The 57,671-nt window shown below is 73.0% G+C and carries 46 protein-coding genes, 1 tRNA gene and 1 pseudogene (2 of these 48 running past the window's edge); 35 read left to right on the top strand and 13 right to left on the bottom strand.

All coding sequences use genetic code 11. The features are described 5' to 3' along the window. A protein-coding gene (locus LC193_RS13450) for a DEAD/DEAH box helicase (protein WP_226074321.1) crosses the window boundary here: on the bottom strand, positions 1-2,289 show its 5' portion. 102 nt of this gene lie to the left of the window's left edge; the window shows 2,289 of its 2,391 coding nt (coding positions 1-2,289); it begins with the start codon at positions 2,287-2,289; its stop codon lies off the left edge, out of view. Positions 2,290-2,425: 136 nt separating this feature from the next. Here LC193_RS13450 and LC193_RS13445 point away from each other — a divergent pair, with 136 nt between their 5' ends. The 11 genes from LC193_RS13445 (at position 2,426) to LC193_RS13395 (ending at position 16,288) form a co-directional block, all read left to right on the top strand. Next, entirely contained in the window at positions 2,426-2,767 is a 342-nt protein-coding gene (locus LC193_RS13445) for an STAS domain-containing protein (RefSeq protein ID WP_052847650.1), read from the top strand. A 131-nt stretch (positions 2,768-2,898) separates the two neighbouring features. Beyond that, positions 2,899-3,318, top strand: coding sequence for an ATP-binding protein (locus LC193_RS13440; protein ID WP_226078580.1), 420 nt, complete (start codon positions 2,899-2,901; stop codon positions 3,316-3,318). A 68-nt stretch (positions 3,319-3,386) separates the two neighbouring features. Then, a complete protein-coding gene (locus LC193_RS13435) occupies positions 3,387-4,313 on the top strand; it encodes a phosphorothioated DNA-binding restriction endonuclease (protein ID WP_226074319.1) in 927 nt (308 codons plus the stop codon). Between the two features lie 283 nt (positions 4,314-4,596). Further along, complete coding sequence (locus LC193_RS13430; protein WP_318842153.1) at positions 4,597-5,271, top strand: small secreted protein; 675 nt, start codon at positions 4,597-4,599, stop codon at positions 5,269-5,271. 13 nt (positions 5,272-5,284) lie between these two features. Further along, positions 5,285-6,901 (top strand): DUF7059 domain-containing protein, encoded by a 1,617-nt coding sequence (locus LC193_RS13425; protein WP_226074318.1) that lies wholly within the window; start codon positions 5,285-5,287, stop codon positions 6,899-6,901. A gap of 206 nt (positions 6,902-7,107) precedes the next feature. Continuing rightward, positions 7,108-10,002 carry a type I DNA topoisomerase gene (gene topA, locus LC193_RS13420; protein ID WP_226074317.1) on the top strand — a complete coding sequence of 965 codons (2,895 nt, stop codon included), beginning with the start codon at positions 7,108-7,110 and terminating at the stop codon, positions 10,000-10,002. Between the two features lie 85 nt (positions 10,003-10,087). Beyond that, positions 10,088-12,991: a dTMP kinase gene (gene tmk / locus LC193_RS13415; protein ID WP_226074316.1), complete on the top strand. Its 2,904-nt coding sequence runs from the start codon at positions 10,088-10,090 to the stop codon at positions 12,989-12,991. A 118-nt stretch (positions 12,992-13,109) separates the two neighbouring features. Continuing rightward, on the top strand, positions 13,110-14,312 hold the full coding sequence (locus LC193_RS13410; RefSeq protein WP_226074315.1) for a DNA polymerase III subunit delta': 1,203 nt from the start codon (positions 13,110-13,112) through the stop codon (positions 14,310-14,312). Between the two features lie 49 nt (positions 14,313-14,361). Beyond that, a complete protein-coding gene (locus LC193_RS13405) occupies positions 14,362-15,948 on the top strand; it encodes an alpha/beta hydrolase (RefSeq protein WP_226074314.1) in 1,587 nt (528 codons plus the stop codon). A 20-nt stretch (positions 15,949-15,968) separates the two neighbouring features. Next, positions 15,969-16,175 (top strand): zf-HC2 domain-containing protein, encoded by a 207-nt coding sequence (locus LC193_RS13400; RefSeq protein ID WP_226074313.1) that lies wholly within the window; start codon positions 15,969-15,971, stop codon positions 16,173-16,175. 39 nt (positions 16,176-16,214) lie between these two features. Further along, positions 16,215-16,288: transfer RNA gene (locus tag LC193_RS13395), tRNA-Thr, on the top strand. A gap of 408 nt (positions 16,289-16,696) precedes the next feature. Here LC193_RS13395 and LC193_RS13390 read toward each other — a convergent pair. Further along, positions 16,697-16,849 carry a hypothetical protein gene (locus LC193_RS13390; RefSeq protein ID WP_226074311.1) on the bottom strand — a complete coding sequence of 51 codons (153 nt, stop codon included), beginning with the start codon at positions 16,847-16,849 and terminating at the stop codon, positions 16,697-16,699. Here LC193_RS13390 and LC193_RS13385 point away from each other — a divergent pair. Beyond that, positions 16,808-17,620: an IS3 family transposase gene (locus LC193_RS13385; protein ID WP_318842203.1), complete on the top strand. Its 813-nt coding sequence runs from the start codon at positions 16,808-16,810 to the stop codon at positions 17,618-17,620. The two genes, LC193_RS13390 and LC193_RS13385, sit on opposite strands and share 42 nt — an antisense overlap. 204 nt (positions 17,621-17,824) lie before the next feature. Here the strand turns inward: LC193_RS13385 and LC193_RS13380 are convergent, their stop codons facing one another. The 5 genes from LC193_RS13380 to LC193_RS13360 form a co-directional block, all read right to left on the bottom strand. After that, positions 17,825-19,030: a DNA adenine methylase gene (locus LC193_RS13380; protein ID WP_226074307.1), complete on the bottom strand. Its 1,206-nt coding sequence runs from the start codon at positions 19,028-19,030 to the stop codon at positions 17,825-17,827. Then, positions 19,027-20,427, bottom strand: coding sequence for a hypothetical protein (locus tag LC193_RS13375; RefSeq protein ID WP_226074305.1), 1,401 nt, complete (start codon positions 20,425-20,427; stop codon positions 19,027-19,029). Before LC193_RS13375 ends, LC193_RS13380 begins: the two co-directional genes overlap by 4 nt. Then, the gene (locus tag LC193_RS13370; RefSeq protein WP_226074303.1) at positions 20,427-22,493 is read right to left on the bottom strand and encodes a helicase HerA domain-containing protein; all 2,067 of its coding nucleotides are present in this window, start codon (positions 22,491-22,493) and stop codon (positions 20,427-20,429) included. Before LC193_RS13370 ends, LC193_RS13375 begins: the two co-directional genes overlap by 1 nt. Positions 22,494-22,854: 361 nt before the next feature. Further along, positions 22,855-23,031 carry a hypothetical protein gene (locus LC193_RS13365; RefSeq protein WP_226074300.1) on the bottom strand — a complete coding sequence of 59 codons (177 nt, stop codon included), beginning with the start codon at positions 23,029-23,031 and terminating at the stop codon, positions 22,855-22,857. Positions 23,032-23,140: 109 nt separating this feature from the next. Then, positions 23,141-23,623 carry a hypothetical protein gene (locus LC193_RS13360; protein ID WP_226074299.1) on the bottom strand — a complete coding sequence of 161 codons (483 nt, stop codon included), beginning with the start codon at positions 23,621-23,623 and terminating at the stop codon, positions 23,141-23,143. 348 nt (positions 23,624-23,971) lie between these two features. On the opposite strand from LC193_RS13360, the gene LC193_RS13355 reads away from it, so the two are divergent. Continuing rightward, positions 23,972-24,208 (top strand): hypothetical protein, encoded by a 237-nt coding sequence (locus tag LC193_RS13355; protein ID WP_226074297.1) that lies wholly within the window; start codon positions 23,972-23,974, stop codon positions 24,206-24,208. 453 nt (positions 24,209-24,661) lie between these two features. Here LC193_RS13355 and LC193_RS13350 read toward each other — a convergent pair whose 3' ends face one another. Next, the gene (locus LC193_RS13350) at positions 24,662-26,194 is read right to left on the bottom strand and encodes an AAA family ATPase (RefSeq protein WP_226074295.1); all 1,533 of its coding nucleotides are present in this window, start codon (positions 26,192-26,194) and stop codon (positions 24,662-24,664) included. A 59-nt stretch (positions 26,195-26,253) separates the two neighbouring features. Beyond that, on the bottom strand, positions 26,254-26,460 hold the full coding sequence (locus LC193_RS13345) for a hypothetical protein (protein WP_226074293.1): 207 nt from the start codon (positions 26,458-26,460) through the stop codon (positions 26,254-26,256). An 857-nt stretch (positions 26,461-27,317) separates the two neighbouring features. Here LC193_RS13345 and LC193_RS13340 point away from each other — a divergent pair. Further along, a pseudogene (locus LC193_RS13340) lies at positions 27,318-27,629 on the top strand (hypothetical protein); the annotation flags it as partial. 182 nt (positions 27,630-27,811) lie between these two features. Here the strand turns inward: LC193_RS13340 and LC193_RS13335 are convergent. Then, positions 27,812-28,738 carry an NAD(P)-dependent oxidoreductase gene (locus tag LC193_RS13335; RefSeq protein WP_226074291.1) on the bottom strand — a complete coding sequence of 309 codons (927 nt, stop codon included), beginning with the start codon at positions 28,736-28,738 and terminating at the stop codon, positions 27,812-27,814. Between the two features lie 87 nt (positions 28,739-28,825). On the opposite strand from LC193_RS13335, the gene LC193_RS13330 reads away from it, so the two are divergent. Further along, entirely contained in the window at positions 28,826-29,194 is a 369-nt protein-coding gene (locus LC193_RS13330) for a winged helix-turn-helix transcriptional regulator (RefSeq protein ID WP_226074290.1), read from the top strand. Positions 29,195-29,246: 52 nt separating this feature from the next. Next, on the top strand, positions 29,247-29,384 hold the full coding sequence (locus tag LC193_RS13325; RefSeq protein ID WP_226074289.1) for a hypothetical protein: 138 nt from the start codon (positions 29,247-29,249) through the stop codon (positions 29,382-29,384). 169 nt (positions 29,385-29,553) lie between these two features. On the opposite strand, the gene LC193_RS29185 is transcribed toward LC193_RS13325, so the two are convergent. Next, a complete protein-coding gene (locus LC193_RS29185) occupies positions 29,554-29,703 on the bottom strand; it encodes a hypothetical protein (RefSeq protein WP_226078579.1) in 150 nt (49 codons plus the stop codon). Positions 29,704-29,723: 20 nt separating this feature from the next. Next, complete coding sequence (locus LC193_RS13315; RefSeq protein ID WP_226074288.1) at positions 29,724-30,164, bottom strand: Crp/Fnr family transcriptional regulator; 441 nt, start codon at positions 30,162-30,164, stop codon at positions 29,724-29,726. 234 nt (positions 30,165-30,398) lie between these two features. Between LC193_RS13315 and LC193_RS13310 the strand changes: the two genes are divergently transcribed. From LC193_RS13310 to LC193_RS13240, 15 genes are all read left to right on the top strand, one after another. After that, on the top strand, positions 30,399-31,385 hold the full coding sequence (locus tag LC193_RS13310; protein ID WP_226074287.1) for an NADPH:quinone reductase: 987 nt from the start codon (positions 30,399-30,401) through the stop codon (positions 31,383-31,385). Between the two features lie 163 nt (positions 31,386-31,548). Next, positions 31,549-32,091, top strand: coding sequence for an SRPBCC family protein (locus tag LC193_RS13305; protein ID WP_226074286.1), 543 nt, complete (start codon positions 31,549-31,551; stop codon positions 32,089-32,091). Between the two features lie 63 nt (positions 32,092-32,154). Next, positions 32,155-33,717: a class I adenylate-forming enzyme family protein gene (locus LC193_RS13300; RefSeq protein WP_226074285.1), complete on the top strand. Its 1,563-nt coding sequence runs from the start codon at positions 32,155-32,157 to the stop codon at positions 33,715-33,717. An 80-nt stretch (positions 33,718-33,797) separates the two neighbouring features. Next, positions 33,798-35,180: a nitrate/nitrite transporter gene (locus LC193_RS13295; protein ID WP_226074282.1), complete on the top strand. Its 1,383-nt coding sequence runs from the start codon at positions 33,798-33,800 to the stop codon at positions 35,178-35,180. After that, on the top strand, positions 35,170-37,314 hold the full coding sequence (locus LC193_RS13290; RefSeq protein WP_226074280.1) for a molybdopterin oxidoreductase family protein: 2,145 nt from the start codon (positions 35,170-35,172) through the stop codon (positions 37,312-37,314). The genes LC193_RS13295 and LC193_RS13290 overlap by 11 nt, the downstream gene beginning before the upstream one ends. Further along, positions 37,311-38,720, top strand: coding sequence for an FAD-dependent oxidoreductase (locus LC193_RS13285; RefSeq protein ID WP_226074278.1), 1,410 nt, complete (start codon positions 37,311-37,313; stop codon positions 38,718-38,720). Before LC193_RS13290 ends, LC193_RS13285 begins: the two co-directional genes overlap by 4 nt. 190 nt (positions 38,721-38,910) lie before the next feature. Next, entirely contained in the window at positions 38,911-40,122 is a 1,212-nt protein-coding gene (locus LC193_RS13280; protein ID WP_226074276.1) for an NAD(P)/FAD-dependent oxidoreductase, read from the top strand. A 382-nt stretch (positions 40,123-40,504) separates the two neighbouring features. After that, complete coding sequence (locus LC193_RS13275; RefSeq protein ID WP_226074274.1) at positions 40,505-41,716, top strand: IS701 family transposase; 1,212 nt, start codon at positions 40,505-40,507, stop codon at positions 41,714-41,716. A 196-nt stretch (positions 41,717-41,912) separates the two neighbouring features. Beyond that, positions 41,913-42,542, top strand: a complete 630-nt coding sequence (locus LC193_RS13270; protein ID WP_226074271.1) for an NAD(P)H-dependent oxidoreductase — start codon at positions 41,913-41,915, stop codon at positions 42,540-42,542. A gap of 145 nt (positions 42,543-42,687) precedes the next feature. Continuing rightward, the gene (locus LC193_RS13265; RefSeq protein ID WP_226074269.1) at positions 42,688-43,863 is read left to right on the top strand and encodes a 3-deoxy-7-phosphoheptulonate synthase; all 1,176 of its coding nucleotides are present in this window, start codon (positions 42,688-42,690) and stop codon (positions 43,861-43,863) included. A gap of 103 nt (positions 43,864-43,966) precedes the next feature. Then, a complete protein-coding gene (locus tag LC193_RS13260) occupies positions 43,967-44,737 on the top strand; it encodes a 2,3-dihydro-2,3-dihydroxybenzoate dehydrogenase (RefSeq protein WP_226074268.1) in 771 nt (256 codons plus the stop codon). 72 nt (positions 44,738-44,809) lie between these two features. Then, on the top strand, positions 44,810-45,433 hold the full coding sequence (locus tag LC193_RS13255; protein WP_226074267.1) for an isochorismatase family protein: 624 nt from the start codon (positions 44,810-44,812) through the stop codon (positions 45,431-45,433). Further along, positions 45,430-47,391 carry an anthranilate synthase family protein gene (locus LC193_RS13250; protein WP_318842152.1) on the top strand — a complete coding sequence of 654 codons (1,962 nt, stop codon included), beginning with the start codon at positions 45,430-45,432 and terminating at the stop codon, positions 47,389-47,391. Before LC193_RS13255 ends, LC193_RS13250 begins: the two co-directional genes overlap by 4 nt. A gap of 61 nt (positions 47,392-47,452) precedes the next feature. Further along, the gene (locus LC193_RS13245) at positions 47,453-49,030 is read left to right on the top strand and encodes a class I adenylate-forming enzyme family protein (RefSeq protein ID WP_226074266.1); all 1,578 of its coding nucleotides are present in this window, start codon (positions 47,453-47,455) and stop codon (positions 49,028-49,030) included. Positions 49,031-49,058: 28 nt separating this feature from the next. Further along, on the top strand, positions 49,059-50,624 hold the full coding sequence (locus tag LC193_RS13240) for an FAD-dependent monooxygenase (RefSeq protein WP_226074265.1): 1,566 nt from the start codon (positions 49,059-49,061) through the stop codon (positions 50,622-50,624). A 191-nt stretch (positions 50,625-50,815) separates the two neighbouring features. On the opposite strand, the gene pdxR is transcribed toward LC193_RS13240, so the two are convergent. Continuing rightward, positions 50,816-52,189, bottom strand: coding sequence for a MocR-like pyridoxine biosynthesis transcription factor PdxR (gene pdxR, locus LC193_RS13235; RefSeq protein WP_404819536.1), 1,374 nt, complete (start codon positions 52,187-52,189; stop codon positions 50,816-50,818). Between the two features lie 283 nt (positions 52,190-52,472). Here pdxR and LC193_RS13230 point away from each other — a divergent pair, with 283 nt between their 5' ends. The 4 genes from LC193_RS13230 to LC193_RS13215 form a co-directional block, all read left to right on the top strand. Further along, a complete protein-coding gene (locus tag LC193_RS13230) occupies positions 52,473-52,925 on the top strand; it encodes a carboxymuconolactone decarboxylase family protein (protein WP_226074262.1) in 453 nt (150 codons plus the stop codon). 238 nt (positions 52,926-53,163) lie between these two features. Further along, entirely contained in the window at positions 53,164-54,372 is a 1,209-nt protein-coding gene (locus LC193_RS13225) for an MFS transporter (protein WP_226074261.1), read from the top strand. Positions 54,373-54,522: 150 nt separating this feature from the next. Further along, on the top strand, positions 54,523-56,064 hold the full coding sequence (locus tag LC193_RS13220; RefSeq protein ID WP_226074260.1) for an FAD-dependent oxidoreductase: 1,542 nt from the start codon (positions 54,523-54,525) through the stop codon (positions 56,062-56,064). 244 nt (positions 56,065-56,308) lie between these two features. Next, positions 56,309-57,671, top strand: partial view of an AfsR/SARP family transcriptional regulator gene (locus LC193_RS13215; RefSeq protein WP_226074257.1) — the 5' portion only. Its footprint extends 554 nt past the window's final position; only the first 1,363 of its 1,917 coding nucleotides appear in the window; the start codon lies at positions 56,309-56,311; its stop codon lies off the right edge, out of view.

The following is a 57,671-nucleotide window of genomic DNA, read 5'->3' as shown; positions in this document are numbered from 1 at the left end:
CACGCAGGACGGGCAGCCGGCGGCGCACTCGCAGGCCGCGATCGCGTCCCTCGTGGCGGCCAGCCAGCGGGCCGCCGTGTGGAAGGCGCGCTCGGCGAACCCGGCGCCGCCCGGGTGGCCGTCGTGGACGAACACCGTGGGCAGCCCCGTGTCGTGGTGCAGCGCCGTGGAGACGCCGCCGATGTCCCAGCGGTCGCACGTGGCGAACAGCGGCAGCATCCCGATCGCCGCGTGTTCGGCCGCGTGCAGCGCGCCCGGCAGCGTCTCGGGGTCGATCCGGGCGGCGGCCACCTGCTCCTCGGTCACCGTCCACCACACCGCGCGCGTCCGCAGCGTGCGGGCGGGGAGGTCCAGCCGGGTCTCGCCGAGCACCTCGCCGGTCAGCAGCCGGCGCCGCAGATAGGAGACCACTTGGTGGGTGACTTCGACGGAGCCGAAGCACAGCCTGGCGTCGCCCCACGCGACCTCGACATCGGTGTCGAGCACCGACAGCTCGGTGACCTCGCGGGCGGACGTGGACCACGGCGGTGCCGCCTCCTCGACCAGGGCCACGGACTCCTTCAGGTCCAGCTCCCTGACGACGTAGCTGCGGCCGTGGTGCAGGTGGACCGCACCCGCGTGCACCGTGCCGTGGGACGCGGCGGCGTCCACCGTGCCGAGCAGCCGCCCGGTGCCCTCCTCCACGACGCGGACCGGCTCGCCGCCCTGCCCGCGGATGTCGACCGTGTCGGCGGGGCGTTCCCTGCGGGTCCAGTACCAGGAGTCGCCGCGCCGCCGCAGGAGCGCCCGGTCCGCCAGCTTGGGCAGCAGCTCGGCCGCCGTCCGGCCGAACAGCCCGGACCCCTCCGCGAACTCGGCCGCCCGCAGCGGCAGCTCGGCCGCCGCCGCGCACAGGTGGGGCGCCAGCACGTACGGGTTCCCCGGGTCGAGGACGGTGCTCTCCACCGGCCGCCGGAACAGCGCGTCCGGGTGGTGGACGAGATAGGTGTCCAACGGATCGTCCCGGGCCACGAGCACGGCCAGCGCCCCCTGCCGCTGCCGGCCCGCACGGCCCGCCTGCTGCCACAGCGACGCCCTCGTGCCCGGATAGCCGGCCATCAGCACGGCGTCGAGCCCGGCGACGTCCACGCCGAGTTCCAGGGCGGTGGTCGCGGCGAGCGCGAGGAGTTCGCCGGTGTGCAGGTCGCGTTCCAGGGCCCTGCGCTCCTCGGGCAGGTAGCCGCCGCGGTAGGCGGCGACACGCCCGGCGAGGGCGCGGTCGGTCGCGGCGAGCCGTTCCCGGGCGATGAGGGCGATCAGCTCCGCGCCGCGCCGGGAGCGGACGAACGCCAGCGTCCGCACGCCCTGGGCCGTGAGATCGGTGAGCAGCTCGGCCGTCTCCGCGGTCGCGGTGCGGCGGACGGGGGCACCGCGTTCGCCCGCGGCCTCCGTGAGCGGCGGCTCCCAGAGGGCGAAGACGAGTTCGCCGCGCGGCGAGCCGTCCTCGGCCACCTCCGCGACCGGCAGGCCGGTGAGCCGTGAGCCGAAGGTGCCGGGCTCCGCCGTGGTCGCCGAGGCCAGGAGGAACACCGGCTCGCCGCCGTAGTGCGCGCAGACCCGCCTGAGCCTGCGCAGCACCTGGGCCACATGCGAGCCGAAGACGCCGCGGTAGACGTGGCACTCGTCGACGATCACGTAGCGCAGGGAACGGAGGAACGAGGACCAGCGCCGGTGGGCCGGCAGCAGTCCGCGGTGGAGCATGTCGGGGTTGGTGAGCAGCAGGTTGGCGTGCTCCCTGGCCCACGCGCGGGCCTCGGGCGGGGTGTCGCCGTCGTAGGCGGCCGGGCGGACGGCCGTGCCGAGCGGCGCCGCCAGGCCGCGCACGGCCCGCAGCTGGTCGGCGGCCAGCGCCTTCGTCGGGGCGAGGTACAGGGCGGTGGCGCCGCGGCGGTTCGGCGCGGCGGCGCCGTCGAGCAGGGCGCTGAGCACCGGTACCTGGTAGGCGAGCGACTTGCCGGAGGCGGTGCCGGTGGAGACGACCACGGACTCGCCGCGCAGCGCGTGCTCCGCGACACGCGCCTGGTGGGTCCACGGCCGCTCGATCCCCGCCGCGCGGACGGACGACACCACCTCGGGCCGTATGCCTTCGGGCCAGGAGGCATGACGGCCGGGGCGCGCGGGCACGCACTCCATGTGGGTGAGGCGTGGGGCCCGCTCGCCATGCCCGCGCAGACGTTCGAGCACCGCCCGTGGGGACGGGCGGCGTATGCCGGTCTCGGCCGCTTCCGGCGGCGCGCAGTCATGGGACATCGGTACCGAGTCTGTCACTGGTCCGACGGACAATGGCTGTAAGACGTCGTCCTGGGCAGGCGACAAGTGGTTGAATGCCCTGGCGGCTGCCGATCCATGGGGGGCGACCGCTCGTTAGCAAGGTGCTGGAGGATCCGTGGACCTGTCCCTGTCGACCCGGACCGTTGGCGACCGTACGGTCGTTGAGGTAGGCGGCGAGATTGACGTATACACCGCGCCCAAGCTGCGCGAACAGCTGGTCGAGCTGGTCAACGACGGCAACCACCACCTCGTGGTGGACATGGAGCGCGTCGACTTCCTCGACTCGACCGGGCTTGGTGTGCTGGTCGGCGGCCTGAAGAGGGTGCGTGCCCAGGAGGGTTCGCTGCGCCTGGTGTGCAACCAGGAGCGCATCCTCAAGATTTTCCGGATCACCGGCCTGACCAAGGTGTTCCCGATCCACGAATCGGTGGACGAGGCCATCGCGGCCACCGACTGAGAAGCCCGCGCCGCTCGGCGGCTCGGGAAAAAGAGATTCACACCACACCGCGGCCGTCCCGTGCGCCGTCGGTTCCGTCGGTATCGGTGCCGCGGCCGGGGCGGTAAGCCGCACGATCGAGGGGGATGGCAATGGCCACCGTCGAACTGCGCTTCAGCGCCTCGCCCGAGCACGTGCGCACGGCCCGGCTGGTGGCCGCCGCGGTCGCGCGCCGGGCGGGAGTCGACGAGTCGGTGCTCGACGAGCTCAGGCTCGCGGTCGGTGAGGCGTGCAGCCGCGCGGTGGGCCTGCACGCGATCCACGGACTGACGACCCCGGTCCGTGTGGCGTTGACGGAGGGCGAGAAGACGTTCTCCATCGAGGTCGGCGACGACGCGCCGAGCGCGGTGCCCGCTCCTCGTGACCGTACGGCGGGCGAGGCGGCCGAGGAGACCGACGAGCTGGGACTCGCCGTCATCAGCGGTCTCGTCGACGACGTCGAGGTCATGTCGGACGCCGCGGGCGGCAAGATCCGCATGAGCTGGCCCACGGCCGGTGCCCCCCTGTCCTGAACCACCCCGCGCCGGCCCGGCGTCGCGGGCATCGCGCGCTGTCAGTGGCGTCTGACAGTCTGGGCGGCGTGACGCGGGAGGAGTTGCTGAGCGCACTGGCCGGCCTGCGGCGTGCCCAGGTGCGCGGTCGCCGGGCGCCGCACAAGCCGTTGCTCGTGCTGTGGCTGCTGGGAAGGTTCGCCGCTCACGGCACCTCCGCCATCGGCTATGCCGAGGCGGAGGAGCCGGTGAGCCGCATGATCAACGATTTCGGACCACAGGTCCGCGGTGCCGCGGCGGCCAGGCAGCGGGCGGCGATGCCGTTCGTGCACCTGGAGCGCTCCCTGTGGGACGTGCGGGACGCCGCGGGCGAGCCGATAGGCACCGAAGCGGCCGAGAGCGGTCCGAAGCTGCGGGAGCGCGGCGCGCACGGCCGGCTCCGCCCGGAGGTGGAACGCCTCCTCGCCGATCCCGGCACGCTGGCCGCGGCGGCTCGCGTACTGCTCGACGAGCACTTCACCCCGACACTCGAAGCGCCGATCTGCGAGGCGGCCGGGCTGGACCTGACGGCCGTGGAGGCGTCCGCGTTCCTGCTGATCGAGGACCGGCGCGTGGCGAGGCGCAGGAGCGCCGCGTTCGCCGAGGCCGTGCTCATCGCCTACGCGTACGCATGTGCGATGTGCGGGTTCGACGGACGGCTCGGCCGCACCCCGGTGGGGATCGAGGCGGCACACATCCGGTGGCACAGCCAGGACGGCCCCGACGAGGTGCGCAACGGGCTCGCGTTGTGTGCGTTGCACCACAGGCTGTTCGACCTCGGCGTCCTCGGCCTGACCGGTGACGGAGCCATCAGGGTGTCCGGTCTGTACGTGGCGGGCGGGCCGGCGGCCCGGCAGGTCGCGGACCTGGAGGGGCGGGAGCTGGCCGCGCCGGGGCGGGGCAGGCCGCGACCGGCCGGCGAGTTCGTCGCCTGGCACGGTGCGCAGGTGTTCAAGGAGGGTTCGGTCGCCGCCTGAGGGACGTGTTCCGCACCGGCCCAACCGCCTGACGGCGTGTCGGTTTGTCGATGAAACGGTGGTCGGGGGCGTGGTGATGTCCGTTGACGCCCGCGGGACTTCGACACCGGCGCGCCACGCCCGACGGAATCCGCGCGCCGCTGGTGCGAATGGCTGCAATGGCGGACAAGATGCCTGGGCTTCACTCGGAAGAGGGATGGGTGGCGTGTAAGTTCGCGCCCTGGGGCCCGGAGCACAGGCTCTGAGGGCGCAGGACCGAGAACGGACAACGGGACGAGGAACGGTGAACAAGAAGCTCGCGGTGACACTGTCGGGTGGTGCGGCGCTCCTCCTCACGCTGACGGCGTGCGGTGGCGGGGACAGCACCGAGGAGGCCGACCGCTGGGCCGCCTCCGTGTGCGACGGCCTTCAGCCGCAGGTGGAACGCATCCAGTCCGCGTACTCCGCCATCGCCGAGGTCAGCGAGGGCAACCGGGCACCCGAGGAGGTCCAGGAGGCCGACTCGCAGGCGTACGGCGAGATCTCCGCCGCCTACTCCGAGATCGCCGGCGTGGTCGAGGAGGCGGGCGAGCCGCCGGTCGACGACGGGGAACGCGTGCGCGACGACGCGGTCGCCGCGCTCAACGACCTCTCCTCGTCGTTCGGCGAGCTGAAGGAGCAGGTCGACGCGCTGGACACGTCCGACCAGTCGGCGTTCGCCGAGGGCCTCGGGGAGATCGTCCCGCGCCTTGAGGAGCTCGGGCAGAGCGGCAACGACGCGCTGAATGAGCTGGAGGCCGGTGAACTGGGCGAGGCACTCGGCCGCCAGGAGGGCTGCCGGGCCGCCTCCCCCGCGCCGGACGGCGACGGTGCCGGGGGCGACGCGGAGGGCGAGTCCGGCGAGGCGCCGGAAGACGAGCAGGGCGAGCAGGGCGAGGAGCAGGACGAGGCCGGCGGCGCCGGCGACGAGGGGCAGTGACGACAATGGGGACGTGAGCATTCCCCGTCTCCCCGAGCCAGGCCCCGGCACCACCCGGCTGCGCCAGGCCCTGCTGGCCGCCTCGTTCACGCCCGAGGGACTGCGCGACCGCCTCGGCGGGCCCGCCGAGGCCGCGCTCGCCCGCGGCGAACGCGTGCCCGCGCGGCGCGCCCTCCGCGGCGCCGACGACGCGCCGGCCGTGCTGACGCGCCTGTTCCTGCTGCGCGAGCCGGTCGTGACCCGCGCGGCCGAGGGCGCACTGCCGCTCGACGCGGCGGTCGAGGACGGCTGGCTCGAACGGGACGGCGACGAGGTGCGCGCGACCGTGGACGTGCGCCCCTACGCGGCGGACCCCGGCCGCGACTGGTGGATCGTCTCGGACGCCCGCCCCGGCCCCGGCGCGCCGGGTTCGCCCGGCCGGGACGTCGTGCTGGGAGCCGGCGGCGCCTCCGCGACGCTGGCCGGGCTGACCGCGCGGCGGCCGGTCGACCGCGCCCTCGACCTCGGGTCCGGTTGCGGCGTCCAGACGCTGCACGCCACCACGCACGCGCGGTCCGTGACCGCCACCGACGTGAACCCGCGCGCCCTACGCATGACGGCGCTCACCCTGGCGCTGTCCGGTGCCCCGGCCGCCGAACTGCGCGAGGGCTCGCTGTACGAGCCGCTGGAACGCGGCCGGTCCGCGCCGGCCCGCCCAGGGCCGAGTCCCGGCCCAAGGCCCGGCCCCGGCCCGGTCTTCAGCGAAGCCGACCGCGCCGGTGGGCTCCGGGACGAGGCCGAGAGCGCCGGCTTCGGGCTCATCGTCTCCAACCCGCCGTTCGTCATCTCGCCGGCCGCGCCGGGCGCCGGCCTGACCTACCGCGACGGCGGGCTGGCGGGTGACGAGCTGTGCCGGCGCCTCGTGGCGGGTTCCGCCGCGCACCTCGCCGACGGCGGTCTGTGCCAGGTGCTGGCGAACTGGGAGCACGTCTCCGGCGAGGACTGGCGCGAACGCGTCGCCGCCTGGGTGCCGCCGGACTGCGACGCGTGGATCGTTCAGCGCGAGGTGCAGGATGTCGCCGAGTACGCCGAGCTGTGGCTGCGCGACGCCGGCGCGCACCGGGGCGACCCGGCCGCGTACGAGGCGGCGTACGACGCGTGGCTGGCGGAGTTCGCGGCGCGCGGCACCGAGGCGGTCGGCTTCGGGTGGATCGCGGTGCGGCGGCGTTCCGGGGCCGGGCACGGGGACCACCGCGTCGAGGACTGGCCGCACGCCGTCGCCCAGCCGCTCGGCGACAGCGTGTGGGCGCACTTCGAGCAGCGGGACTTCCTGCGGGAGCACGATGACGCCGCGTTGCTGCGCGCCCGGTACGTGCTGGCCGACGATGTCGTCCAGGAGCAGATCGGCACGCCGGGCGATGAGGACCCCGAGCACGTCGTCCTGCGCCGGCGGCAGGGCATGATGGCCGCCCGTGCCATGGATACGGTGGGCGCGGGTTTCGCAGGCAGCTGTGACGGAACACTCCCCGCCGGAACGATCCTCGACGCGATCGCGCAACTCATCGGAGAGGACGCCGTCGCGTTGCGTGACAGGTCGGGGGAGTGGCTGCGGCCACTCGTTGAGCAGGGATTTCTGCGTCCCGCGCGGTGAGTGACGACCCGCGGCGCGCCGCCCGGCGGCACGGACGGTGACTGAGCACGGACAACATGTCGGAGTCGCCGGGCGGCGGGAACGGCGGATCTCGGGTTACCGTTCGAGATGCGTTGCGGGGTTTTCCCATTTGACACGCAGCAGGGATGTACCGTCACACTCCGCACCGTCAGTACTTTCCCCGCGGCTGGAGAGAAGAGCAGAAGTTGTCCCCGACCAGCGAGACCGCGAACGGCGGACGCCGACTAGTCATCGTCGAGTCGCCCGCCAAGGCGAAGACGATCAAGGGCTACCTCGGCCCCGGCTATGTGGTCGAGGCCAGCGTCGGGCACATCCGCGACCTGCCCAGCGGCGCGGCCGAGGTGCCCGCCGAGTACAAGGGGCAGCCCTGGGCGCGCCTCGGCGTCAATGTCGAGGCGGATTTCGAACCGCTGTATGTCGTCAACAGTGACAAAAAAGATCAGGTCCGGAAGCTGAAAGCGCTGCTCGCGGATTCCGACGAGCTGTACCTCGCAACGGACGAGGACCGTGAGGGCGAGGCCATCGCCTGGCACCTCAAGGAGGTGCTCAAGCCCAAGGTTCCCGTGCGCCGCATGGTCTTCCACGAGATCACCCGGGACGCCATCAGGGCCGCGGTCGACAACCCGCGCGAGCTGAACCAGCTCCTCGTCGACGCCCAGGAGACCCGCCGCATCCTCGACCGGCTCTACGGCTACGAGGTCTCGCCGGTCCTGTGGAAGAAGGTCATGCCGCGGCTGTCCGCCGGCCGCGTGCAGTCCGTCGCCACGCGCCTGGTCGTCGAGCGCGAACGGGAGCGCATCGCGTTCCGCTCGGCCGAGTACTGGGACCTGGTCGGCACGTTCGCGACGGTCCCGGCCGACGGCACGTTCGACGCCCGCCTGACCAGCGTCGACGGCCGCCGTGTCGCCCAGGGCCGCGATTTCGGCCCCGACGGGCTGCTGAAGAACCCCGAGCAGGTCCAGCAGCTCAGCGAGGAGAACGCCCGCGCGCTCGCCGCGGCGCTCGCGGCGACGGCGTTCAGCGTCCGCTCGGTCGAGTCCCGGCCCTACCGCCGTTCGCCCTACGCGCCCTTCCGCACCACCACGCTCCAGCAGGAGGCGTCGCGCAAGCTCGGCATGGGCGCGAAGGCCGCGATGCAGGTCGCCCAGCGCCTGTACGAGAACGGCTTCATCACCTACATGCGGACCGACTCCACGACCCTGTCGGACACCGCGGTCGCCGCCGCGCGTTCGCAGGTGGCGCAGCTGTACGGCGCCGACTACCTGCCGGAACGGCCCCGCGTGTACGCGAGCAAGGTCAAGAACGCCCAGGAGGCGCACGAGGCGATCCGCCCCTCGGGCGACCGCTTCCGCACGCCCGCCGAGACGGGCCTGACGGGCGATCAGTACCGGCTCTACGAGCTGATCTGGAAGCGCACCGTGGCCTCGCAGATGAAGGACGCCGTCGGCCAGTCGGTCGCCGTTCGCGTCGGCGGCACCAGCGCGGACGGGCGGGACTGCGAGTTCAGCGCCACCGGCAAGATCATCACTTTCCACGGCTTCCTCAAGGCCTACGTCGAGGGCGCGGACGACCCGGGCGCGGACCTCGACGACCGCGAACGGCGGCTGCCGCAGGTCGCCGAGGGCGACCCGCTCACCGCGCGCGAGGTCACCGCGGACGGCCACGCGACCAAGCCTCCGGCCCGCTACACCGAGGCGTCGCTGGTGAAGGAGCTTGAGGAACGCGAGATCGGCCGGCCGTCGACCTACGCGGCGATCATCGGAACGATCCTCGATCGCCGGTACGTGTTCAAAAAGGGCACCGCGCTGGTCCCGTCCTTCCTCTCCTTCGCCGTTGTGAACCTGCTCGAACAGCACTTCGGGCGGCTCGTCGACTACGACTTCACCGCCCGGATGGAGGACGACCTCGACCGCATCGCGACCGGCGACGCCGAGGCGGTGCCGTGGCTGCGGCGCTTCTACTTCGGCGAGAACGGCGGAGCCGCGGCCGGAGCGGGCGCCGCCGACGCGGGCAACGGCGACGGGGACCACCTCGGCGGCCTGAAGGAACTGGTCACCGACCTCGGCGCGATCGACGCGCGCGAGATCTCCTCCTTCCCCGTCGGCGACGACATCGTGCTGCGCGTCGGCCGCTACGGGCCCTACGTCGAGGCCCCGCCGGACCCGGACGCCGGCCCCGACGCGCCGGCCAGGCGCGCGGACGTCCCCGACGACCTGCCGCCCGACGAGCTGACCACGGAACTGGCGAAGGAGCTGCTCGCCAAGCCGAGCGGTGACTTCGAACTCGGCACCGACCCGGAGTCCGGCCGCCAGATCATCGCCAGGGACGGCCGTTACGGCCCCTACGTCACCGAGGTGCTCCCCGAGGGCACGCCGACCACGGGGAAGAACGCGGTCAAACCGCGCACCGCGTCGTTGCTCAAGTCGATGTCGCTCGACAGCGTCACCCTCCAGGACGCGCTGCGGCTGCTGTCGCTGCCGCGCGTGGTCGGGGTCGACCCCGCGTCGGAGCAGGAGATCACGGCGCAGAACGGGCGTTACGGCCCCTATCTCAAGAAGGGCACCGACTCGCGCTCGCTGACCAGCGAGGAGCAGATCTTCACGATCACGCTCGACGAGGCGCTGGCCATCTACGCCCAGCCCAAGCAGCGCGGCCGGGCCGCCGCCAAGCCGCCCCTGAAGGAACTGGGCGAGGACCCGGTGACCGGGCGGCCCGTGGTGGTCAAGGACGGCAGGTTCGGTCCCTACGTCACCGACGGCGAGACGAACGCGACGCTGCGCCGGGACGACGACCCCCAGACCATCACGGCGGAACGCGGGTACGAACTCCTCGCGGAAAAGCGCGCGAAGGGGCCGGCCAAGAAGAGCGCCGCGAAGAAGACGGCGGCGAAGAAGTCCACCGCGAAGAAGTCCACCGCCAAGAAGACGGCGGCGAAGAAGACCACGGCGAAGAAAGCCACGGCCAAGAAGGCCGCGACCAAGACGACGGCGGCGAAGAAGACAGCCGCCAAGAAGACGACAGCGAAGACGGCGACCGCGAAGGCGGCGGCGGCCCAGAAGGGCGCGGACGGCGGCGAGTAGGGCGCGCGCCGGCGCACCGCCCGTTCCCCGTGCGAATGTTCGGGCGGGTGGCGCCGCCGTCGGTGGCGGCGGCTACGCTGGCCGAATGACGCGAGCGCAGCAACCAGAGGTTGTCGACCAAGCCCGCGGCGCCACCGACGAGGCGCTCGCCGCGGACTCCCGCGAGCGTGCCAGGCGGGCACTGTTGCAGGTTCCGCCACTGCGGCGGTTGTGGGAGGCGCAGTTCGCCGGCGGCATCGGCGACGCGCTCGCGCTGCTCGTGCTCGTCCTGCTCGCCGTCCAGGCCGCCGTGTACGTGCCCGTCGGCGGTGAGCCGGTTTTCGGCGGCGAGTACCGCGGCGTCGCCCTGGCGGTCACGGTCGCCCTCGCCGTACGTCTGTTCGCCACTCTGCTCGGCGGAGTGCTCCTGCTCGGTCCCGTCGCCGGCCTGCTGGCGCCGTCGGGACCGCTCGACCGCCGCTGGACCATGATCGGCGTCGACGGCCTCCGGGCCGCGCTCCTCATCGTCGCCCCCCTGTGGATCGACTGGCTGCCGGACAGCGCGTACCTCTACGTTCTGCTCACCGTGTTCGTCACCGGCCTGGCGGAACAGGTGTGGACCGTCGCGCGTGACGGCGTCGCCCCCGCGCTGCTGCCCGCCCCGCCGCCCGAGGGAGCCGCGGTCCGCCCGCTGCCCGACCACCACGACGCGCTGCGCAGGCTGTGGCTGCGCAGCGGGTACGTCGCGATCCCCCTGGCCGCCGCCGCGCTGGTCGCCGCCACCCTCCTGAGCAACGCGCTCGCGACGCGGCTCGACTGGTTCTCCGACCACCAGGCGGCCCTGGCCTCCTACGTGGCGGCCGGCTTCTTCGCCGCGGCGATCTCCGTTCTCTACTTCCTGCGCCTGCCGGCCGGTGACGCCCGGCGCCCGGTGTCGCCGCTCGAAGGGCTGCGCCGCCCGGCCGCCGGCACCGCGCCCGACAAGGGGCGCACCGGCGCCATCCCGGTGCTCGTCCTCGGCTGCGCCGCCGCCGCGGCGGCCGTCGCCGCCGCCGTCGCGCTCGGTGTGCTGCACGTGGCCGACCTCGGCGGCGGGCCGGTCGCCTACGGGCTGCTCGTGCTCGTGCTCACCGGCGGTGTCGCGGCCGGCGTCCGGCTCGCCCCCTCGATGCTGCCCGCGCTGTCCCGGCGCCGGCTGTTCGCGCTCGCGCTCGCCCTGACAGGACTCGGCCTCTTCGGCGCCGGCCTCATCTCCGATCCGGCGACGGTGCTGTTCACCGCGGCGGCCACGGGCGTCGCGGCCGGTGTGGCCGCGCACACCGGGCACGTCCTCCTCGACCAGGAGGCCGAGGAGTTCCGCAGGCCGCGGCTGACCCGCCACCTGCACGCCGTCGCCCGGGTCGCCGTCGCGCTCGCGGCCCTGGCCGCGCCGCTCGCCGCGGCCCTCATCGGGCCGCACCGGGTGGAGCGCGGCGACTTCGTCATCGACCACGGCGGCGCGGCGTTCACGCTCATGATCGTGGGCGTCCTGCTGCTGCCGGTCGCCGCCGTGGTCCTCGGCCGCACCGACGACCGGCGCGGCGTTCCGCTGCGGCGCGACCTCACCGAGGCGGTGCGCGGCGGTGCCGCGGAGCCCGGCCCCGCGACGGCGGCCACCGGGTTCTTCATCGCCGTCGAGGGCGGTGACGGCGCGGGCAAGTCCACGCAGGTGGAGGCACTCGCCGACTGGATCCGCGGCAAGGGGCACGAGGTCGTCGTCACGCGGGAGCCGGGGGCGACCCCCGTGGGCCAGCGGCTGCGGAGCATCCTCCTCGACGTCTCCTCCGACGGCCTCTCCTCCGAGGCCGAGACGCTGCTCTACGCGGCCGACCGCGCCGAGCACGTCGCCTCCGTCATCCGCCCCGCGCTCGACCGCGGCGCCATCGTCGTCTCCGACCGCTACACCGACTCGTCCATCGCCTACCAGGGCGCGGGCCGCGACCTGTCCTCGACCGAGGTCGCGCGCATCTCCCGGTGGGCCACCGGCGGGCTCGTTCCGCACCTGACCGTACTGCTCGACGTCTCGCCCGAGACGGCGCGCGAACGCTTCACCGAGGCGCCCGACCGCCTGGAGTCCGAGCCGCACGAGTTCCACCAGCGGGTCCGTTCCGGCTTCCTGGCCCTCGCGGCGGCCGATCCGGCCCGTTACCTCGTCATCGACGCGGGGCAGGACCCGGAGTCCGTCACGACCGCGGCCAGGCACCGGCTCGACCAGCTGCTGCCGCTCTCCGAGGCGGAGATCCGCGCCAAGGAAGAAGCACGCAAGCGCGCCGAGGAGGAAGCGCGCCGGCGTGAGGAGGAGGAGCGCAGGCGCAAGGAGGAAGAAGAGCGCCTGGAGCGCGAACGCCAGGCCGAGCTCGCGCGCCTGCGCGCCGAGGAGGAGGAGCGCAAGCGGCGCGAGGAGGAGGAACGGCGCCGCGCCGAGGAGGCCCGCCTCGCCGAGGAGGCCAGGCTGCGCGCCGAGGAGGCCCGCCGCCTCGCGGAGGAGGAGCGCCGCCGCAAGGAGGCCGAGGAGCGGCTGCGCCGCGAGGAGGAGGAGCGCCGCCGCCGGGAGGCCGAGGAGGAGGCCAGGCTGCGCGCCCAGGCGGAGGAGCGGCGCAGGGAGAAGCAGCGCAAGGCCGAGGAGGCGCTCCAGCGCGCCGAGGAGGCACGGCTCGCCGTCCAGGACAACACCGACACCGTGCAGGTCCCGCTGCCCTCCGACCCCGACAGCGAGCAGACCGCCATCATCCCCCGCGGCGAGGGCCCCGAGACCACCGAGCAGACCCGCCAGCTGCCGATGCCGGGCCGTGAGGACGCCGAGGACAGGCCGCCCGCCCGGCGGCCGCGCCCCCAGTGGGCCGAGGAGACCCCGCTCGACGACGTGCCCACGCTCGCCGACGAACTGCTCGGGCCGCGCCGGACCGGCAACGGCGAGGACGGCGGGGAAGGCGGCGGCAAGGACGGCGACGGGGGCGAACGCCGCCGCTGACCGCCGGCGGAGGCCGCGGTCCCGCGCCGACCGGTCACTGTCAGTGGCGTGCCGCACAATGGCAACGACCGGCGCGGCTGGGGAGCACCGCGCGGGAAGGACCGGAAAGGACGCAGCGATGGCGGTCTGGGACGACGTGGTCGGCCAGCAGCGCGCGACCGAACAGCTCGCCGCCGCGGCGCGCGACGCCCACGCCTACGTCACGGCGGCGGAGCAGGGCGCCGCGCCCGAGCTGGCCGGCTCGGCGATGACACACGCCTGGCTGTTCACCGGCCCGCCGGGTTCCGGGCGCGCGACGGCGGCGCGCGCGTTCGCCGCCGCGCTCCAGTGCACCAGCCCCGACCTCGCCCTCGGCGGGAGCCCCGGCTGCGGGTTCTGCGACGGCTGCCATACCGCCCTCGTCGGCACCCACGCCGACGTGGACGTGATCCGCACCGACCTGCTGACCATCGGCGTCAAGGAGACGCGCGACCTCGTGCGCCGTGCACAACTGTCCCCGGCGGGCGGGCGTTGGCAGGTCATCGTCCTTGAGGACGCCGACCGCCTCACCGAGGGCGCGGGCAACGTGCTGCTCAAAGCCGTCGAGGAGCCCGCCCCCCGCACGGTGTGGCTGCTGTGCGCGCCCTCGACCGAGGACGTTCTGCCCACGATCCGTTCCCGGTGCCGCCACCTGGCCCTGCACACCCCGCGCGTCGACGCGGTCGCCGACGTGCTGGTGCGGCGCGACGGCATCGAGCCCGACGTGGCGCACGCCGCCGCGCAGGCCACCCAGGGGCACCTCGAACGCGCCAGGCGGCTCGCCACCGACGCGGAGGCGCGGAGCCGCCGCGCCGCCGTGCTGCGGCTCCCCGAGCGGCTGACCGACGTCGGCGGCTGCCTGCGCGCCGCGCAGGAGCTGGTGGACGCCGCCGCGGCCGACGCCAAGCAACTCGCCGAGGAGCTGGACGAGAAGGAGACCGAGGCGCTGCGCGCCGCCCTCGGCGCGGCCGACGGCAAGCGGCTGCCCCGCGGCACGGCCGGAGCCATGAAGGAGCTGGAGGACAAGCAGAAGCGCCGCGCCACGCGCACCCAGCGGGACGCCCTCGACCTCGCCCTCACCGACCTCACCGGCTTCTACCGGGACGTGCTGGCCCGGCAGTTCGGGTCCCGGGTGGCGCTCTCCGGGGGAGAGAGCGCCGACGCCGTCGAGCGCGTCGCCGCCGCCACCGCGCCCGAGCAGACGCTGCGCCGCATGGAGGCCATTCTCGACTGCCGCCGCGCCCTGGACCGCAACGTCGCCCCCCTGCTCGCCGTCGAGGCGATGACCATGGCCCTGCGTTGAAAGCACTACGCTCACAGGACCACATGGCACCGCTCAGTCCGGGGGACTCATGCGCACCACAGGCCGCCTCGGCCTCGCCGCCCTCACGGCGACCACTCTGCTCCTGACCGCCTGCTCCTCGGACGACGGCTCCGACGAGGGGCCGCCGTCCGACCCGGAGAGCGGTTCCTCCTCCGCGGCCCCCGACGCACCCGCGCTCGAACCCCTGCCCGCGGAGATCCCCGCCGACCTGCGGCCCTACTACGACCAGCGGCTGAGTTGGGAGCCCTGCGGGGCGGCCGACTTCGAATGCGCCGACCTCACGGTCCCCCTCGACTACGAGAACGTCGACCCCGCCGAGGACATCCGGCTCACCGTCACCCGTTCCGCCGCCACCGAGCCGGACGAACGGATCGGTGCCCTCCTGATGAACCCGGGCGGCCCCGGCGCCTCCGCCGTCGACTTCGCGCAGAGCGCCGCGTCGTTCCTCTACCCGTCCGAGGTCCGCGCCCGGTACGACATGGTGGGCTTCGACGCCCGCGGCACCGGGCAGAGCGAGCCCGTCGAGTGCCTGACCGGCGACGAGATGGACGACTACACGCTGACCGACCGCACGCCCGACTCCGACGCCGAAGTGGACGAGCTGCTCGCGGCGTTCGACACGTTCGCCCAGGGGTGCCAGGAGCGTTCCGGCGAGTTGCTCGGGCACATCTCGACCATCGAGTCCGCCCGCGACATGGACGTCCTGCGCGCGGCACTGGGTGACGAGAAGCTGCACTACGTCGGCTTCTCCTACGGCACCAAGCTCGGCGCGGTCTACGCCGGACTGTTCCCCGAGCGCACCGGGCGGCTCGTGCTCGACGCGGCCATGGACCCCAGGCTGTCCACGCTGGACACCGACCGCGAGCAGGCCGGCGGCTTCGAGACGGCGTTCCGCTCGTTCGCCGAGGACTGCGCCTCGCGCGACGACTGCCCGCTCGGCACCGGCGGCCCCGACGCCGCGTCCCAGGCGCTCCTCGACTTCTTCTCCACCGTCGACGCCGAGCCGCTGCCGTCGGGCGACGGGGAACGCCCCCTGACCGAGTCCCTCGCGCAGACCGGGGTGGCCTACGCCCTGTACGCCGAGGACCTGTGGCCCATGCTGCGCGACGCGCTCGCGAGTGCCATCGACGACGGCGACGGGTCCGGCCTGCTCGCCCTCGCCGACGCCTACAACGAACGCGGCGCCGACGGCACCTACGGCACGACGATGTTCGCCTTCCCCGCCATCAGCTGCCTCGACAGCCCCTCAGGCAACCAGGACGCCGACGCGGTCCGCGACGCGCTCGCCTCCTACGAGGAGGCCTCGCCCACCTTCGGCCGCGACTTCGCCTGGGCCACGCTGCTGTGCGCCGCCTGGCCGGTCGAGCCCTCGGGCGGACCCGTGAGCATCCCCGCGACCGGCGCCACCGACATCCTCGTCATCGGCACCCTTCGCGACCCGGCCACCCCCTACGCGTGGGCCGAGGGCCTGGCCGAGCAGCTCGACACCGGCATCCTGCTCACCTACGACGGCGACGGCCACGGCGCCTACGGCGGCGCGAGCGAGTGCGTCGACTCCGCGGTCAACGCCTACCTGCTGGAGAACGTCAGCCCCGAGGAGGGCACAACCTGCTGATGCGCTGCGATGATAACGGCATGCCATGCATCCGTTACCGCACCGCCATAACGGCGCACACCGAAGGTGACCCCCTTCCTCAGGGGGTCACCGAGGAGGAACTGGTCACCCACCTGGCCGCCTGCCCCGACTGCACCCGCTGGTCCAAACGCCTCCGGGCCCTCCGCGAGGCGACCGACGACCTCCTGCGCAGGAGGCGTTCGGGAGCACCCGCCAAACCTGTGTAGACTGGCCAGCGCTGCGGCCCCGACGGGACGCAAGCGCCCGCCGCCTTAGCTCAGTCGGCCAGAGCGACGCACTCGTAATGCGTAGGTCAAGGGTTCGATTCCCTTAGGCGGCTCTGCAAAGCCCCAGGCAGATAGCATCTGACCTGGGGCTTTTGCGTACCCGCAACGTGCAGGCTTAGCGGATGCGACGTTGCGAAGCCGCAGGCGTGAGCGTGGCGTGAGCGGAGGTGCTCTTGATCTTGCCTCTCGTCTTCGCGGAGCGTCTTCCAGCGCGCCGTCAAGGACGCCGCAGATCCCGGCTCAGGCCAAGCGGAGGCGGCGCTGTGCGTGAGAGGGCCGGAGACGGCAGGGCGGGAGGTCGACGAGGAGGACGTCGGGGCGCTCTGCGGCATGGGCTTCGAGGTCCGGCCAGAAGCCGTTCAGGGAGAACGGGCTAGGACGGCGTCATCGGGCCTTGTGGCCCTGGGCGGCGTTGCGGGTCGGTGAGGGAGCGAGGGGTGGTGGTGGCCTTGGCTCGCCAATCAGGGCGATGGCGCGGTGGGTTTGCGGGAGATCTCGCCGGGGGCGAAGGCGAGGACGTCGACCTCGTGCTGGGTGCGGGCGCCCGCGTCGGGGACCTCGGTGGAGCCGGTGTGCCCGATGGAGGCAGGTGCGGCAGGTCGAGGGAGAGGCAAGAGAAGGTGCAGGCGCCGGCGAGGTTCCCGAAGTTCGGGCCGAGGCGAGGTCGGGATATCGCCCGGGTGCTGAACCGCCAGGGCCATCCGGTGGCCCGGTGCACCGTCGAGCGCCTGATGCGAGAGATCGGCATCGCCGGCGTCGTGCGAGGCAAGAAGGTGATCACCACCATTCCGGACCCGGCCGCCGCCAGGGCCCCGGACCTCGTGGACCGCGACTTCGTCGCCCCGGCGCCGAGCCGCACCTGGGTGGCCGACTTCACGCACGTGGCCACTTGGGAGGGTGTCGTCTACGTCGCGTTCGTCGTGGACACCTTCTCCCGTCGCATCGTCGGCTGGTCCGCGTCGAGGTCGAAGGAGACCCAACTCGTCCTGGACGCCCTGAACATGGGCCTGTGGCAGCGCGACCGCGACGGCCGCCCGCCGGTTCCCGGCGAGCTGGTTCATCACTCGGACGCGGGGTCGCAATACACCTCGTTCCGGCTGGCCGAACACCTGGACACGGCCCAGATCGCGGCCTCCATCGGCTCGGTCGGCGACGCCTACGGCAACGCGCTCATGGAGTCGACGATCGACCTGTACAAGACAGAGGTCATCAAACCGCAGCGGCCATGGAAGACGCTCTCGCACGTCGAGCTCGCCACCGCCGAGTGGGCCGACTGGTACAACCACCGCCGACTCCACGGTGAGATAGGCCACATCCCACCCGCCGAATACGAAGCCAACTACTACCGAGCAACCACGAAACCCCAGCTCACAACCACCAACTGAGATCCCAACGAACCCGGGGCGGTTCAGGCTGCGGTGCGTTGCGAAGGAGGTGAGGTAGGGCTGGTAGGTGGTGCCTGTGTAGGTATGAAGTCTCCTCCTGTCGGCGTCGGGTAACCGGCGCGGAGCTGGACCGGATCGCGGGCACGAATAACTACGGCCGGAAGGTCCTGCGCAGGTGGCGGCATGCGGGTGACCTCCCCAGCATCAAGGCAGCTCGCGCAGCTGGTGATCTACAGGGACGGTGGACGGCGGCAGGGTTGTGATAAGGAGTTCATCGGCGTCACGCTTGCCGGTCTTCCCGCTAGCGGTGTAGCGCGTCTTTACCAACCGTTTGGTCAAAGCCCAGGAGCGTGTGCCGAGCGTCTCCCGGTCCTGGCGACTAGGCGTCATGCGAGTGTGTGCATAGAGCCAAGTGCTTTCGGTCAGCAGCGGGTTGCTGTCATAGCTGAGCAGCCAGCGGAACTGCACCTTGGTGCGCAGATATACGGCGAGCTGCATGTGGAGCATGTGGTCATCTGATCCAGTCTTGCCAGCTCTGTCGCCGCCGTATCCACCTCGAGGGTCAAAAGAGGTGCGGTACAAGTGCGAGGCTTTTTCGATGTAGGGCGGGTCGAGGTAGGCGACGACGCGGGACGGGATCAGTTGCGGGTAGTACTCGGGCACATCATCGAGTGTCTGTTTCCAGTCCTTGTGCCAGACATCGACGAGTCGCCCGGTGTCGTACAAGTGGCCGATGTATCGAAGTCGTTCCTCTATGGCTCTCGGATTCCATCGGCATCCGATGCCGTATGGGCTCTCCTGCTTGCGCCCACCAATCGGTCCTGCCTTACCGTGAAGAATTCCAGAAAACGTCGTGCGGTTCAGAAACAGACACTGTGTCGCCAATCCCAGTCGGACCGTGGCAGGCTTCGAGTTCCGAGCGGGGGCCCAGGAACGCCAGTAGTCCCACCGTTCGACGGCGGCCGCTCCGCCCGGCTTGACGTATCGGGTCCACTCGTCATGCATACGGTCGATCAGCGCCTCTGTGTCAGCGGCCGCGGCCTGCCAGAAGGCAGTCACCAACGGATCCACATCAGCGAGCAGCACTCGGTCGACGATCCCTTGGCCGACGAGCCGCAAGGACGCCGACGCTCCGCCGGCGAATGGCTCGACCAGCAGGTTGATTTCCGGAATGGCCCTCGAACCCTTGGCGGCATCCAAGATGCGGGCGATCACCGGGGCGAGGGACGACTTTGCTCCTGGGTAGCGCAGTGGTGACTGGTATCTGCTCGTCATGAGCGCGTGGTCAACGACGCCGAGGGGTGAGACGAGTGGGCGGGGGTTGTCGAGGATGTGCTTCGGGATTGCGGGCGCAGCAACGCGAGCAGCACTGAGGGGCGCGACCGGCAGCACAGCCATATTCTCGATCATGAGGCAGACCGTACCGGAGCCGCTTGTCCACCAGACGAGTCAAGGCCGAGACGTTTGGTGGCTACGAGGCGCAGCACGTCGGTGCCCACGCCGATCGGGAAGGCGGCCCTTCCATGCGCGGCCGCCACCGGGATGATGCCATCGACGTACATTGAGGAACCGGTGCGGTCGATCACGTCGAGGATTGCCGGTAGCGTCGGGTAGGCCGCCGGGTCGGCTTGGCCGCCGTTGGCATCGTACGGTGCGCCGATCGGTGGTGGCACGGTCGGGACGACGACTCGCCCATCAAGCGCGCGATAGACGAACTTGCGGCCCCAATACGTCTCCTTGCCGTAAGCGGGGGCGTTGTTGGCGTTCACGACGCGAGCGATAATCTGTTCGTCGCATATCAACAGGTCGCCCGGTTCGAGAATGCCGTGCCGGGCCAGTTGGCGCGCGTAGTCGACCAGAGTTCCGGACTTCTCAATCCCGCAAATATATGGGGCTTTGCCCGGAGCAGTACTGCCCATCGCTTGGAAGTACTCAAGGGCCCGCCCGCGCAGCTTTGCTGGTGTTCCGAACACGGCTAGAGGGCCATCCACGATGAACAGCGTCGCGGGCAGAGCCTTCTGGCGCGACTGCTCCCACAGGAGCGTCGCCAGCCCGACCAGCACCAACAGCTCGATGACCGACATCAGCCGCCCGAGAGCGGACTGGTTTGTGCCCTCTTCGCCGACCTCCTCGTGGATACGAAGCACGTCGGTGGGAAAAAGGTGCACGCCGCACGCCTCGCAATCGGCGCCTGCAGGCGGCACGGGAACGTCCTTGTTGCAGTCTGTGGTCGGGCAGTTGACCGGCACCGTGGCCGCTGGCGCACCGGGAACGCCGTGGAGAAGGAAGAGCAGGTCCAGGAGTGGCTGGTCGAGGCGATTGACGTCGATCTTCTTCTGCCGAAACAGCTCGTTGAGGGCCTCGCGCCACGACGTTACGATGTCGACATCGGCGCGCGTGTACGCACCGGAGACGGGTAGGTCGAGCGTCACAAGGGCAGTGTTGACCGCACGCTCGATCTTGTATGGGTCGACAAACCGCTCGGCCCGCTGTGACTCCAGGACCCCGAGGTCCACGTACGCGGCGGCCGCCTGCGCGAACCCATACACGACCGATGGGAGGCCGTCACGCACCGGCTCAACGACGTGTGAACCATCGATTGCGAGCGCGGCTTTGAGGCGCTCGGGCATAGACGGCGCGGTGAGGTCGCCCCGTGGACGTATTCGCGTGCGGATCGAATCCACGTCCTGGATGGCCTCGGCCGGAACGTGGAAGGTGCGTTGGTCCGCGATAGCCCGGACAGCGGCCGCCGAGTGACCCAGTCGCGACGCGATCTCGTGACCCCCGACAGCGGTCTCGTACGGCATCAGGGCAGCCTCCCGTTCAGCGTCAACGGTGGGTCACCGGCCGCAGCTCGTGCCTCGTTGACGAGCGTGACGTCGTACCGGTCGATTTGGACGGGGACGATGTAGGGCGACGATAGGGTCTTGAGCCGCACATACCCACGGTCCTCAGAGGCGATGATCGCATCTGAGAACGCCCCGAAGTCGTAGAACTTGGCCAGTTCCCGCACCTCTGTCGTGTTGTTCAGATGGGCGACAACCCAGTTAGCAGTATTCGCCTTGACTTGGTGCGCTACTCCGGAGACCTCCTGCGTTGCGTAGGTCATCCCAAGATTGAGCTTGCTGGCTTCTTTGGCGAGCTTGACCCATACGTCGAGATCGTCCTTGTAGCGGTCGGACGAGAACAGGTTGTGCGCCTCCTCAACCATCACCTGGATGTGCGGTGGCTCCTGCCCAGACGTGAACACCTCGGTCTGCTTGGAGAGCAGTCGTCGGGTGATTGATTCGCTGAGCGCCTTGGTGATTGCTTCGGCGCCGACGTGAAGGTCGACAATGACGATTCGGCCTTCGATGAGCTCGTCGTAGATCTCCAGAGCGGGATCTTGCTGTGTCAACGGGCTATGGAACGGACGCAACGGGTTCAGGTTCTTCCAGCCTCGAACGTTGCGCCTATCGTTCTTCGTCGTGAAAATCGGCTCCACGCTCTTCCAGCGCACGTCTTTCGTGAAGTTGAGCGCGTCGGTGTCGCCGGCCTCGCGCAATTCGATGACCTTGTCGACGACTGCCTCAATCTCACTGGCAGCTATGGTAACGATGTTGGCAGTCTTGCCGGCTTGTGTGAACGGTTTGCGACCGAGTCCGGCTACTGTTTTCTGCCCTTGTATGCCATTCTCAACCTTCAGCTGTAACGCGCCACTGATATTGATCCGCGCGGCGAAGTTCGAGGGTACGGTGAAACCAGCCCGCATCAATGCGCCGTACAGCACCATCCGCGCACGACCTGGATGGGCGTTGAACGGATTGGCGGGGTCATCGGCGTACGACATGCCAGCGAAGTCCTTGACATAGCCGGAGTCCTCACCGCTCAATTGGTTGGCAATGAGTCCTTGAACGGCATCGATCTGGTTCTCTGCGAAGAAGTTGATGCTGAGCGGCTTAACGTGGGGCTGCGATCCGTCGGCGCCGAACTTGAAGATACGGACGTGCTTCGCGCCGATTGCCGCGATCTCGGTGCCGTCCTGCGTGTTCGGATTGGCGTACTCTCCTTGCGGGTCGAAGATCAGCTGACCGATGGGATGTCCGCCCGTGGCACGCTGCCGTTCGGAGACTACGAACGTCCGCGCAATGATGATCTTCGCAGTATTCGACTTACCCATCCGGGTCATGCCGAGCAGGGCGGTCTTGTTACCGATGAAGTCCCGGATGTTGACCTTGACCGAGGCGTCGGCCTGCTGGGAGGTCTTGGCTCGCCGCCGCGTCGCCGAGTAGCGCACCGCGCCGATGCGCACGCGTTCGACCGGGCGCTCGGTCGGCTTGAGATAGGAGGCGATCGTCGCGAGGCCGTCGCCTATCGGCTTCAGGACTCGATACGTGGAGGTGGCATAGAAGTTGTCCACGTCTGCCCCGAACTCCAGCACCTTCTGGCCGTCCACGTCGTCTTCATAGAAGGTGCCGAGGATCTTACAGCGCACGCCGGTGAACGACACTCGGTTCTTGGTGAATGGGTCGAGCTCCGCATCGAGCACGACGGATGGCGATGGGTCTTGATTGTTCGATAGAGCCGTTCGCAGGGACTCCTCGCGCACGGCGTGTAGGTCGCGTTCAAGCGACAGCGGTGCCGTGCCCTCGACACGCAGAAGCAGCACCTCGTCGTCGTCGACGCGAGGGTCGTTGACGTCCTGAGCGGTCGCGAGCAGGAACGAGAACTGCGGGATGCCGCCAGCATCGAACTTCCAGCGGTCGTGGGTCAGCACGACGGCCTGGCCGTAGTCGATCTGGTGAATCGCGCCGATGCGCGTTGACCGACCGTCGGCAAGCAGTTCCGACCGCAGTAACGACCCGGCGCCGACACCGGGGATGAACTCAGTCATTCTCGCCTCTCGAGAGACACCAGCGCAGCCTGGCACAGCCTACTGACAGTTCTCGTACCACGTGGCCGAACGTTCCAAGGGGCGCACCCCCGACAGACCCCCGCCAGGTGGAGCCCCGGCATCAAACACTCCAGGACGGTGTCCGGGCAACCGCGCAGGGCTCCCGTGATCGCGTCGCTTGGGTGTCGTCGGCCGCCTCCAGCAGCCGTAGCAAGGGCGTGCTCAGTTGCTCCAGCTGGGGGCGGCGGACATCGCTGCGTGTGGTGGTGATCCAGTGATCCAGCTGAGCGTTCAGTTGCTGCCAGGTTCCGGTGGCCAGGAGCCGTGCCACCTGCGGGCTCCCGGCGGCGCGCAGCGCCCCTCACAACTCCGGCAGCGTGGTGTCGGCCCACTCCGGCTGAGCGGCCCCGTACAGGTGGCGCTCCGCGGGCCCGAACCACCCACCGACGATGCTCCAGTCCTCGCCGTACAGCCCGGCCGCCGCCAGACGGGCGGTGTGCTCGGGCGCGAGCGGCTCCACGCCGAACGGTTCCAGCATCGCCGCCGTCCCGGCATCCGCCAGGCCCACTGCCACATCCAGAGCCGCAGCCAGGAGTCCCGCCTCCGTTTCCAGCTGGGCCCAGAACGGCGCGAGCGACTTCGCCGCGTCACGGGCTCTCGCCAGGTCCCCGGCGTCGACGCGGTCGCGGAGTTCGCGCAGCGCGCCCCGGGAGCGCCTCGGCACGCGCCGCGAACGCCCGGTCGCGCGGCCACACGACGACCGCGGCCCGCCGGTACCACCGGTCCAGCGTGTTGCCGTAGTTGCCCATGTAGCCCTCGTACTCGGAGCTGTGGGGCGTCAGGGCCGCGCTCGGCGTGGCGGCACACACCTCGTGGTCGCGGACGTGCAGCGAGATCGGTTCACCACCGGTGCCGTCCGGGCCGGTCCACCAGGAGAGGGTGATCTCGTCGTCGATCAACTCGTTGAGTTCGTAGTCGTCGGGATCCACGCCCGCCCCGCCACCGGTGTCGTCGTCCTCCCCGTCATCGTCCCCGTCTTCGTGGTAAGAGCCGTAGTAGTCGTCGTCCCACGGGCTGCCGCCGGAAGGCCAGGCGTCCCAGGTCTCCTTCACTTCGGCGAGTGCCAGCACCGCCTCGCACCCGGCCTGCTTCGCCGCCGCGCGCAGCAACGCGGCCCGGTCCGCGTCGGCACCCTTGAGCTCGTGGTCGAGTAGGAAGACGAGCCGGTTCGGCGGGGGCAGGACGCGGCCTCCGTAGCGGGGGGCGGCGTGCCGAAGTGCTCGGTGAGGCAGCGGGTCAGCTCGGTGGCAGGATGGGCCTCCTCGGCCGGGGCCGGGCCGGATTCGGCAAGCAGGTTGAAGGTGAGCGTCACCCGGTATCCGGACTCGACCGGTGTGACCTGGTGACGGCAGTCGGAGTAAAACGCAACGAAGGCCAGCTCCTGCTTCGACGCCCGGTAGGTGACGTCTCTTCCCGGCGTGCTCGACGATCAGTTCACCACCGGTGTGCGCCGACGGCAGCGACACCACCAGGGTGCCCACCATCGAGTCGTCTTTCTCAGAGTCCTGATGGGGGAGGAAGAACTGCCTCTTGCCGTAGACCAGCATCGCGTGCGGTTCGGCACGCAGCCGGGAGCCGCGCGGAAGCCCGAGCTCGTCGCGGAAGTGCTCGACAGCCTTGTCGAGCAGCGCCGTCCAGCCGGTTCCGCCCAGTGACCTGATCCGGGGTCAGCTTCCAGGTGTCCCGGACGCTCGCGTCGGTCAGCGTCTCCTCGCCCCGCCCGAACCTCGCTGGCCGCGCCACCGCGATCAGCTTCTTCGTCAGGGGCGCGCGCAGCGGAAGTTTCACCGGTCCGACGCCGGACACCTCCAGGTGCAGGAGGCCTGCGCGCGCCGACAGCTGAGCGCTGAACGATCCGGCGGGCTTGGAGCCTCCCAGCAGCTCCGCCAGCCGTTCCCGCGCGGTCTTCGCCATGGGTCCTCGCCGTGCTCGTCACGCTCCTTCGGCGGGGTAACTGTATCGACGGGCGAGGATGGAGACCCGGGGCATACGCAATCGACCGTCGTTGGCCGAAAATGTCCACGACGTGTGCCGTGCCGGGATCTTGCCGGACCAGTCTGTGCCGGCCCCCCTCGCCGGCGCTCGGCTGCGGAAGAGGGCGGCGCCGTTCAGGGACGGGCGGCGCCGCCGCGAGGCGGGCCGTCGCCGTACAGGGCGGCGAGGTCGACGAGGAGGACATCGGGGCGCTCTGCGGCATGGGCTTCGAGGTCCGGCCAGAAGCCGTTCAGGGAGTACAGGGCGAGGACGGCGTCGTCGGCCTTGTGGCCCTGGGCGGTGAGCAGTTGGCGGATGCGTTCGAGGCGTTGCAGGTCGGTGAGGGAGCGCGGAGTGGCGGTGGCCTTTGCTTCCCCGATCAGGGTGATAGCGCGGCGGGGTTTGCGGGGGATCTCGCCGGGTGCGAGGGCGAGGACGTCGACCTCGTGCTGGGTGCGAGTGCCGGGGTCGGGGACCTCGGTGGAGCCGGTGTGTCCGATGGGCAGGTGCGGCAGGTCGAAGGGGAGGTGGGAGGCTGTGTAGGCGCGGGCGAGGTCCTCGAAGTGCGGGCCGATGACCTTTGAGTGAAAGGCGTGTGCGGCGGCCTGCCAGGCCCGGACGGGGTGGCCGAGGTCGATGAGCGGGGCCTGGGGAAGGGTGACGATCTGGTTGAAGCGGATCACGGGGTCGGGCAGGGTGATGATCGGGTTGCGCTGCTTGAGCAGGTCCTGGGCACGGCGGACGTAGCCGGCCGATTCCAGGACCTCCAAAGGGTGGGTGGTGGCGGCGCGGTCGCGGCCAAGTGCGGCGCCGATGACGGTGGGGGTGGTGGCTCCGTCGGCGATCGCGGTGAGCAGTTCGTAGTAGGTCGTGCGCTGCCTGATGCGCGGGTCCTCACGCAGGAGGTATTCGGTTTCGGCGCGGGAGTAGGTGGCGCGGTCGGGGGAGAGCAGGACGCGGGTGACCCAGGCGGGGAAGTCGTCGGGGCTCTGAGGCGGGTCGGTGTCGGTGAGGCGGGCGTAGCCAGGGGCGCCGCCGAGGACGGCGTGTACGAGGAAGGAGGCATGGGCGTCGCCGATGTCCCAGAAGGCGCGGGCCTCGCGGTAGTCGAACGCTGGCAACCGCATGTCGATCAGAGCTCGGCCGCGCAGGGGTTTCTGACCGGAGAGCAGCTCGTGCATGACGGAGAGGGCGGAGCCGCACAGGACGAGTGCGCCGCGCGGGGCGTCGGCCGTGCCGAACTGCCCCTCGTCGTAGATGCGCTGGAGCAGTCCGGGGATCTCCGGGGAGTGCTGCAGCAGGTAGGGGAACTCGTCGAGGACGACCAGGGGGGTGTGGCCCGGCCGGTCGGCGGCGCGCAAGGCTGTGCGCAGCAACTCGTCCCAGTCGTCGAGACGGAATGCGTCGGCGGGCAGGCGGCTGTACTCGGCGATAGCCCGGGCGAAGCGGGCCTTTGCAGCATGGGTGCCGTCCTCCTGGACGGCTGTGATGTACATGCCGCCCACGGCTTCGGTGAGGGCCTGCAGCAGGAACGACTTGCCGTGCCGGCGCCGCCCCGACACGACGGCGATCCGGAGCGTGTCGCCGGTGCGGGAGGCGAACTCGGCCAGCGTGGCCCACTCGCGGTCTCGGTGGAGCAGGCGTTCGGGTTTGGGGGGGATCTGCATGGGGCTCCGCATTCATTGCCAATTGGGAACCTAATTAGGTATAGAACCAGCGTACCTAATTAGGCGTGATTGCGCATCGTGGAAGGTCTGGTGTGTTGCGTCGCGCTGACCAGCGGCCACGGGCCCGCGAGGCGCCAGCTCTCGGCGAGAATCACCTGCTCGTTCTCCAGCTGCGCGGCCAGGCTGCCGACGTACGGGGACAACTGCGGGACGCGGAGCACCATGGCGGCGCGGCCGCTGCCTGCCTGGGCGGTGAGTTCCAGCACGTCGCTGATCAGCCGGTCAGCGTGAACCGGGAGAGGAGCCGAGCAGCGGCCGAATGGCGTGAGCGTGGCGTGAGCGGACGCCCCTGGACGGGCCTGTCTCAAGCTGTGCCTGCTGGACGTGATGGCACCCGGAGTTGGATGAAAAGCGGGCAAGCTGGATTGGGCTGCTCCTGCTGGACGGGTACCCTCGCACTCGTAATGCGTAGGTCGAGGGTTCGATTCCCTCAGGCGGCTCCGGCGAAGGCCAGGTCACATCGTCTGTGACCTGGCCTTCTGTGTTGTGCGGAGGCTTGACGCGTCACGCGGCCAGGGTGCCACGAGATGGCTTGCGTGAATGGAGAGGTCAAGTGCCCTGGTTGTTGGGCTTCTTCCGCTTGCCCTTGTCTCCCGCGCCTGCCTCCGTCTTGTCTTGCTTTCGACCTTCTTGCCGCCCCGGGCAGGGGATGTCGGTAGGTGTCCCGCGTGAACCGTTGCCGCTGGGTCCGCACGGATGCCGGCAGCGAGCACGGCCGTGCCGTGCGGGCGGTCGTGCAGCCGGATCGGCGGAGGCAGGAAGCCGCGACGAGCCGCTCGAAGAGGTCGGTGACCTTGCCGTTCGAACGCCGCCACGTCCGGCCGTCCTGGACGAGTTGGCCGGCGACCGTGGGGGAGTGTCGGTCGAATTGGTTTTCGATCAGGGCAGCCAGAGCCCGCATCACCGTGCAGCACCCCGCTGTCTCAGGGGGCACAGTCGCCAACAGACAGGGCACCACTGAACTGAGTGGACCGCTGTGCGGCGTCTTCTCTTCGGGAGACACGGGAGGCTCGTTCCCTGCTAGCGGCGGACGGCTGCCAAGGAGGTTGTATGCAATTTTTTCGTGCCTGCCGCCGTACCGGCCGACCTGAGAATCGAGCCGGTCGACGCTGTGCTCGACGATGTCGAGCGCTCCCTCCGGACCCAGCTGGACCGGGACACGCTGGTGCGCAAGCGGCGTTCGCTGGGCGCGCGGACGGACCGGAGGACATGGGTGCGCATCGAGCGGCGCCCGATGGAGCGGATCGGAGGCCAGGGCTGGAACGGCACCGAGTGCGCGGCCGTCCTGGAGACAGTCGCGCAGCCCCGGTGGCACCGGGCGGTGGTGTGGCGCCAGCCGGACGGTGCCGCGATGTGGCGGGCGGACGAGACCGATCGTCCGTGGTGCGACGGAAACTTCGCCGACTGGTGTCCGGCAACGGCCGCTGGGCCTCTGCCGCGCGGTGACCGGCAGCCCGGCCGCATGCCGTGCGGCACGGACGTCGCGCCGCTTGCCCGGCCTCGGCCGGTGGCCCGCTGCCTCTGTGCGCGGGGACGGGGTGCCGGGCCGGTGTCGGTCTACGGGGAGGGGACGGGCTGGTGGGGGGTGCGGATGGGGTCGATGATGCGGGTCCAGTTGTCGGTGCCGTGGCCGTCGGCGATCGCGCGGCGGTAGTGGGACCGGACGGCTTCCGGGAGCGCGGGGTCGAGGCCGAGCGAGGCGCTGGTCTCGGCGATGTGGTCGGCTGTCGCGCCCATCATTGTGACGGTTCCGAGGTCGCCCGGGTGCTCGCCGGCGTCGAGCGCGGCGCCCGGCGTCGCCTCGCCCGACCTGATGATCGCGCCGATCGAGTCGGTGAGGGAAAGCAGCTCGGGCAGTGCCTCGCGGGCCGTGAGCCCGGCGCTGTTCAGCATCGCGGTCGCGTGCATCAGCCCGGACAGCGAGGTCAGGTACACCGCGAGCTGCGCCTGGTACATCAGCTGGGCGAGGGACGGGTCCTCGCCCAGGTACTTCGGTGTGCCGAGGAGTGCCAGCACCGCGCGGTGGCGTGCCATTGCCTCGCCCGGGCCGCTGTAGTAGACGTGGGCCGCGTCGGTGCCGACCATGGGCGCCGGGACCATGACGCCGCCGGTGAGGAACGCGGCGCCGTGCCCCGCCGCCCAGGCGGACGCCGCGCGGGTGCGGTCGGGGGTGTCCGAGCTGAGGTTGACGAGCGTCCGGCCGGCGAGCGAGCCGGGTATGCCGCCCAGGATGTCGTCCATCGCCCGGTAATCGGTGAGGCTCAGGATGACCAGGTCGCTCGCTCCGAGCGCGGCTGCCGGGGTGGGCGCGCGGGTGGCTCCGGCGGCGACGACCTCGTCCGCCCGGGCGGCGGTGCGGTTCCAGACGGTGACGGGGTGGCCGGCGGCGAGGAGCGTGCGGGCCATGGCGCGGCCCATCGGCCCGAGGCCGATGACGGTGACGGGGGTGTCGCGGAGCGGGGCCGCGGTGCGGTGTTCGTTCACCCCTTCATGCTCGGAGCGCGCCGCTATTCTCGGAAGTACCTACTTTTTACTGCGGTACTTACTTTTTCGTGGGGGAGGGGATCGGCGATGGGCAGGGCGCCCAGGATCGGGCCCTACATCTGCGGTATCGACGCCGCGCTCGACGTGCTGGGCGGCAAGTGGAAGGGCCCGATCCTCTGGGAGCTCGACACCTACCGGGTCCGCCGTTTCGCCGAACTGCGGCGCGGACTGCCGGGTGTGAGCGAGAAGATGCTGGCCCAGCACCTGCGCGAGATGGAGGAGGACGGCCTCGTGCACCGGGAGGTGCACGCCGAGGTGCCGCCCCGGGTCGAGTACTCGCTGACCGAGCACGGCCGCACGCTGAACCGCGCGCTCGTGGCCCTCGGCGCGTGGGGCGATGAGCGCATCCGCAGGGAGGGCGCGGAGATGGTCGGGGGGCGCGGGACCTCGCGCTGAACGGCGCCCGGGCCCGGCGGTGCCCGCCCCCGTGGTGGCGGGGAGGCTCTTGGTGTCCCGCAGCTCGGCCGGCCCCGCGGCGGTGAGCGCCCGGTCGACGAGTTCTGTGATGACCATGCTGACGGCCGAGTGCTGGATCGAGGCCAGGCCGGTGAAGTCCTTGGCGTCGACCGCGAGCAGGGCGTGGTAGCCGGGGAGCGGGCGGCTCTCGGCGTTGGGGCCGGGAATGGGGCCGGGGGCGGGGCTGGACATGGCGATCGTGCCTCTCCTGGGATCGGGTGGACCGTGCCGGGTCCGCCGATCCTGGGGCGCCGCCGCCGGGGCGATGCCCAGCAGTGGCGCTGGGGAGGTGAGCGCGCTCACATTCCCGCGCTCCGCCCCGGGCGCGGGGGCGCGTCGGGGTCGAGGATGCTGATCACCTTGCGCGCCGTCGCCACGGCGCCTGCCGCGCGCAGGCGTTGCAGCCCGTCGGCGACGCCGTTGCGCGAGCCGCCTATGGCCCGGGCCAGTTCCTCCTGGGTCAGCCCGGTCAGGTGCGGCGGGTCGGCCAGGGCGGACAGGCGCAGCAGGCGCGGGCCAGCCGGGCGCCGATGGTCGGGGTGACCAGCTCGGCCCGGTGCTCGTCGGACTCCCTGGTCCTGTCCATCGCCTGCTGCAACAGGTCGGCGCCGAGCCCGCGTTCCACGACGAAACGGCGGAAGCGCGCCGCGTCGATCACCCGCGTCACGCACTCGGTGACGGCTACGACGTCCACGCCGCGCGGCTCGTTCCGCCGGCTGAGCACGGACACCTCGCCGAGCAGCTCGCCCGGGCCGCGGAACGCCAGCCACAGGCCCGTGCCGTCCGGCCGGTGCTGGACGATCGTGGCGAGCCCGGCGGTCAGCGCCAGCAGGTGGGTGCCAGAGGCGCCCTGGCGCAGCATGACCGCGCCCGCCGCGGAACGCCGTTCCGCGCCCCGCCGGACGAGCATGTCCCACGTCCGTCCCGACAGCAATGCGCCCCTCCCCGGCCGCGGTGCGCGCCGGTGGTCGCCGCGGGGGCGCGCGCGCCGTCCCGCGCCGGCCGGCCACCGAGAGAGCATGGGCCGCCGGGAGCGGATCGAAGCCGGCGGACTTGACGGACCGGGGGGCCGGAGGTGACGGACCATGGGGCGGGCCGCGGGTGCGGCGTGGGCCGGGGCCGCCGGGCGGCGCAGAATCCCGTTATGCGCGCCGCCTACGTCGAAGAGCTGGGTCCGCCGGAGGTCATCCGGGTCGGTGAACTGCCCCCGCCCAGGCCGGGCCCCGGGGACGTCGTCGTCGAGGTCGAGGTGACGGCCGTCAACCACGTGGACACGTTCGTGCGGTCGGGGGCCTGGCGCACGCCGCTCGCCTTCCCGTTCGTGATCGGCCGCGACCTGGTGGGGACGGTCGTGGAGAGCGGCCCGGGGGCGGCGGGGTTCCGCGCCGGCGACCGGGTGTGGTGCAGCAGCCTGGGGTACGCCGGCCGGCAGGGGGCGGCGGCGGAGCGGGTCGTGGTGCCGGGCGACCGGCTGTACCCGCTGCCCGACGGCGTGGACCCGGTGGAGACCGTGGCGCTCTCCCACCCGGCGACGACGGCGTACCTGGCGCTGTTCACGCACGGGCGGGTGCGGGCCGGGGAGACGGTGCTGGTGCTCGGGGCGGCGGGGAACGTGGGCAGCGCCGCCGTGGTGATGGCGGCCCAGGCCGGGGCGCGCGTGGTCGCGGTCGCCTCGGCGCGGGACGCCGGGCTGTGCCGGCGGCTGGGCGCGCGGGAGGTGTTCGACTACCGGGACCCCGAGGTGTTCCGGCGGATCGGGGAGGCGTCGCCCGGCGGGGTCGACCTGTGGATCGACACCTCGGCGCGCAACGACCTGGAGACGGCCGTGGAACTGCTGGCGCCGCGGGGGCGCGTGGTCGTTCTGGCCGGGTTGCGGACGCGTCCTGTGCTGCCGGCCGGGCCGCTGTACACGCAGGACCGTTCCGTGATCGGCTTCGCCATCTCGCGGGCCCGCGCCGACGAACTGGCCGAGGCAGCCGCGCACATCGGCCGGCTCCAGGCCGACGGGCTGCTGCGCGCGCACGCGACGGAGGTGCTGCCGCTGGAGGAGGCGGCGCTCGCGCACCGCCGCGTCGAGGAGGGCAAGGCCAGGGGGAAGCTGGTGCTGAGGGTTTCCACACCGGCGGGGTGACCGGCCGGGTGACGCGTGGAAAACGCCTTCCCGTCAATTGAGTTCCGCGTGCGCGGGGCCATTGGCGGGGTTTTCCTTTGCCTTTTTCCGGGCGTTCCTGAGACTTGACGGATCAGCTTTTCCGCCGTTGACTGCCGTGTGCGTCGGGGGCAGGATTCGTGTCATGGCGAACACCATCATTGACAACTCCCCGCTGTTCGAACTGCGGGCGAGCAAGGCGATTTCCGCGACTCCTGAACAGGTCTACGCGGTCGTCAGCGACCTGCCGCGCAGCGCGGAGTGGAGCCCCGAGTGCCGGGGCGGCGAGTGGGTGTCGGGAGCCCCGTCCGCGGTCGGCTCGATCTTCCGCGGCGAGAACCTGCGCAGCGAGGACGTGGTGGGCTGGGCGCCGTTGATCCGCGGCGTCTGGTACACGGAGGCCCGCGTCACGGCGGCCGAGCCGGCCAGGACGTTCCGCTGGATGATGCTCACGCACGCCCGGGCGGACCAGGAGAGCCTGTGGGGCTTCGACATCGAGCCGGGCGGCGAGGGCAGCGTGCTGACCCACCATTTCCGCATGGGCAAGGCGACGGCCGGAATCCGCAAAATCACCGCAGAGCTGAGTGAGGCCGACAGGAAGCGGTTCATCGCCGACTGGACGGCGAAGCTCGAACGCGACCTCGACGAAACGCTCGACCGGATCAAGGACGTCATCGAAAAGCAGTAACCCCAAGCAGTAACCCCGAGGGCCCTGCGGGACATTCCTCTTCACGGACGGGAGAGCGGTTACGTGTTGCTCCAGCGCATAGGAAACAAGGGAATTCGCCTGGGTACGTTGTTCGACCGGGCGGCGGCCAGGCACCCCGCGGGCGTCGTGATCCTCGACCACGACCTCGACCTGGCCCCCGCACTCGGCCGGCGCACGACGCTGACGGAACTGGCCGGGCTCATCGACGACCTCGCCTCCCGGCTGTGGTCGGTCGGCGTCCGCCCGGGCGACCACGTGGTGGTGCACAAGAGCGACGGGTTCGACATCACCCTGCTGGCGTGCGTGGCCGCGCGGATCGGCGCGATCCCGGTGCTGCTGTCGCCCAAGCTCGACGGCGCGACCGTCGCGGAGCTGCTGCGCCGGGTGGGGCGGCCGTTCCTGGTGACCGACGCGGCCAAGCTGGAGAACGCGCTGCCCGCCGAGGTGCTTGAGCTGTCGCGGCGGGTGCTGCTCGCCTCGGGCGAGCACGCCGGGACGATCTCGATCGCCTCCCTGGCCGGCGCGCCGAGGGTGCCCGCGGTGAGCATGCCGCCCGACCACCCGACGCTGGTCACGCACACCTCGGGCACCACGGGCACCCCGAAGCTCGCCGTGCACACGGGCACCACGTTCCAGGCGCGCTACCGGCCGCAGGCGGCCGTCGTGTCGGCCGCGGTCCGCCGCAGCGAACCGCTCGCGGTGCACGTGTCGTTCGTGCACTCGCGCATGTTCACGGCGATGCCCATCGCGATCCTCCAGGGCCACCCGCTGATCGTGCTGCGCGACGACGACCCGGCGCCGGTGGCCGACCTGTTCGCGCAGGTGCCGCCCGGGTTCATCGAGGCCCACCCGAACACGTTCCTGCGCTGGGAGGTGCTCGCGGACGACCCGCGCGGCCCGCTGGCCAACGTGAAGTACTTCTCCAGCACCTTCGACGCCATCCACCCGCGCACCGTGAACCGGCTGCTGCGGGCCTCGCGCCGCAAGGGCCGCCGCTTCGCGCAGGCCTACGGGCAGAGCGAGGTCGGGCCGATCGCCGCGCGCACGTACTCGCTCAAGGACGGCGCGGACTTCAACGGGCGCTGCGTGGGCGTGCCGTTCCCCGGCATGACCGGCGTGCGCGTGGTCAGCCGCGACGGCAACCCGCCCACGCGCGAGAACCCCGGCTTCATCGAGGTGCGCAGCGACGGCCGCATCGTCAGCTACCTCGGCGAGCACCAGCGCTGGGAGAAGCAGGTCAACGAGGGCTGGTGGCGCATGGGCGACGTCGGCTTCAGGACCAGGAAGGGCTGCCTGCACCTGCTGGACCGCGAGGTCGACGAGATCCCCGGCATCCGCAGCACGCTGGAGATCGAGGACAAGCTGTTCACGCGCGTTCCCGAACTCGTCGAGGTCATCATCGTGCCGGGCGCGGACGGCACGCCGGTCCCCGTGGTGTGCACGCGCGAGGACAAGCCGCTCGACCCGGTCGCCTGGCAGGCGGCCGTCGCCGGGCTGCCCCCGATGGCCGAGCCCGTGCAGTGGCGGCTCGACGACCTGCCGCAGACGGCCACCACGAAGATCAAGCGGCTTGAGCTGGCCCGCCTGCTCGGCTCGGCGACGTGACGGACCGTGGCCGGCGGGGCACGTGCCGCCGCACCGGCGCGGCGGCCATTCCCTCGGCCGGCACTGGAGGCTGATCAGACATGAGGACCCGACCGCCCGCGTCCGGGCGGTGGATCGAGGGCTGGGACCCGGAGAACGAGGAGTTCTGGGAACGCACCGGCAAGAAGATCGCCCGCCGCAACCTGCTGATGTCCATCCTGTCCGAGCACGTCGGCTTCTCCGTCTGGAGCATGTGGTCGGTCCTCGTGCTGTTCATGTCGCCCGAGATCGGGTTCGGCTTCGACGCCGGGGAGAAGTTCCTGCTCGTGGTGACGCCCACGCTGGTGGGCGCGGTGCTGCGGCTGCCCTACAGCCACGCGGTGACGAGGTTCGGCGGGCGCGACTGGACGGTGTTCTCCTCGGCACTGCTGCTCGTGCCGGCGTCGCTGGCGTTCGTCTTCGTGCAGCGCCCCGGCACCCCGCTGTGGGTGTTCCTGCTCATCGGCGCGACGGCCGGGGTCGGCGGCGCCAACTTCGCCTCCTCGATGACCAACATCACCACTTTCTATCCGCAACGGCAGCAGGGGTGGGCCCTCGGCCTGAACGCGGGCGGCGGCAACCTCGGCGTGGCCGTGGTGCAGCTGCTCGGCCTGCTGGTCATCGCGACGGCGGGGGACACCCACCCGTCGTACGTGGCCGGGGTCTACCTGCCGCTCATCGTGCTGGTGTCCGTGCTGGCCGCGCTGCGGATGGACAACGTCGACGCGGTGCGCGCGGAGCCGGGCGCGCTGCGGGAGGCCGCGGGCAGCCGGCACACGTGGTGGATCTCGCTGCTCTACGTGGGCACGTTCGGCTCGTTCATCGGATACGGCTTCGCGTTCGGGCTCGTGCTCCAGACCGAGTTCGGCTCGACGCCCCTTGAGGCGGCCTCGTTCACGTTCGCCGGGCCGCTGCTCGGGTCGCTCGCGCGGCCGGTGGGCGGCCGGCTGGCCGACCGGTGGGGCGGCGCCCGCGTCACCCTGTGGACCTTCGCGGGCCTGGCCGCCGGTACCGTCGTGCTGCTCGTCGCCTCGCGGGCGGGCTCGTTCGGGCTGTTCGTCGGGGGGTTCACCGCGCTGTTCCTCTTCAGCGGCGTCGGCAACGGCTCGACGTACAAGATGATCCCCGCCGTGTTCGCGCGGGAGGCGGAGGGCGCGATCACCTCGGGCGCCGACGCCCGCGCGGCCTTCGACCGGGCCAGGCGCGTCAGCGGCGCGGTCATCGGCATCGCGGGCGCCGTCGGCGCCCTGGGCGGAGTGGCGATCAACCTCGCGTTCCGGGGCGCCTACCAGGGGCCTTCCGGCAGCGGCGAGGCCGCGTTCTTCGCCTTCCTCGCCTTCTACGCCCTGTGCGCGGCCGTGCTCCTCACCGTGTACCGGCGCACGCCCCGCGCGCGGCGCGGCGCCCCCAGCCCGGCCCTGCCCCGCACCTCCCATGTCGGCTGACCGCGCGCCGGGCGCCCCGGAGAAGGGACGCGCCCCGCACAGCGAACGCGCGCCGGGCGCGGCGGACACGCACTGCGCCTACTGCGCGCTCCAGTGCGGCACCCGCCTCACCCGCGACGCCGCGGGCCGGGTGAGCGCGCAGCCGCTGCCCGACTTCCCCGTGAACCTGGGCGGGTTGTGCCAGAAGGGCTGGACGGCCCCCGCGCTGCTCACCGTCCCCGACCGGCTGCGCGCCCCGCTGGTGCGCGGTCCCAGCGGCACGCTCGCCCCCGCGACCTGGGACGACGCGCTCGACCTGGTCGCCGCTCGCCTGACGCGGCTGCGTGCCGAGCACGGGCCCGACTCCGCGGCCGTGTTCGGCGGCGGCGGACTGACCAACGAAAAGGCGTACGCGCTCGGCAAGTTCGCCAGGGTCGCGCTCGGCACCAGCCAGATCGACTACAACGGCCGGTTCTGCATGTCGTCGGCCGCGGCGGCGGGCAACGCGGCGTTCGGCCTCGACCGCGGGCTGCCGTTCCCGGTGAGCGACCTCGGCGCGGCAGGCGTCGTGCTGCTGGCCGGCGCGAACCCGGCCGAGACCATGCCCCCGATCATGCGGCACCTGACCGGACCCCGGCTGATCGTCGTCGACCCGCGCCGCACCCGCACCGCCGCGCAGGCGGCGCTCCACCTCCAGCCGGTGCCGGGCACCGACCTCGCGCTCGCCCTCGGCCTGCTGCACCTCGCCGTCACCGAGGGCCACCTGGACCGCGCCTACCTCGACGCGCGCACCACGGGGTTCGAGGCGGCGTGGCAACGGGCCGCCGCCTGGTGGCCCGAACGCGTCGAGGGCGTCACCGGCGTGCCCGCGGCCGACCAGCGGGCCGCCGTGCGCATGCTCGCCGAGGCCGACCGCGCCTACGTGCTCACCGGCCGCGGCGCGGAACAGCACAGCAAGGGAACGGACACCGTCTCCGCGTTCATCAACCTGTCCCTCGCCCTCGGCCTGCCGGGCCGCCCCGGCAACGGCTACGGCTGCCTCACCGGCCAGGGCAACGGCCAGGGCGGCCGTGAACACGGCCAGAAGGCCGACCAGTTGCCCGGCTACCGCATGATCGGCGACCCCGCGGCCCGCGCCCACGTGGCCGGCGTGTGGGGCGTCGACCCGGCCTCGCTCCCCGGCCCCGGGCGCGCCGCCTACCAACTGCTCGACGCGCTCGGTACCGAGGGCGGCCCGCGCGCCCTGCTGGTCCTCGGCTCCAACCCCGTCGTCTCCGCGCCGCGCGCCGCCCGCGTGGCGCGCCGGCTCGCCGCGCTCGACCTGCTGGTCGTCGCCGACTTCGTGCCCTCGGAGACGACCGAACTCGCCGACGTCGTCCTGCCCGTGGCCCAGTGGGCCGAGGAGGAGGGCACGATGACCAGCCTGGAGGGCCGCGTCCTGCGCCGCAGGCCCGTGCTCGCCCCACCGCGCGGCGTGCGGACCGACCTTGAGGTGCTCAACGGGCTCGCGGTCCGGCTCGGCCAGCCGGCGGAACGCTTCCCCACCGAGCCGCGCGCCGTGTTCGACGAGCTGCGCCGCGCGTCCAGCGGTGGCCGCGCCGACTACGCGGGCATCAGCTGGGAACGGCTCGACGCGGGCGAGGCGCTGTACTGGCCCTGCCCCGAGGTGCCGGGCGGCGGGCACCCGGGAACGCCCCGCGTGTTCCTCGACCGGTTCGCGCACGCCGACGGCCTGGCCAGGTTCCGCGCCGTCGATTACCGCGAGGCCGCCGAGGCCCCGGGCGCCGAGCGCCCGCTGTACGCCACGACGGGCCGGGTGCCGGCCCAGTACCAGTCGGGGGCCCAGACGCGCCGCGTGCCGGAACTGCTCGCCGCCGCGCCGGAGACGCACGTCGAGGTGCACCCGGACACCGCCGCGCGGCACGGGCTGCGCGACGGCGGACTCGCCCGCGTCACCTCCGCCCGCGGCAGCACCGTGGCCCGGGTGCGGCTGGTGCCGGGACTGCGCGCGGACACCGTCTTCCTGCCGTTCCACTTCGCGGGCGATGGACGGGCCAACCTGCTGACCGGGGACGCGCTCGACCCGGTCAGCGGCATGCCGGAGTTCAAGCTGAGCGCCGTCTCGATCGAGCCCCTGCGGGAGCGGACGACATGACCGCGGTGACCGTCATAGGAAACGGCCCGGCGGCGCACCGCCTGGTCCAGCGGCTGCGCGAGCGCGGGCACGAGGGGCGCATCACCGTGCTGGGCGCGGAACCCGGACCCGCCTACCAGCGTGCCCTGCTGTTCTCCGTCCTCGACGGCACCCTGCCTGCCGCCGCCCTGCGCCTGCCGCCGCCCCCGCCCGGCGTGCTGCCGCGCACGGGCGCCGCGGCGACCGCGGTCGACCGGCGGCGGCGCGTGGTGCGGACGGCGGCCGGCGAGGAACACCGTTACGACGTACTGGTGCTGGCCACCGGCGCCCGCGCGGTCCGTCCGCCGCTGCCGGGCGCGGGGCGCGCGTCGGCCCCCGGCGTGCGCTCCGCGCGCACCCTCGCCGACGCGCGACCGGTGGCCGACGAACCGGTCGTCGTGGCGGGCGGCGGGCTGCGCGGCGTCGAGGCGGCCCACGCGCTGGGCCGGGCCGGGCACGAGGTGACGCTCGTCCACCCGGGCCCGCACCCGATGCACCGACTGCTCGACGCGCGCGCCGGCGCGCTGCTGGCCGCCGCGCTCGAAGCGGCCGGGGTCGGCACGGAGACCGGGCGCCGGGTCGCGGCGGTCGAGCCGGGCAAGGCCGTGCTCGACGACGGCAGGCTGCTGCCCGCCGGAACGCTGCTGCTGTGCGCGGGCGGCGTGCCCGACACCGCGCTGGCCCGCGCGGCCGGGCTCGCGGTGCGGCGCGGCGTCCTCGTCGACGACCGGCTGCGCACCTCGGACCCGCGCGTGTACGCGGTGGGCGACTGCGCGGAGCACCCCGGCTCCCCGGCCGCGCTCGGCGCCACGCTCGACGCCGCGCTTGAGCAGGCGGACGCGCTGGCCCGGGTGCTGACGCACACGGGCCCCGGGCCCGCGCCGCCCTGGCGCCCGGCCCCGCACGTCGTGCGGCCCCGGCTGCCGGGGCTCGACCTGCTCGTGGCCGGGCCGCCCGGCGCGTCGGCCGGCGACGGCGGCGGGCGCGGGGCCGAGGAACGGGACGAGCACGTCGTGCTGTCCGACCCCGCGCGTGGCCGGTACGGGCGGCTGGTGCTGCGCGGCGAACGGCTGCGCGCCGCCGTGCTGTTCGGCCTGCCGCACGCGGCGGCGGCCGTCGGCCGGCTGTACCGGGAGGGCCGGCCCGTGCCGGGCGACCGGCTCGCGCTGCTCCTCGGCACGGACGGGGAGTACGCCGGGTCGGGCGAACTGCCGGACGACGCGGTGGTGTGCCAGTGCAACAACGTCACCAAGAAGGCCGTCGGGGACGCGTGGCGGCGCGGGGCGCGCGACCTGCGCGCCGTCGCCGCGGCGACGCGCGCCACAACGGGCTGCGGCAGTTGCGCGGGCCTGGTGCGCCGCGTCTGCGAGGCCGCGGCGCGGCCGTGAGCGCGGCGCGCGCGTGCGGCTCCCGCGCCGCCGCGGGCGGCCGCGGGCGGCCATGGAACGCGCCGCCCGCGCCGAGCCCCCCGCACGCTCCGCACGTTCGACCGCCTCGCACGCGCCGAAGGCCCGACGCCAGAGCACCCGAACGTCCGAACGTCCGAACGTCCGCAGGTCGTGGAAGGAGCCCCGCCGCATGGCAGGCACCGTTGTCGTGGTCGGTCACGGGATGGCCGGGCACCGGTTCGTCGAGGAGCTGAGGGCGGGCGACCGGGCCGGCCGGTGGCGCGTCGTGGTGGCGGCGGAGGAACCGCGGCCCGCGTACAATCGCGTCGAGCTGTCCTCCTATCTCGCCGGCCGATCCGCGGCCGACCTCCAACTCGCCGCGCCGGGGCTGCTGTCCGATCCGCTGGTGGAGTTGCGGCTGGAAACCGCCGTCGTGTCCGTCGACCGCGCCGCGCGCACCGTGGCGTGCGCGGACGGCACGGTCATCGGCTGGGACGCGCTGGTTCTGGCCACCGGCTCGCGGCCGTTCGTGCCGCCCGTTCCCGGCCGGGACCTGCCCGGTTGCTTCACGTACCGGACGATCGAGGACCTCGACGCGCTGCGGGCCGCCGCCGTGCCGGGCGCGGACGGCGTCGTCGTCGGCGGTGGCCTGCTCGGCCTTGAGGCCGCGCAGGCGCTGCGTTCGCTCGGCATGCGCCCGCACGTGGTGGAGACGGCGCCGCACCTGATGCCGGCGCAGGTGGACGCGGGCGCGGGGCGGCTGCTCGGCCGGCTCGTGGCCGGGCTCGGCGTGCGCGTGCACTGCGGGCGCGGCGTCGCGCACGTGGCGCCCGGCCCCGGCGGCCGGGTGGGCGAGGTGGCGCTGGCGGACGGCGCGGTCCTGCCCGCGCGCGTCGTGGTGTTCGCGGCGGGGGTGCGACCGCGCGACGAACTGGCCGGGCCCGCCGGGCTGGCCAGGGGCGAACGCGGCGGCTTCCTGGTCGACGAACGCTGCCGCACGGCCGACGAGCGGATCTGGGCCGTGGGCGAGTGCGCCGCGGTGCTCGGCCGCTGCCACGGCCTCGCCGCGCCCGGCTACCGCATGGCGGAGACCGCGGCGCGGCAGCTGCTCGGGGTGTGTTCCGCGGTCTTCCCCGGGGCGGACACCTCGGCGAAGCTCAAGCTGCTCGGCGTCGACGTCGCGGGCTTCGGGGACGTGCACGCCGCGTCCGAGGGCGCCATCGAGTTCGTGCGGGACGACCGGGCGGCCGGCACCTACGCCAAGCTCGTCCTCGGTCCCGACGGGCGCACGCTGCGCGGCGGCGTGCTGGCCGGTGACGCGCGCGGCTACATGGCGCTGCGCGCGCTCCTCGGCCGCGAACTTCCCGACGCGCCGGAGCGGTTGCTCGCCGCCGCCGAGTGAACGCGTCCGCCGGGTGAACACCCGCCGGGTGAACGCCGCCGCCGGGTGAACGCCGCACGGCGTGCCCGGCGTCCCGCGCCTGCCCGTTTCCAGCACGCGGCCGCCCGAATCGGGTGATCCGATGACTGATTCGCGACCGTCTGTGTTTCCCCTGTGAGACTCCGGTGTTTCGCCCGTGCTCCGATCGTGCCCGTCGCGGTCGGTGGCACGTTCGGGAAAGACCGGCTGGCCTGGGGATAGGCCGATCCTTGTCCTGCTCTTGACCGCCGCGTGTGAAGGTCCGGCATGGCGTGCGATGGCCGGATCGTTGCCCTGGCCCGCACGGCGACCGACCACACGAAGGGGCCTCCGCGTGGGGCTCAGTCACCAAGGGGGAAGGCTCATGACGGGCGCGACGCCGCAACGCGGCGACTTGTTCGAGAACGTGACGGAACGCGTGGCCCCAACTCCCCGACCACGGGCGCACGACGCGGCGCTCCTGGAGGTCGGGCCCCGGATCTTCTCCTCGATGCCCCGCCGGGACCAGCGGACCAAGGCCATGTGCTACGTGCGCGGCCTGCTGGAGGTGCAGGGTCGCAAGTCCATCAGGAACATCGCCACGTTGTTCGGCGGTGATGCCGCCGAGCAAAGTTTACATCACTTCATCACCAGCTCGACGTGGGACTGGGCGCCGGTGCGCAGGGCCCTGGCGCAGCACGTGGAACACGTCGCCAGGCCGCAGGCGTACGTCGTCAACCCGCTGACCATTCCCAAGGCGGGTGACACCTCGGTCGGCGTCGAACGGCGCTTCGTCCCCGCCCTCGGCCAAGTGGTCAACGCGCAGCAGGCGGTCGGCGTCTGGGCCGCGGCGCCGGACTGGAGCAGCCCGCTGAACTGGCGGCTGCTGCTGCCGCAGAAGTGGCTGGCGGACCGCAAGCGGCGCCGCCAGGCGGCCATTCCCGAATCCGCGGTCCCGGAAAGTCTCGGCCAGTGTTCGGTCAAGGCGTACCTGGAAATGGTCAAGTGGTACCGCCTGCCGATCAGGCCGGTGGTGATGGACGCCAGGGAGGCGGACGTCGCCGCGGTCGTCCAGCGGCTGCGCGCGGTGGACACGCCGATGCTGCTGCGCGTGGACGGCGGGCTCAGGCTCACGGTCGAGGAGGCCGCGTTCCCGCGTCGGGGCGCGAGCATGACGGCGCAGCAGATCATGTCGATGGTCTGGCACCTGCGGCACCCGGGCCGCGGCCCCGGCGAACTCCCTGGCGCCGCCTGCCCCGTGGTCGCCGTGCAGACCGCGCTCTCGGCCGACGGGAGGCGCGTCGGGCCCGCCGAGGGCATGCAGCTGATCGGCGTCGCGGAACGCGGCCACTGGCCGGCCGAGTTGTGGCTGACCGACCTGAACACCACGGGCGCGGGCGAGCTGCTGCGGCTGGTCAGGCTGGCCCGGCGGGTCGAGCGCGACCTGTCCGAGGTCGCCGACCAGGTCGGCATCCGCGACTTCTCCGGCCGCTCCTACGCCGGCTGGCACCGGCACGCCACCCTCGCCTCGGCCGCGCACGCCGTCGCGGTGCTGAGCGGCGCCCCGCACCGCTCGCTCCTGCACGCGGTGATCTGAGCCGCGCCGGGGGCGTTCGGCCCGGGCGGGTCCCTCGGGTCCGGCCGGGCGGTCCGGCCGGACCTGACGGACCCCGGCGCCCGACCTGACGTACTGATCCGGCCAGTTGACGGATGGCCCCGGCGGGCGTTGGCCCGCCGCGCGCCGCCGCACAGGATCGGGCCATCCGAGCCGATCGCCGAGGGAGTCCCAGGACATGACCAACGTCGCCGTCATCTACTACTCGTCGCAGGGGAACGTGCACAAGCTCGCCGTCGCGGCGGCGGCAGCGGCCGAGAAGGCGGGCGCGGAGGTGCGGCTGCGCAGGACCGCGGAACTGACGACCGAGACCGTCGTGCCGGGCAACGACCAGTGGAACGAGGCGTGGGAACGGCACCTCGCGTCCGTCCAGGACATCGAGGAGGCCACGCTCGACGACCTCGACTGGGCCGACGCGGTCCTGTGGGGCACCCCGGGGCGCTACGGGCTGCCCGCGGCCTCCCTCAAGCAGTTCATCGACCAGACGCTGCCCCTGCACATGCGGCGCGGCCTGGTCAACAAGGTGATGTCGTCCTTCACCTCCACCGCGACCCTGCACGGCGGCCAGGAGAGCACGATCCTGGCGCTCAACAACGCGTTCTACCATTGGGGTTCGATCATCGTCCCGCCCGGTGTCGCCGACCCGGTGCAGCTGGCCCCGACGAACGGCAACCCGTACGGCGTCAGCAGTGTCTCGCGCAACGAGGCCGGCAACGTCGACGACGACAACCTGTCCGCCGTCGAGTACCAGGCCCGCCGCACCGTGGAGATCGCCGCCGCGCTCGGCCGGGGCCTGCGCGCCGGGTGACCGGGTGCCAGGGCCCGCCGCCCGCACCCCGCCGCCGGCTCCCCGCCGCACGCACCCCGCCGCCGGCTCCCCGCCGCACGGCCCGGCGCCGCACGCCACCGCGGCGGGGCACCGCCGCCCCCCGCTGAGCTTCCCGGAGGCACCCGTGGAGAACACCCTGCTCGACATCCCGCCCAGGTCCGCGCCGCACCAGCCGGACTGGGAGGACCCCGCGCGCGTGCGGTGGGTCAGGAAGGAACTGCGCGCCAGGGACCCGCTGGTGGCCCGCGACGACGTGCGCGCCCTGCGCGCGCGGCTCGCCCGGGTCGCCGCCGGCGAGGCGCTCGTGGTCCAGGCCGGCGACTGCGCCGAGGACCCGGAGGAGTGCACGGCCGAGCACGTCGCCCGCAAGGCCGCCGTCCTCGACCTGCTGGCCGGTGCCCTCAGGCTGATCACCGCGCGCCCCGTGCTGCGGGTCGGCCGCATCGCGGGCCAGTACGCCAAACCCCGGTCGAAGCCGACCGAGACCGTCGCCGGTGTCGAACTGCCCGTCTACCGGGGGCACATGATCAACGACCCCCGGCCGGACGCGGACAGCAGGCGCCCCGACCCGCTGCGGATGCTCACCGGGTACATGGCCGCCAGGGAGGTCATGCGCCACCTCGGCTGGCAGCCGGGCGGGGCCGCCGCCGACGGCTTCGACCCGCGCGTGTGGACCAGCCACGAGGCGCTGCTGCTCGACTACGAGGTGCCCATGCTGCGCCGCGGCGGCGACGGGGGCCTGCTGCTGACCTCGACGCACTGGCCGTGGATCGGGGAACGCACCCGGCAGGTGGACGGCGCGCACGTGTCGCTGCTCGCCGGCGTCGCCAACCCGGTCGCCTGCAAGGTCGGGCCCAGCATGGAGCCCGATGAACTGCTCGCGCTGTGCCGGCGGCTCGACCCGCGCCGCGAGCCGGGCCGGCTGACCCTCATCTCGCGCATGGGCGCCGACCGCGTCGCGGACGCGCTGCCGCCCCTGGTGGCGGCCGTGCGCGAGGCCGGGCACCCGGTGATCTGGCTGACCGACCCGATGCACGGCAACACCGTGAGCGTGCGCGGCGGCATCAAGACCCGGTTCGTCGCGACCGTGGCCCGCGAGGTCGCCGCGTTCCACCGCGCGGTGACGGCCGCCGGCGGCGTCGCCGGCGGGCTGCACCTGGAGACCACGCCGGACGCGGTCACCGAGTGCGTCGCGGACGAGTCCGCGGTCGACGAGGCCGGCTCCGTCTCCACGACCTTCTGCGACCCGCGGCTCACGCCGGACCAGGCGGCTTCCGTCATCGCGGCGTGGAGCCGCTGACGCGCCGCCCCGCCCGGGGCCGGCCCGGCCGGCCCGCACCTCCCCCACTGCCCGCCCCACTGCCCGCACTGACCGGTACCGAACGGATGGAGGCTCGCGCAGCATGGAGAACACCATCGCCCTCGTCACAGGAGCGGCCGGAGGCATCGGCAGCGCCGTCGCCCGCGCACTCGCGGAACGCGGCGCCGTCGTGGCGGCCGTCGACCGCGACGCGGAACCGCTCGACGACGTCGTCGGCAAGCTGACCGCGGAGGGGCTCGCCGCGACCGCGTTCCCCACCGACGTCACGCGCAGCGACCTCGTGGAACGCACGGTCGCGGAGGTCGAGGAACGCCTCGGCCCCGTCGAGCACTTGGTGAACGCCGCGGGCGTGCTGCGGCTCGGGGAGGCCATCGGCCTCACGGACGAGGACTGGAACGCCACGTTCGCCGTCAACACCACAGGCGTGTTCCACGTCTCGCGCGCCGTGGTGCGCCACATGCGGGCGCGCGGGCGCGGCAGTGTCGTGACCGTCGCGTCGAACGCCGCGGGCACGCCGCGCACCGAGATGGCCGCCTACGCGGCCTCGAAGGCCGCGGCGACGATGTTCACGCAGAGCCTGGGGCTTGAGGTCGCCAGGTACGGCATCCGGTGCAACGTCGTCGCGCCGGGCAGCACGGACACGCCCATGCTCAGCGGCATGTGGGCGGACGATTCCGGCCGCGCGCGCACGATCGAGGGCCGGCCCGAGTCGTTCAAGGTGGGCATCCCGCTCGCGAAGATCGCCCGCCCCTCCGACATCGCGGACGCCGTCGTCTTCCTGCTCTCCGACCGGGCGTCCCACATCACCCTGCACAGCCTCACCGTCGACGGCGGCGCCGCGCTCGGCCGCTGACCCGCGCCCCGGCCGCTCCCACCACCGCGCCGAGAGCCACCGCAACGAAAGCCACCGCAACGAGAGGACGTCATGGCCGGTATCCCGACCATCGAGCCGTACCCGATGCCGACCCGGCGGGACCTGCCCGCGGGCCCGGCCCCCTGGGTCGTGGACCCGGCGCGCGCCGTGCTGCTCGTCCACGACATGCAGCGCTACTTCCTCGCGCCGCTGCCCGCCGCGCTGCGGGCCGAACTCACCGACACCGTCGCCTCGTTGCGCGACCGCTGCGCGGCGGCCGGCATCCCGGTCGCCTACACGGCGCAACCAGGCGACATGACGGAGACGCAGCGCGGCCTGCTGAAGACGTTCTGGGGCCCCGGCATGCGCAGGGAGCCCGCGGACCGCGAGGTCGTGCGGGCGGTGGCGCCGCGGCCGGACGACTGGGTGTTCACCAAGTGGCGCTACAGCGCGTTCTTCCGCACCGACCTGCTGGCCCGCATGCGCGAGCACGGCCGGGACCAGCTGGTGATCTGCGGCGTCTACGGGCACGTCGGCGTGCTGGCCACGGCGGTCGAGGCGTTCACCAACGACATCGAGACGTTCCTGGTCGCGGACGCCGTGGCCGACTTCTCGGCCGAGGACCACCGGATGACCCTCGACTACGCCGCGCGCCGCTGCGCCGTCGTCACCACGGCCGCGGAGGTGTGCGCGTGACCGCCGCGGGCCGCGCGGCGCCGCGCCCGGGACCGCTGGCCGCCGTCCTCGGGCCCACGCCGCCGCCCTTCGCCCTGCTGCACCGACCCGAGGCGAACGGCCCCGGCGTGCTCGACGTGCTGATCGGTGAGGTCTCCACGCCGGCCACGCTCGCGGACGTGCCGCTGCGCGCGCACGGGCCGCGCCGCGACACGCTCGTGCTCGTGCCGTTCCGGCAGCTCGCGGAGCGCGGGTTCGCCGCCCCGGACGACGGCGCGCCGCTCATCGCGCTCACCGTGGCCGAGGAGGACACGGTGCCCGTCTCCGAGGCCCTTGAGGCGATCGGGAACGAGCCGATCCGGCTCGGCGGCGGCGCGTTCGACGTGGACGACGCGGCGTACGCGGACATCGTGCGCCGCGTGATCGCGGACGAGATCGGGCAGGGCGTGGGCGCCAACTTCGTGATCAAGCGGTCGTTCACGGCGCGGATCGAGGACTTCGGGCCGCGCAGCGCGCTCACGCTGTTCCGGCGGCTGGTCGAGCAGGAGACGGGCGGCTACTGGACGTTCGTGGTGCACACGGGGGAGCGCACGTTCGTGGGCGCGAGCCCGGAGCGGCACATCAGCGTGCGCGGCGGCACGGCGGTGATGAACCCCATCAGCGGCACGTACCGCTACCCGCCGACGGGCCCGACGCTGCCCGAGGTGATGGCGTTCCTCGCCGACCGCAAGGAGGCCGACGAGCTGTACATGGTCGTCGACGAGGAGCTGAAGATGATGGCCCGCGTCTGCGAGGACGGCGGCCGGGTCACGGGGCCGCACCTGAAGGAGATGGCGCGCCTGGCGCACACCGAGTACTTCATCGAGGGCCGCACGGACCGCGACCCGCGCGAGGTGCTGCGGGAGACGCTGTTCGCGCCGACCGTGACCGGCAGCCCGCTGGAGAGCGCGGCCCGGGTGATCAGCCGCTACGAGCCCGAGGGCCGCGGGTACTACAGCGGCGTCGTCGCGCTCATCGGACGGGACGACGCGGGCGCCCGCGAGCTGGACTCCGCGATCCTCATCCGCACCGCCGACATCGACGCGGCGGGCCGGGTGCGGATCGGCGTCGGCGCCACGCTCGTGCGCCACTCCGACCCGGACTCCGAGGTGGCCGAGACCCGCGCGAAGGCCGCCGGGCTGATCGCCGCCCTGCGCGCGGACGGGCCGGCCCGGTTCGCGGACCACCCCGAGGTGCGGTCCGCGCTGACGCGCCGCAACGACACGATCGCGGAGTTCTGGCTGGCCGACGCGGCGGCCAGGGCCAGGCCGCAGCCCGCCCTGTCCGGCACGCGCGTGCTGGTCGTGGACGCCGAGGACACCTTCACCTCCATGATCGGCCACCAACTGCGGTCGCTGGGACCGACCGTGACGGTCCGCCGCTTCGACGAGCCCTACGACCCGGACGGGTACGACCTGGTCGTCATGGGCCCGGGGCCAGGCGACCCGCGCGACGTCGCGCACCCCAAGATCGCCCACCTGCGCGGCACGATCCTGCACCTGCTCGCGGCAAGGCGGCCGTTCCTCGCCGTGTGCCTGAGCCACCAGGTGCTGGCGCGCGAACTCGGGTTCCCCCTGGTCCGCCGCGAGGTGCCCAACCAGGGCAGGCAGCGGGAGATCGACCTGTTCGGCGTGCGCAAGAGGGTCGGCTTCTACAACACGTTCGCCGCCCGCGCCGACGCCTCGCGCGCGGACGTGCCGGGACTCGGCACCGTCGAGGTGAGCCGCGACCCCGCCGGCGGCGAGGTGCACGCGCTGCGCGGACCCGGGTTCGCCTCCGTGCAGTTCCACCCCGAGTCCGTGCTCACCCAGGACGGCATCAGGATCTTCGGGTCCCTGCTCGCGGGTTTCCCGGGCGGCGACCTGACGGAAAAAGAGCCCGTCGCTTCGGAAGTGACGGAAAAGGCGGAGGGCCCTTCTCTCCCCGTCCGCCTTCCCTGAGCATTGCGTACCAGAGACGCCGACCGCTGTTTTTCGGAGAACGACCTGAGGGGACGAAGCCATGCTTCCTGTGCAGTCGAGCGACAAGGGCCTGTATATGGGTCTCGTGGCGGAACGGGCCGCCGCCGAGTACGGTGACCAGCTCATCCTCCTCGACCACGACCTCGATCTCTTCCCTGACGCCGGCCGCCGGATCACCTACGCGCAGTTCGCGGAATTCGTGGACGACACGGCGGCCCGGCTGCACGCGGCGGGAATTCGGCGCAGCGAGCACGTGGCCATTCACAAGTCCAACGGGCTCGACATCAATATCATTTCTTGCGCCGTCGCGCGTATCGGCGCGGTCCCGGTCCAGCTGTCCCCGGCGCTCGACGGGGACAGCGTGGTCGCGCTGCTGCGCCGGCTCGGCGGGGCCCACCTGATCACGGACACCGCCAAGCTCGACGGGTCGCTGGACGGCGCTCCGTTGCGCGACATCACCGCCGGCGTCCTCCTCGTCGCGGGAACGCGGCCCGGCACGGTGTCGCTCGCCGACCTCGCCGGCGCCCCCCGGCAGGAGCCCGTGGTGCCGCACCTCGACCTGCCCGCGCTGATGACGCACACCTCCGGCACCACGGGGCTGCCCAAGCTCGTGGTGCACTCCGCCCGCACCCTGCACGGCCGCTACCGGCCGCAGGCGAAGCTGTTCGACATGATCCGCGAGCACGAGACCGTGGCGCTGCACGTCTCCTACGTGCACTCCAGGATGCCGCTGGCGCTCGCGGTGCTGATGCCGCGCAACCACAGGTTCCTCGTCATGAACGACGCGGACCCGCAGCGGGCCGCCGAGCTGTGGGCCGAGCACAAGCCCGGGTTCATCGAGTCGCACCCCAACTCCTTCATGGAGTGGGAGGCGCTGGCCGACCACCCGCTCGAACCGCTCGCGAACGTCAAGTACTTCAGCACCACGTTCGACGCGATCCACCCGAGCACCATGCACAAGCTGCTGCACGCCACCCGGCGCAGCTCCCCGGTCTTCTACCAGATCTACGGGCAGAGCGAGACGGGACCGCTGGTCGGCCGCGCGTTCACCCGGCGGACCGCGCAGGGCGCCGACGGGCGCTGCCAGGGGTACGCGTTCCCCGGCGACACCAAGTTCCGCCTGACCAGCCGCAACGGCAAGGAGGTGACGCGCGAGAACCCCGGCTACATCGACGTGCAGGCCGCCGGCCGGGCGCTCGGCTACTTCGGCGAGCGCGAACGCTACGACGCCCAGGTGCACGGCGGCTGGTGGCGCGGCATGGACCTCGGCTACCGCACCGACGAGGGCTGCCTGCACCTGCTGGACCGCGAGGTGGACGCGATCCCCGGCATCCACTCCACGCTGGAGATCGAGGACACCGTGCTCGGCCGGATGGACGAGCTGACCGAACTCGTCGTCGTCCCGGGCCCCGAGGACACCGCGGTCCCGGTGCTGTGCACCCGCGACGACGTGCCGCTCGACCGGGCGCGCTGGGCGGCGGCGACCGCGCAGTGGCCGCAGCTGGCCGAGCCGGTCCAGATGAAGCTTGAGGAACTGCCGCGCACCGCCACCATGAAGGTGCAGCGCATCGAACTCACCGCTCGGCTGCGCCGCCGCGCCGTTCGGCAGCCGTCGTGACGGCGGCGCGCGGACGGGGGCGGCGCCGATGACCGGGGGCGACGCCGACGTCCTGATCGTGGGGGGCGGCCCCACGGGGCTGCTCGCCGCGTGCGAACTGCTGCGGCGCGGGGTGCGCGTCCGCGTCGTCGACCGCGCCGCGCGGCCGACCGCGGTGCCCAAGGCGCTGTCCGTGTGGCCGCGGGTGCGCGACATCCTCACGGACCTGGGGATCGGGGACGAGGTGCGGCGCGTGTCGGTGCCGGTGCGCGCGTTCCGGTACTTCTCCGACCGCAGGCCGGTGGCCTCGCTCACCTTTACGGACGACCTGGCCGCGCGCCAGCTGCCGCAGTACGAGACGGAACGCCTCCTGACCGAGCGGCTGCACGAGCTGGGCGGGAAGGTCGAGCGCGAGGTGCGGCTGCTGTGCCTCGACGACGTGGACTTCTCGGGCCGCGTCGAACCCGGCGGCACGGTGACCGCCGTGCTGGAACGGGCCGACGGCGCGGTGGAACGGTTCGCCGTCCCGTTCGTCGTCGGCGCCGACGGCGCGGGCAGCGCGGTGCGCGGCCAGCTCGGCACGGGCTTCGAGGGCACGACGTACGAGATGGCGTTCGGCCTGGTCGACACGCGGATCGAGGGCCGGCTGCCGGCCGACGAGATCGCCTACTACCAGAGCCGCGCGGGCACGCTCGTGGTCGTGCCGCAGCCGGACGGCGTCTTCCGCTTCCTGTCGCTGCTGCCGGGCGGCGGCGAGATGTCGCGGGCCGCGATGCAGGAGATCATCGACACGCGCGGCCCGCGGGGCGTGCGGATCACCGAGCCGGTGTGGGAGACGACGTTCCGGGTGCACGCGCGCCGCGCCACCGAGTTCAGGCGCGGCCGGGTGTTCCTCGCGGGCGACGCCGCCCACGTGCACAGCCCGGCGGGCGGGCAGGGCATGAACAACGGCCTCCAGGACGCCCACAACCTGGCCTGGAAGCTGGCCGCCGTGCTGCACGGCCACTCCCCGGCCGCGCTGCTCGACAGCTACGGCACGGAACGCGCCGAGGCCACGCGCCGCATCGTCCGCGACACGGACCTGCACACGCGGGCGCTCACCGCCCGCACACCGGCGCGCGTCACCATGCGCGACACGGCGTTCGCGCTGCTCGACCGGTCGGGCGCGGCCGACCGGCTCTACGCGCCGGTGATGGCGGGCCGCCGGCTCGCCTACGCCGTCGAACGGGACAGCCAGCTCCCGGCGAGCCGCCGCTGCCGCGCGCGCGGCCGGCTGCCCGGCGTACCGGCGCCGGGCGCGGTGTTCCCGCGCCGGGCCGCGCTGCGGCTCGGCGCGGCGGGCCCCGCGGCCGACCCCGCGGCGTGGACGCTGCTGCTGCGCCCGCCGGAGGGCGACGGCGGGTGGCTGACCGAGGTGGGCCACGTCGTCGAACGCCGGCCGCGGCTGAGGGTCCTGTGGCGCGGCCTCGTCGGCGAGACGGGCGGGGGCGTGTGCGGCAGCGCCGGCTACTACCTGCTGCGCCCGGACGGGCACATCGCCGCGCACGGGCACGCCGGGGACCTCGACCGCCTCGAACGGGAACTCGGCCTCGCGCTGCTGCCCGGGCCCGGGTGACCGCGGGGCGCCGGTGCCCGGCCCGCCCGGCGGGCCGGGCACCGCGCCGGAGGCCGGCGGAACGCGCCCCGGGCGGGCCCGTTCGGCCGCCACGGAACGGTCCCGGGCCGCCACGGAACGGTCCCGGGCCGCCGCCGGGGCTCGGGCGCGGCCCGCGCGTGGGGACCCGGCGGTCGGCCGCCGCCGCCGGATCACCCCGCGGCGGGTTCCCGCCGCAGCCGGGTCATGGCCCGCGCCTCGCCCTGCGGCGGTTCCGGCAGCGCGAGGCAGAGCGCGTCGAGCGCCGCGGAGAACGCGTGGTCGGGCGGCGTTCCGTAGCCGATGACCAGCCCTTCGCGCCGCGGCATGGTGCTGTCGGGGTGCCGGTAGGGGCCGAGCCCGTCGAGGGCGAGCCCCTGCCGCTTGGCCGCGCGGAGCGCCGCGTCCTCGGTGCCGTCCGGCAGTTCGAGAACGGCGTGCAGGCCCGCCGCGATGCCGCCGACCCGGATGTGCGGCGCGCGTTCCGCGAGCGTGCCCACCAGCACGTCGCGCCGCCGCCGGTAGTGCCGCCGCATGCGGCGCAGATGCTGGTCGTAGGCGCCGCACGCGATGAAGTCCGCGAGCGTGAGCTGGTCCACGACGCTCGACCAGATCTCGCGCGGCCCCTTGGCCGCGAGGATCTCGTCGACGAGGCGGCCCGGCAGCACCATCCAGCCCAGCCGCAGCGCGGGGGACAGGCTCTTGCTGATCGACCCGATGTACACCACGCGCTCGGGGTCGAGGCCCTGCACCGCGCCCACCGGCTGCCTGTCGTACCTGAACTCGCCGTCGTAGTCGTCCTCCACCAGCAGCCCGCCGTGCGAGCGGGCCCAGTCGATGACCGCCGCCCTGCGCCCGGGGTGCAGCGGCCCGCCGGTGGGGAACTGGTGCGCGGGCGTGAGCAGGGCCGCCCGCGCGCGGGTGCAGGGCAGCTCGTCGACGCGCGCCCCCGCCGCGTCGACCGGCAGCGGAACGGTGGCCAGGCCCGCCTCGTGCAGCAGCGCGCGGTGGTAGTCGAGGCCGTAGGACTCCACCGCGACCCGGCCGTCGAGCACGCGGGCGAGCAGCCGCAGCCCGTGCGCGAAGCCCGAGCAGATGACGATGCGGTCGGGCGCGGTGCGCACGCCCCTGGCGCGCGCCAGGTACTCCGCGAGCGTGCCGCGCAGTTCCGCCCTGCCGCGCGGATCGCCCACGCCGAACGCGTCGTTGGGCGCGGCGGCCATGGCCCTGCGGACGGAGGTGAGCCACGCGGCACGCGGGAACGCCGCCGCGTCCGGGGAACTCGGCAGCAGGTCGTGCACGATGCGGCGGCGCGAAGGGCCCTGCGGGCGGCGCGCGGGCTCCGCGCGCGCGGGCTCGGCACGGCGCGCGACCCTGGTGCCCGAGCCCTGCCGGGCGGAGAGCCAGCCCTCCTCGACGAGTTCCGCGTAGGCGCCGGCGACGGTGTTGCGCGCGATGCCGAGGTCGCGCGCGAGGCCGCGGTAGGGCGGCAGCCGCGTGCCGGGGGCGAGGCGGCCGGAGCGGATGGCGTCCCTGAGCGCGTCCATGATCTGCGTCCGCAGGCTGCCCGTCCCGGTCAGCTCCAGGTGCAGGTCCTGGCCGTCCGCCCCCTCGCGCGGCACCCCGGCCCCCCGCCCCGCACTCTTGTCCCGGGCTGCGGCTGCGTGTGTCCCGGCGGCGCTTCCCCCGGTGGCGGGGGGCGCGTCGCCCGGGGGTGCGGACGCGGGTGGCCGGTGCGGTAACCGCCGTGACGGAGCAGGGGTATTGACCCACGTTTCTGCCATGGCAATGCACCCTACTCCTGGTCGTTTCCCTTTCTAGGCTCGCTGCATGACTACGTTCCAGGTGCCCGAGCGCATGAACTTCTCGGCCGTCGCCCCCAAGGTGTTCAAGGCCGTCCTCGCCCTCGACGCCGCCGCGCGCGACGGACTCGACCCCGTCCTCCTCGAACTGGTGCAGATCCGCGCCAGCCAGATCAACCGGTGCGCCTACTGCATCGACTACCACACCTCCGACGCCCGCAAGGCCGGCGAGACCGAGGAGCGCATCTACCAGCTCTCGGCCTGGGAGGAGTCCAGCCTCTTCACCGAGGCCGAGCGCGCGGCCCTGGCCCTCACCGAGGCCGTCACCCTGCTGCCCCAGGGCGTGCACGACGACGTCTACGACGAGGCGGCCAAGCACTTCGGCGAGAAGGAACTGGCCCAGCTCATCGCCCTGATCTTCACCACCAACGCGTGGAACCGCATGAACGTGACCACGCGCAAGACCCCCGGCACCGAGTAACGGCGCGGCCGCTCCACGCCGGCACCCCGGCTCGCGGGCGGCGGTCGACCCCCGGAGACCGCCGCCCGCGGCACGTTCCACCCGCCCGCGCCCGCGCCCGCGCCCGCACCCGCCCGGCCGCGCGCCGCCCGTTCCCCCCGGCGCCTGTTCCCCCGGCGCCCGTTCCCCGCCGCCTGTTCCCCGGCGGCCGGTGGCCCCCCACGTCCCCGCATGTCTCCTCACGAAGGACTGACACACCGTGACCAGCCTCGACACCCCGGCGCCCACCGCCGACAGCGGCCGTTCACCCGTCAAGGGCTGGCTCGCCGTCGCCGCGGTGACGCTGGGGATCTTCTCCCTGATGACCTCGGAACTCCTGCCCGTCGGCCTGCTCACCCCGGTCGGCTCCGACCTCGACGTGTCGGAGGGCACCGCGGGCCTGATGGTGACCGTGCCAGGACTGGTCGCCGCGGTCTCGGCGCCCGTGGTCACCGTGGCCACCGGGCACATCGACCGCCGCATCGTGCTGGCCGTCCTGATCGGCCTGGTGGGCGCCGCGAACCTCGCCTCAGCCTTCGCGACCAGCTTCGCCGTCGTGCTCCTCGCCCGCTTCCTCGTCGGCATCAGCGTCGGCGGCTTCTGGTCCATCGCCGGCGGCATCGCCCTGCGCCTGGTGCCGGAGAAGCACGTCCCGCGCGCCACCGCGGTCATCTTCGGCGGCGTCGAGACGGCGTCCGTCTTCGGTGTGCCGCTCGGCACGTTCATCGGCGACCTCAGCGGGTGGCGCACCGCGTTCGGCGTCGTGGGCGTGCTCGGCCTCACCTCGCTCGCGTGCATCCTCTTCCTCATGCCGAAGGTCCCGGCCGAGCGGACCATCACCTTCGGCGACCTGCCGAAGGTGTTCAAGGGGAACGCCGGGGTGCGCATCGGCATCACGATGACGTTCCTCGTCATCACCGGCCACTTCGTCGCCTACACCTTCGTGCGGCCCATCCTCCAGGACGACGGCGTCGACGACAGCATGATCGGCGTGCTGCTCCTGGTGTTCGGCGTCGCGGGCATCTGCGGCAACTTCATCGCGGGCGCGCTGATCGCCAAGCGGCTGCGGCAGACCGTCATGGGCATCGCCGTGCTCATCACCGTCGCGATGGTGCTGCTCGCGCTGGTCGGGGGCAGCACCCTCACCGCGAGCCTGATCCTGGTCGTGTGGGGCCTGGGCTACGGCGCCGTGCCGGTCACCTTCCAGTCGTGGATCCTGGACGCCGCGCCCGACGCCACCGAGGCCGCGTCCTCGCTGTACGTCTCGATGTTCAACCTGTCCATCGCCCTGGGCGCGCTGTTCGGCGGCCTCGCGGTCGACGGCATCGCCACCGAGAGCGTGCTGTGGATCGGCGCCGGGCTCGCCATCCTCACGCTGTTCGTCGTCGGCCGGGACCGCGGCGCGAAGGCGCCGGCCGCCGCCGGATGACGCGCCGGGCGGGCGACGCGCGACCCCTTCCCGCGTCGCCCGCCCCCGCACGCCCGCACACCCCCAGGTACGCCCTCGCGCGCCCCCGCGCGCTCCGACTCGACCGTCCGCAACCGGAAAACTCCGGACACGAACCGACAAGGGAACGTCATGACCGACAACGCCGCCACCCCGGCCCGCGTCACCGGCGCGGTCCACCCGGGCGACACCGCCTACCAGGACCTGTCCGTGCGCGGGCTCAACAAGCGGTTCACCGCCACGCCCGAGGTCTTCCACGTCGTCACCTCGACCGAGGACGTCGTGCGCGTGGTGCGCGACGCGGTCGCGAACGGCCGGCGGATCGCCGTGCGCAGCGGCGGCCACGGCTACGAGAACGTGGCCGGCGACCCGGCCGTGCGGGTCGTCGTCGACCTCGGCGAACTGCGCGAGGTGTCGTTCGACGCGGAGCGCAAGGCGTTCGCCGTCGAACCCGGCGCCCGGCTCGCCGACGTCTACCGCACCCTGTACGAGGGCTGGGGCGTGACCATACCGGCGGGCGACAGCGCGACCGTCGGCCTCGGCGGGCACGTCGCGGGCGGCGGCTTCGGCTCGCTCAGCCGCGCCGAGGGCATGGCGGCCGACCACCTGCTGGCCGTCGAGGTCGTCGTGGTCGACGCCTCGGGCGAGGTGCGCGCCGTGGTCGCCACCCGCGACCCCGAGGACCCCCACCACGACCTGTGGTGGGCCCACACCGGCGGCGGGGGCGGCAACTTCGGCGTCGTCACCCGCTACTGGTTCCGCTCCCCCGGCGCCACGGGCGACGACCCCCGCACGGCGCTGCCCCGGCCGCCGGCCACCATGCTCGCCGGCACCGTCCTGTTCAACCGCGACGCCCTGGACCGCGCCGCGTTCCGCACCCTGGTCGCCAACTACGGCAGCTGGCACGAGGCGAACAGCGCGCCCGACTCCGCCGGCGCCTCCCTGTTCGGGGGCCTCGTCCTGCTCGGCAGGCCCCGCGAGGGCGGCGACGCCTCGATGGGCGCCGTCGGCTTCGCGCACGTCGACGGCGAACGCCCCGACGCCGCGCGGCTTCTGGACGACTACATCGCCCACCTCACGGCGGGGCTCGGCGACTTCCCTGCCGTGCTGCCCGCCGAGGTGCTGCCCTGGCTGGACGCCAAGCAGGCGCTGGCCCAGTCCCAGGACGCGGAGATCGGCAGGCAGAAGGTCAAGTCGGCGTTCCTGCGGCGCGGTTACGACGAGGCCGAGGCCGACACGCTGTACGACTACCTCGACAGCGGCGACCACGGCCACGACACGAGCCTGGTGGCGCTCCAGTCCTACGGCGGGCGCGTCAACGCGGTGGCCCCCGACGCCACCGCGTCCGCCCAGCGCGGCTCCGTGATCCAGGTGTTCCTCATGAACACCTGGCAGGACGCGGCCGACGACGCCGCCGGCGTGGACTGGATGCGGCGCCTCTTCCGCGACCTGTACGCCAAGAGCGGCGGCGTGCCGGTGCCGGGCGATGACCACGAGGGCTGCTACATCAACTTCCCCGACACGGACATGGCCGACCCCGAGTGGAACACCTCGGGCGTGCCGTGGGAGGACCTGTACTACCTGGGCAACGCCGCGCGGCTGCGCGAGATCAAGGCGAAGTGGGACCCGCGCGGCGTGTTCCGGCACGCGCTCTCCCCGCGCGCGGACGACTGAGCGGAACGCGTGACCCGACGGGCACCCGGCACCGGGCCCCGGCCCCCCAAGGGCCCGTGCCGGGCGCCCGTCCTCCTTGAACGGCAAGGCACCAGCCACGAGCCGTGCGCGACCGGGGCAGCGCCCGTCAACGGCCGCGCGCACGGCGAGGGTCCGCCACCGTGCGGCGCGTGCCCGTCCGCGGAACCCGCGGACCGCGTCGCGTCGTCGGTAACCGGAGCCCATGACCGATAAGGACGTTGCCATGTTGCAGTCTGCCCTGCTGGGGCCGATGGAGATCCGCGTCAACGGACAGCTGAGAACGCCGAGCGCGCCCATGGCCCGCCGGGTGCTCGCCGTGCTCCTGACGCACGTGGACCGCGTGGCCCCCACCGAACTGCTGATCGACGAGCTGTGGGGGGAGCACCCGCCCATGCGGGCGCGCAAGACCGTCCAGACCTACATCTACCAGTTACGCAAGCTGCTCAGCGACGACGGCGGTTCGGCCCGGGACCCGGGCCCGGTGGAGCGGCACGCGCACGGCTACCGGCTCTCGCTCGGCGGCGGCCGGCTGGATCTGAGCGAGTTCCAGGAGTCCCTGCGCCAGGGGCGCGAGGCGCTGGGGCGCGGCCAGGCGAGCGACGGAGCGGAGGCGCTGCGGCGCGGCCTCGAACTGTGGCGCGGCGCCGCGCTCGAAGACGTGGAGATGGGGCCCGTCCTGGCCGCCCAGGCCGCCAAGCTGGAGAACCTGCGGCTGCGCGCCCTGGAGCAGCGCATCGCCGCCGACCTCGCGCGGGGCCTGCACCACTCGCTGCTTGAGGAGATCAGGGACCTCACCTACGCGCACCCGCTGCACGAGGAGTTCTGCGCCCAGCTCATGATGGCGGCCGAACGCTGCGGCCAGCGCGGCGAGGCGCTCGCCGCCTACGCCCGGCTGCACCGGGCCATGGTGGAACAGCTCGGCCTCGAACCGTCGGAGCGGCTGCAACGGCTCCAGCGGGGGGCGCTGACCGGGGAGGAACGGCGCGCGGAAGCCCCCGCGGGCCCGCGCGCACGCCCCGCGCGCCCGGCCGCGGCGCCGTTCCAACTACCGCCTGCGCTGCGCGACTTCGTCGGGCGCCGCGGTGAGATAGACCGGGTCGAACGCGCGGTGCGGGGCGTCGGCTCCTCGTCCGGGGTGCGCATCGTGACGGTCACGGGCGGCCCGGGGGTGGGCAAGACCGAGGTCGCGCTCCAGGTGGCGCACCGCCTCCAGGGGGACTTCCCCGACGGCCAGCTCGGCGTGCGCCTGCACGGCGAGGACGGCGCCGCGCGGCACCCGGCGGAGACGCTCGAAGGGCTGCTGACGGCCGCCGGGTTCGACCGGCGCTCCCTGCCGCACCGGGCCGACGACCTGGCGGCGATGTTCCGCGGCTGGGCCGCGGCCCGGCGCTTCCTGCTGCTGCTCGACGACGCGGCGGGCAGCGACCAGGTGCTGCCGCTGCTGCCTGCGGGCGCCGACAACGTCGTGATCGTGACCTCGCGCTGCCGGTTCGCCGAACTGCCCGGCGCGGTGACCCCCGTGGAGCTCGGGCCGATGCCGCAGCCCGAGGCGCTGCGGCTGCTGACCCGGGTGGTGGGCGCCGAGC

Source organism: Streptomyces marincola, from assembly GCF_020410765.1.
In the GTDB taxonomy this organism is placed as follows: Bacteria; Actinomycetota; Actinomycetes; order Streptomycetales; family Streptomycetaceae; genus Streptomyces; species Streptomyces marincola.
The sequence above is the reverse complement of the archived record's forward strand: the minus strand, read 5'-3'. Positions and strand labels throughout refer to the sequence as shown.

Excerpts from the sequence above, each read along its gene's own strand:
- LC193_RS13380 (WP_226074307.1), bottom strand. The coding sequence starts at position 19,030 with ATGATCGAGAATATGGCTGTGCTGCCGGTCGCGCCCCTCAGTGCTGCT.
- tmk (WP_226074316.1), top strand. The coding sequence starts at position 10,088 with ATGACGCGAGCGCAGCAACCAGAGGTTGTCGACCAAGCCCGCGGCGCC.
- LC193_RS13410 (WP_226074315.1), top strand. The coding sequence starts at position 13,110 with ATGGCGGTCTGGGACGACGTGGTCGGCCAGCAGCGCGCGACCGAACAG.
- LC193_RS13400 (WP_226074313.1), top strand. The coding sequence starts at position 15,969 with ATGCCATGCATCCGTTACCGCACCGCCATAACGGCGCACACCGAAGGT.
- LC193_RS13330 (WP_226074290.1), top strand. The coding sequence starts at position 28,826 with ATGGGCAGGGCGCCCAGGATCGGGCCCTACATCTGCGGTATCGACGCC.
- LC193_RS13405 (WP_226074314.1), top strand. The coding sequence starts at position 14,362 with ATGCGCACCACAGGCCGCCTCGGCCTCGCCGCCCTCACGGCGACCACT.
- LC193_RS13295 (WP_226074282.1), top strand. The coding sequence starts at position 33,798 with ATGAGGACCCGACCGCCCGCGTCCGGGCGGTGGATCGAGGGCTGGGAC.
- LC193_RS13230 (WP_226074262.1), top strand. The coding sequence starts at position 52,473 with ATGACTACGTTCCAGGTGCCCGAGCGCATGAACTTCTCGGCCGTCGCC.
- LC193_RS13275 (WP_226074274.1), top strand. The coding sequence starts at position 40,505 with ATGACGGGCGCGACGCCGCAACGCGGCGACTTGTTCGAGAACGTGACG.
- LC193_RS13245 (WP_226074266.1), top strand. The coding sequence starts at position 47,453 with ATGCTTCCTGTGCAGTCGAGCGACAAGGGCCTGTATATGGGTCTCGTG.
- pdxR (WP_404819536.1), bottom strand. The coding sequence starts at position 52,189 with ATGGACGCGCTCAGGGACGCCATCCGCTCCGGCCGCCTCGCCCCCGGC.
- LC193_RS13310 (WP_226074287.1), top strand. The coding sequence starts at position 30,399 with ATGCGCGCCGCCTACGTCGAAGAGCTGGGTCCGCCGGAGGTCATCCGG.
- LC193_RS13365 (WP_226074300.1), bottom strand. The coding sequence starts at position 23,031 with ATGCTGGAACCGTTCGGCGTGGAGCCGCTCGCGCCCGAGCACACCGCC.
- LC193_RS13440 (WP_226078580.1), top strand. The coding sequence starts at position 2,899 with ATGGCCACCGTCGAACTGCGCTTCAGCGCCTCGCCCGAGCACGTGCGC.
- LC193_RS13290 (WP_226074280.1), top strand. The coding sequence starts at position 35,170 with ATGTCGGCTGACCGCGCGCCGGGCGCCCCGGAGAAGGGACGCGCCCCG.
- LC193_RS13370 (WP_226074303.1), bottom strand. The coding sequence starts at position 22,493 with ATGACTGAGTTCATCCCCGGTGTCGGCGCCGGGTCGTTACTGCGGTCG.
- LC193_RS13285 (WP_226074278.1), top strand. The coding sequence starts at position 37,311 with ATGACCGCGGTGACCGTCATAGGAAACGGCCCGGCGGCGCACCGCCTG.
- LC193_RS13280 (WP_226074276.1), top strand. The coding sequence starts at position 38,911 with ATGGCAGGCACCGTTGTCGTGGTCGGTCACGGGATGGCCGGGCACCGG.
- LC193_RS13270 (WP_226074271.1), top strand. The coding sequence starts at position 41,913 with ATGACCAACGTCGCCGTCATCTACTACTCGTCGCAGGGGAACGTGCAC.
- LC193_RS13240 (WP_226074265.1), top strand. The coding sequence starts at position 49,059 with ATGACCGGGGGCGACGCCGACGTCCTGATCGTGGGGGGCGGCCCCACG.
- LC193_RS13315 (WP_226074288.1), bottom strand. The coding sequence starts at position 30,164 with ATGCTCGTCCGGCGGGGCGCGGAACGGCGTTCCGCGGCGGGCGCGGTC.
- LC193_RS13255 (WP_226074267.1), top strand. The coding sequence starts at position 44,810 with ATGGCCGGTATCCCGACCATCGAGCCGTACCCGATGCCGACCCGGCGG.
- LC193_RS13220 (WP_226074260.1), top strand. The coding sequence starts at position 54,523 with ATGACCGACAACGCCGCCACCCCGGCCCGCGTCACCGGCGCGGTCCAC.
- LC193_RS13260 (WP_226074268.1), top strand. The coding sequence starts at position 43,967 with ATGGAGAACACCATCGCCCTCGTCACAGGAGCGGCCGGAGGCATCGGC.
- LC193_RS13350 (WP_226074295.1), bottom strand. The coding sequence starts at position 26,194 with ATGCAGATCCCCCCCAAACCCGAACGCCTGCTCCACCGAGACCGCGAG.
- LC193_RS13305 (WP_226074286.1), top strand. The coding sequence starts at position 31,549 with ATGGCGAACACCATCATTGACAACTCCCCGCTGTTCGAACTGCGGGCG.
- LC193_RS13375 (WP_226074305.1), bottom strand. The coding sequence starts at position 20,427 with ATGCCGTACGAGACCGCTGTCGGGGGTCACGAGATCGCGTCGCGACTG.